The sequence below is a fragment of the Nocardia sp. CY41 genome (assembly GCF_009829325.1).
Taxonomy (GTDB): Bacteria; Actinomycetota; Actinomycetes; order Mycobacteriales; family Mycobacteriaceae; genus Nocardia.
The window spans coordinates 171,371-224,974 of sequence record NZ_VUOS01000014.1 but is presented as its reverse complement, the minus strand read 5'-3'; the positions used below and the strand labels follow the sequence as shown (position 1 = coordinate 224,974).

The 53,604-nt window shown below is 70.0% G+C and carries 61 protein-coding genes and 1 pseudogene (2 of these 62 only partly in view); 33 read left to right on the top strand and 29 right to left on the bottom strand.

The annotated features are described in order from the left end of the window. Positions 1 to 617, bottom strand: partial view of a helix-turn-helix domain-containing protein gene (locus GVY64_RS17545; RefSeq protein ID WP_159842657.1) — the 5' portion only. 175 nt of this gene lie to the left of the window's left edge; 617 of the gene's 792 nt are visible here — the first part of the coding sequence; its start codon is at positions 615 to 617; the stop codon falls past the left edge of the window. An 86-nt stretch (positions 618 to 703) separates the two neighbouring features. Here GVY64_RS17545 and GVY64_RS17540 point away from each other — a divergent pair, with 86 nt between their 5' ends. Further along, the gene (locus GVY64_RS17540; protein ID WP_159842655.1) at positions 704 to 1,147 is read left to right on the top strand and encodes a hypothetical protein; all 444 of its coding nucleotides are present in this window, start codon (positions 704 to 706) and stop codon (positions 1,145 to 1,147) included. Continuing rightward, positions 1,117 to 2,163 carry a zinc-dependent alcohol dehydrogenase family protein gene (locus GVY64_RS17535; RefSeq protein WP_236566913.1) on the top strand — a complete coding sequence of 349 codons (1,047 nt, stop codon included), beginning with the start codon at positions 1,117 to 1,119 and terminating at the stop codon, positions 2,161 to 2,163. The genes GVY64_RS17540 and GVY64_RS17535 overlap by 31 nt, the downstream gene beginning before the upstream one ends. A gap of 3 nt (positions 2,164 to 2,166) precedes the next feature. Here the strand turns inward: GVY64_RS17535 and GVY64_RS17530 are convergent, their stop codons facing one another. Beyond that, a complete protein-coding gene (locus tag GVY64_RS17530) occupies positions 2,167 to 2,889 on the bottom strand; it encodes an HNH endonuclease family protein (protein ID WP_159842653.1) in 723 nt (240 codons plus the stop codon). Positions 2,890 to 3,540: 651 nt separating this feature from the next. Here GVY64_RS17530 and GVY64_RS17525 point away from each other — a divergent pair. Both GVY64_RS17525 and GVY64_RS17520 read left to right on the top strand, forming a co-directional pair. Further along, entirely contained in the window at positions 3,541 to 4,446 is a 906-nt protein-coding gene (locus GVY64_RS17525; RefSeq protein ID WP_159842651.1) for a haloalkane dehalogenase, read from the top strand. Between the two features lie 64 nt (positions 4,447 to 4,510). Next, positions 4,511 to 5,371: an RNA polymerase sigma factor gene (locus tag GVY64_RS17520; RefSeq protein ID WP_159842649.1), complete on the top strand. Its 861-nt coding sequence runs from the start codon at positions 4,511 to 4,513 to the stop codon at positions 5,369 to 5,371. Positions 5,372 to 5,445: 74 nt separating this feature from the next. Here GVY64_RS17520 and mmuM read toward each other — a convergent pair whose 3' ends face one another. Together mmuM and GVY64_RS17510 are read right to left on the bottom strand one after the other, a co-directional pair. Then, on the bottom strand, positions 5,446 to 6,360 hold the full coding sequence (gene mmuM / locus GVY64_RS17515) for a homocysteine S-methyltransferase (protein ID WP_159842766.1): 915 nt from the start codon (positions 6,358 to 6,360) through the stop codon (positions 5,446 to 5,448). 48 nt (positions 6,361 to 6,408) lie between these two features. After that, positions 6,409 to 7,071 carry a phosphate signaling complex PhoU family protein gene (locus GVY64_RS17510; RefSeq protein WP_236566909.1) on the bottom strand — a complete coding sequence of 221 codons (663 nt, stop codon included), beginning with the start codon at positions 7,069 to 7,071 and terminating at the stop codon, positions 6,409 to 6,411. Between the two features lie 524 nt (positions 7,072 to 7,595). Between GVY64_RS17510 and GVY64_RS17505 the strand changes: the two genes are divergently transcribed. Continuing rightward, positions 7,596 to 7,991: a nitroreductase/quinone reductase family protein gene (locus tag GVY64_RS17505; protein ID WP_159842647.1), complete on the top strand. Its 396-nt coding sequence runs from the start codon at positions 7,596 to 7,598 to the stop codon at positions 7,989 to 7,991. A 70-nt stretch (positions 7,992 to 8,061) separates the two neighbouring features. Further along, positions 8,062 to 9,150 (top strand): ionic transporter y4hA, encoded by a 1,089-nt coding sequence (locus tag GVY64_RS17500; RefSeq protein WP_201298049.1) that lies wholly within the window; start codon positions 8,062 to 8,064, stop codon positions 9,148 to 9,150. A gap of 134 nt (positions 9,151 to 9,284) precedes the next feature. Here the strand turns inward: GVY64_RS17500 and GVY64_RS17495 are convergent, their stop codons facing one another. Then, positions 9,285 to 9,665 (bottom strand): DUF5313 family protein, encoded by a 381-nt coding sequence (locus tag GVY64_RS17495; protein ID WP_159842643.1) that lies wholly within the window; start codon positions 9,663 to 9,665, stop codon positions 9,285 to 9,287. Then, positions 9,662 to 10,153: a MarR family winged helix-turn-helix transcriptional regulator gene (locus GVY64_RS17490; RefSeq protein ID WP_159842640.1), complete on the bottom strand. Its 492-nt coding sequence runs from the start codon at positions 10,151 to 10,153 to the stop codon at positions 9,662 to 9,664. Before GVY64_RS17490 ends, GVY64_RS17495 begins: the two co-directional genes overlap by 4 nt. Before the next feature lie 117 nt (positions 10,154 to 10,270). Between GVY64_RS17490 and GVY64_RS17485 the strand changes: the two genes are divergently transcribed. Continuing rightward, positions 10,271 to 11,272 carry a DUF418 domain-containing protein gene (locus GVY64_RS17485; protein WP_159842638.1) on the top strand — a complete coding sequence of 334 codons (1,002 nt, stop codon included), beginning with the start codon at positions 10,271 to 10,273 and terminating at the stop codon, positions 11,270 to 11,272. A 1-nt stretch (position 11,273) separates the two neighbouring features. Here the strand turns inward: GVY64_RS17485 and GVY64_RS17480 are convergent, their stop codons facing one another. The 4 genes from GVY64_RS17480 to GVY64_RS17465 all read right to left on the bottom strand — a co-directional run bounded on the left by GVY64_RS17480 (position 11,274) and on the right by GVY64_RS17465 (position 13,532). After that, a complete protein-coding gene (locus GVY64_RS17480) occupies positions 11,274 to 11,456 on the bottom strand; it encodes a hypothetical protein (protein ID WP_159842636.1) in 183 nt (60 codons plus the stop codon). Continuing rightward, complete coding sequence (locus GVY64_RS17475) at positions 11,453 to 11,887, bottom strand: hypothetical protein (RefSeq protein ID WP_159842634.1); 435 nt, start codon at positions 11,885 to 11,887, stop codon at positions 11,453 to 11,455. The genes GVY64_RS17480 and GVY64_RS17475 overlap by 4 nt, the downstream gene beginning before the upstream one ends. Positions 11,888 to 12,050: 163 nt before the next feature. Continuing rightward, on the bottom strand, positions 12,051 to 12,902 hold the full coding sequence (locus GVY64_RS17470) for a cytochrome P450 (protein ID WP_159842632.1): 852 nt from the start codon (positions 12,900 to 12,902) through the stop codon (positions 12,051 to 12,053). A 435-nt stretch (positions 12,903 to 13,337) separates the two neighbouring features. Beyond that, the gene (locus GVY64_RS17465) at positions 13,338 to 13,532 is read right to left on the bottom strand and encodes a hypothetical protein (protein WP_159842630.1); all 195 of its coding nucleotides are present in this window, start codon (positions 13,530 to 13,532) and stop codon (positions 13,338 to 13,340) included. 113 nt (positions 13,533 to 13,645) lie between these two features. On the opposite strand from GVY64_RS17465, the gene GVY64_RS17460 reads away from it, so the two are divergent. The 3 genes from GVY64_RS17460 to GVY64_RS17455 are packed head-to-tail and all read left to right on the top strand — an operon-like array spanning position 13,646 to position 14,445. Further along, entirely contained in the window at positions 13,646 to 14,083 is a 438-nt protein-coding gene (locus GVY64_RS17460; protein WP_159842628.1) for a hypothetical protein, read from the top strand. A gap of 23 nt (positions 14,084 to 14,106) precedes the next feature. Beyond that, positions 14,107 to 14,262 (top strand): DUF6131 family protein, encoded by a 156-nt coding sequence (locus tag GVY64_RS37275; protein ID WP_169813002.1) that lies wholly within the window; start codon positions 14,107 to 14,109, stop codon positions 14,260 to 14,262. Between the two features lie 9 nt (positions 14,263 to 14,271). Continuing rightward, positions 14,272 to 14,445 (top strand): CsbD family protein, encoded by a 174-nt coding sequence (locus GVY64_RS17455; protein WP_159842626.1) that lies wholly within the window; start codon positions 14,272 to 14,274, stop codon positions 14,443 to 14,445. A 75-nt stretch (positions 14,446 to 14,520) separates the two neighbouring features. Here the strand turns inward: GVY64_RS17455 and GVY64_RS17450 are convergent, their stop codons facing one another. The 3 genes from GVY64_RS17450 to GVY64_RS17440 form a co-directional block, all read right to left on the bottom strand. Next, entirely contained in the window at positions 14,521 to 15,249 is a 729-nt protein-coding gene (locus GVY64_RS17450) for a VIT1/CCC1 transporter family protein (RefSeq protein ID WP_159842624.1), read from the bottom strand. A 57-nt stretch (positions 15,250 to 15,306) separates the two neighbouring features. Beyond that, on the bottom strand, positions 15,307 to 15,681 hold the full coding sequence (locus GVY64_RS17445) for a hypothetical protein (protein ID WP_159842622.1): 375 nt from the start codon (positions 15,679 to 15,681) through the stop codon (positions 15,307 to 15,309). A gap of 62 nt (positions 15,682 to 15,743) precedes the next feature. Further along, positions 15,744 to 16,133 carry a PPOX class F420-dependent oxidoreductase gene (locus GVY64_RS17440; RefSeq protein WP_159842620.1) on the bottom strand — a complete coding sequence of 130 codons (390 nt, stop codon included), beginning with the start codon at positions 16,131 to 16,133 and terminating at the stop codon, positions 15,744 to 15,746. A 156-nt stretch (positions 16,134 to 16,289) separates the two neighbouring features. Between GVY64_RS17440 and GVY64_RS17435 the strand changes: the two genes are divergently transcribed. Next, positions 16,290 to 17,264: a sigma-70 family RNA polymerase sigma factor gene (locus GVY64_RS17435; protein WP_159842618.1), complete on the top strand. Its 975-nt coding sequence runs from the start codon at positions 16,290 to 16,292 to the stop codon at positions 17,262 to 17,264. A gap of 9 nt (positions 17,265 to 17,273) precedes the next feature. Here the strand turns inward: GVY64_RS17435 and GVY64_RS37270 are convergent. Further along, positions 17,274 to 18,014 (bottom strand): annotated as a pseudogene (locus tag GVY64_RS37270) (UvrD-helicase domain-containing protein); the annotation flags it as partial. A gap of 238 nt (positions 18,015 to 18,252) precedes the next feature. Between GVY64_RS37270 and GVY64_RS17425 the strand changes: the two are divergent. Beyond that, the gene (locus tag GVY64_RS17425; protein WP_159842616.1) at positions 18,253 to 19,407 is read left to right on the top strand and encodes a hypothetical protein; all 1,155 of its coding nucleotides are present in this window, start codon (positions 18,253 to 18,255) and stop codon (positions 19,405 to 19,407) included. Here GVY64_RS17425 and GVY64_RS17420 read toward each other — a convergent pair. Next, entirely contained in the window at positions 19,346 to 20,413 is a 1,068-nt protein-coding gene (locus GVY64_RS17420; protein WP_236566906.1) for an AraC family transcriptional regulator, read from the bottom strand. The two genes, GVY64_RS17425 and GVY64_RS17420, sit on opposite strands and share 62 nt — an antisense overlap. A gap of 40 nt (positions 20,414 to 20,453) precedes the next feature. On the opposite strand from GVY64_RS17420, the gene GVY64_RS17415 reads away from it, so the two are divergent. Beyond that, entirely contained in the window at positions 20,454 to 21,959 is a 1,506-nt protein-coding gene (locus GVY64_RS17415) for a flavin-containing monooxygenase (RefSeq protein ID WP_159842614.1), read from the top strand. A gap of 31 nt (positions 21,960 to 21,990) precedes the next feature. Here GVY64_RS17415 and GVY64_RS17410 read toward each other — a convergent pair whose 3' ends face one another. Next, a complete protein-coding gene (locus tag GVY64_RS17410) occupies positions 21,991 to 22,803 on the bottom strand; it encodes a DUF1460 domain-containing protein (RefSeq protein ID WP_236566899.1) in 813 nt (270 codons plus the stop codon). 166 nt (positions 22,804 to 22,969) lie between these two features. Between GVY64_RS17410 and GVY64_RS17405 the strand changes: the two genes are divergently transcribed. Then, positions 22,970 to 23,347 carry a hemophore-related protein gene (locus tag GVY64_RS17405; RefSeq protein ID WP_159842610.1) on the top strand — a complete coding sequence of 126 codons (378 nt, stop codon included), beginning with the start codon at positions 22,970 to 22,972 and terminating at the stop codon, positions 23,345 to 23,347. A 51-nt stretch (positions 23,348 to 23,398) separates the two neighbouring features. On the opposite strand, the gene GVY64_RS17400 is transcribed toward GVY64_RS17405, so the two are convergent. Together GVY64_RS17400 and GVY64_RS17395 are read right to left on the bottom strand one after the other, a co-directional pair. Then, the gene (locus tag GVY64_RS17400) at positions 23,399 to 24,562 is read right to left on the bottom strand and encodes a sensor histidine kinase (RefSeq protein WP_159842608.1); all 1,164 of its coding nucleotides are present in this window, start codon (positions 24,560 to 24,562) and stop codon (positions 23,399 to 23,401) included. Beyond that, positions 24,559 to 25,215: a response regulator transcription factor gene (locus tag GVY64_RS17395; RefSeq protein WP_201298048.1), complete on the bottom strand. Its 657-nt coding sequence runs from the start codon at positions 25,213 to 25,215 to the stop codon at positions 24,559 to 24,561. The genes GVY64_RS17400 and GVY64_RS17395 overlap by 4 nt, the downstream gene beginning before the upstream one ends. A gap of 114 nt (positions 25,216 to 25,329) precedes the next feature. Here GVY64_RS17395 and GVY64_RS17390 point away from each other — a divergent pair, with 114 nt between their 5' ends. Beyond that, positions 25,330 to 25,740: a nitroreductase family deazaflavin-dependent oxidoreductase gene (locus GVY64_RS17390; protein ID WP_159842606.1), complete on the top strand. Its 411-nt coding sequence runs from the start codon at positions 25,330 to 25,332 to the stop codon at positions 25,738 to 25,740. Positions 25,741 to 25,747: 7 nt separating this feature from the next. On the opposite strand, the gene GVY64_RS17385 is transcribed toward GVY64_RS17390, so the two are convergent. From GVY64_RS17385 to GVY64_RS17370, 4 genes are all read right to left on the bottom strand, one after another. Continuing rightward, a complete protein-coding gene (locus GVY64_RS17385; RefSeq protein WP_201298047.1) occupies positions 25,748 to 25,915 on the bottom strand; it encodes a hypothetical protein in 168 nt (55 codons plus the stop codon). Between the two features lie 167 nt (positions 25,916 to 26,082). Then, complete coding sequence (locus GVY64_RS17380) at positions 26,083 to 27,072, bottom strand: hypothetical protein (RefSeq protein WP_159842604.1); 990 nt, start codon at positions 27,070 to 27,072, stop codon at positions 26,083 to 26,085. Beyond that, entirely contained in the window at positions 27,059 to 28,381 is a 1,323-nt protein-coding gene (locus GVY64_RS17375) for a hypothetical protein (RefSeq protein WP_159842602.1), read from the bottom strand. The genes GVY64_RS17380 and GVY64_RS17375 overlap by 14 nt, the downstream gene beginning before the upstream one ends. Then, the gene (locus tag GVY64_RS17370) at positions 28,378 to 28,701 is read right to left on the bottom strand and encodes a hypothetical protein (protein ID WP_159842600.1); all 324 of its coding nucleotides are present in this window, start codon (positions 28,699 to 28,701) and stop codon (positions 28,378 to 28,380) included. Before GVY64_RS17370 ends, GVY64_RS17375 begins: the two co-directional genes overlap by 4 nt. 405 nt (positions 28,702 to 29,106) lie before the next feature. On the opposite strand from GVY64_RS17370, the gene GVY64_RS17365 reads away from it, so the two are divergent. The 4 genes from GVY64_RS17365 (at position 29,107) to GVY64_RS17350 (ending at position 33,502) form a co-directional block, all read left to right on the top strand. Continuing rightward, positions 29,107 to 30,186, top strand: coding sequence for a sugar ABC transporter substrate-binding protein (locus tag GVY64_RS17365; RefSeq protein WP_159842598.1), 1,080 nt, complete (start codon positions 29,107 to 29,109; stop codon positions 30,184 to 30,186). A gap of 72 nt (positions 30,187 to 30,258) precedes the next feature. Then, on the top strand, positions 30,259 to 31,032 hold the full coding sequence (locus GVY64_RS17360; protein ID WP_159842596.1) for an ATP-binding cassette domain-containing protein: 774 nt from the start codon (positions 30,259 to 30,261) through the stop codon (positions 31,030 to 31,032). Beyond that, the gene (locus tag GVY64_RS17355) at positions 31,029 to 32,264 is read left to right on the top strand and encodes a sugar ABC transporter permease (protein WP_159842594.1); all 1,236 of its coding nucleotides are present in this window, start codon (positions 31,029 to 31,031) and stop codon (positions 32,262 to 32,264) included. The genes GVY64_RS17360 and GVY64_RS17355 overlap by 4 nt, the downstream gene beginning before the upstream one ends. 29 nt (positions 32,265 to 32,293) lie before the next feature. Next, on the top strand, positions 32,294 to 33,502 hold the full coding sequence (locus tag GVY64_RS17350) for an ROK family transcriptional regulator (RefSeq protein WP_159842592.1): 1,209 nt from the start codon (positions 32,294 to 32,296) through the stop codon (positions 33,500 to 33,502). An 84-nt stretch (positions 33,503 to 33,586) separates the two neighbouring features. On the opposite strand, the gene GVY64_RS17345 is transcribed toward GVY64_RS17350, so the two are convergent. After that, positions 33,587 to 34,834 (bottom strand): phthiocerol/phthiodiolone dimycocerosyl transferase family protein, encoded by a 1,248-nt coding sequence (locus tag GVY64_RS17345; protein ID WP_159842590.1) that lies wholly within the window; start codon positions 34,832 to 34,834, stop codon positions 33,587 to 33,589. 227 nt (positions 34,835 to 35,061) lie between these two features. Between GVY64_RS17345 and GVY64_RS17340 the strand changes: the two genes are divergently transcribed. The 7 genes from GVY64_RS17340 to GVY64_RS17310 all read left to right on the top strand — a co-directional run bounded on the left by GVY64_RS17340 (position 35,062) and on the right by GVY64_RS17310 (position 40,332). Beyond that, positions 35,062 to 35,748 (top strand): crotonase/enoyl-CoA hydratase family protein, encoded by a 687-nt coding sequence (locus GVY64_RS17340; protein ID WP_159842588.1) that lies wholly within the window; start codon positions 35,062 to 35,064, stop codon positions 35,746 to 35,748. Between the two features lie 6 nt (positions 35,749 to 35,754). Next, positions 35,755 to 36,336 (top strand): TetR/AcrR family transcriptional regulator, encoded by a 582-nt coding sequence (locus tag GVY64_RS17335; RefSeq protein ID WP_159842586.1) that lies wholly within the window; start codon positions 35,755 to 35,757, stop codon positions 36,334 to 36,336. An 86-nt stretch (positions 36,337 to 36,422) separates the two neighbouring features. Next, positions 36,423 to 37,775 (top strand): flavin monoamine oxidase family protein, encoded by a 1,353-nt coding sequence (locus GVY64_RS17330; protein ID WP_159842584.1) that lies wholly within the window; start codon positions 36,423 to 36,425, stop codon positions 37,773 to 37,775. A gap of 58 nt (positions 37,776 to 37,833) precedes the next feature. After that, entirely contained in the window at positions 37,834 to 38,283 is a 450-nt protein-coding gene (locus tag GVY64_RS17325) for a universal stress protein (protein ID WP_159842582.1), read from the top strand. 59 nt (positions 38,284 to 38,342) lie between these two features. Next, positions 38,343 to 38,825 carry a fluoride efflux transporter FluC gene (locus GVY64_RS17320; RefSeq protein ID WP_236566898.1) on the top strand — a complete coding sequence of 161 codons (483 nt, stop codon included), beginning with the start codon at positions 38,343 to 38,345 and terminating at the stop codon, positions 38,823 to 38,825. Beyond that, positions 38,822 to 39,190 (top strand): fluoride efflux transporter CrcB, encoded by a 369-nt coding sequence (crcB, locus tag GVY64_RS17315; RefSeq protein ID WP_159842580.1) that lies wholly within the window; start codon positions 38,822 to 38,824, stop codon positions 39,188 to 39,190. The genes GVY64_RS17320 and crcB overlap by 4 nt, the downstream gene beginning before the upstream one ends. Before the next feature lie 134 nt (positions 39,191 to 39,324). Further along, the gene (locus GVY64_RS17310) at positions 39,325 to 40,332 is read left to right on the top strand and encodes a cation diffusion facilitator family transporter (RefSeq protein ID WP_201298046.1); all 1,008 of its coding nucleotides are present in this window, start codon (positions 39,325 to 39,327) and stop codon (positions 40,330 to 40,332) included. Between the two features lies 1 nt (position 40,333). On the opposite strand, the gene GVY64_RS17305 is transcribed toward GVY64_RS17310, so the two are convergent. Continuing rightward, the gene (locus GVY64_RS17305) at positions 40,334 to 41,143 is read right to left on the bottom strand and encodes a class I SAM-dependent methyltransferase (protein WP_159842576.1); all 810 of its coding nucleotides are present in this window, start codon (positions 41,141 to 41,143) and stop codon (positions 40,334 to 40,336) included. 86 nt (positions 41,144 to 41,229) lie between these two features. Beyond that, positions 41,230 to 42,648 carry an amidase gene (locus GVY64_RS17300; protein ID WP_159842574.1) on the bottom strand — a complete coding sequence of 473 codons (1,419 nt, stop codon included), beginning with the start codon at positions 42,646 to 42,648 and terminating at the stop codon, positions 41,230 to 41,232. Between the two features lie 55 nt (positions 42,649 to 42,703). Between GVY64_RS17300 and GVY64_RS17295 the strand changes: the two genes are divergently transcribed. Continuing rightward, a complete protein-coding gene (locus GVY64_RS17295) occupies positions 42,704 to 44,839 on the top strand; it encodes an FUSC family protein (RefSeq protein WP_236566896.1) in 2,136 nt (711 codons plus the stop codon). 37 nt (positions 44,840 to 44,876) lie between these two features. Then, a complete protein-coding gene (locus GVY64_RS17285; protein ID WP_159842572.1) occupies positions 44,877 to 45,530 on the top strand; it encodes an SDR family NAD(P)-dependent oxidoreductase in 654 nt (217 codons plus the stop codon). A 418-nt stretch (positions 45,531 to 45,948) separates the two neighbouring features. Here the strand turns inward: GVY64_RS17285 and GVY64_RS17280 are convergent, their stop codons facing one another. After that, on the bottom strand, positions 45,949 to 47,202 hold the full coding sequence (locus GVY64_RS17280) for a cytochrome P450 (RefSeq protein WP_159842570.1): 1,254 nt from the start codon (positions 47,200 to 47,202) through the stop codon (positions 45,949 to 45,951). A gap of 100 nt (positions 47,203 to 47,302) precedes the next feature. Between GVY64_RS17280 and GVY64_RS17275 the strand changes: the two genes are divergently transcribed. After that, entirely contained in the window at positions 47,303 to 47,773 is a 471-nt protein-coding gene (locus GVY64_RS17275; protein ID WP_159842568.1) for a winged helix-turn-helix transcriptional regulator, read from the top strand. Positions 47,774 to 48,364: 591 nt separating this feature from the next. Here the strand turns inward: GVY64_RS17275 and GVY64_RS17270 are convergent. Next, the gene (locus tag GVY64_RS17270) at positions 48,365 to 49,537 is read right to left on the bottom strand and encodes a L,D-transpeptidase (protein WP_159842754.1); all 1,173 of its coding nucleotides are present in this window, start codon (positions 49,535 to 49,537) and stop codon (positions 48,365 to 48,367) included. Positions 49,538 to 49,839: 302 nt separating this feature from the next. Here GVY64_RS17270 and GVY64_RS17265 point away from each other — a divergent pair, with 302 nt between their 5' ends. The 3 genes from GVY64_RS17265 to GVY64_RS17255 are packed head-to-tail and all read left to right on the top strand — an operon-like array spanning position 49,840 to position 52,402. Continuing rightward, positions 49,840 to 50,136 carry a DUF6285 domain-containing protein gene (locus GVY64_RS17265; protein WP_159842566.1) on the top strand — a complete coding sequence of 99 codons (297 nt, stop codon included), beginning with the start codon at positions 49,840 to 49,842 and terminating at the stop codon, positions 50,134 to 50,136. After that, positions 50,133 to 51,131 (top strand): phosphotransferase family protein, encoded by a 999-nt coding sequence (locus GVY64_RS17260; RefSeq protein WP_236566894.1) that lies wholly within the window; start codon positions 50,133 to 50,135, stop codon positions 51,129 to 51,131. The genes GVY64_RS17265 and GVY64_RS17260 overlap by 4 nt, the downstream gene beginning before the upstream one ends. 8 nt (positions 51,132 to 51,139) lie before the next feature. Beyond that, positions 51,140 to 52,402, top strand: coding sequence for an acyl-CoA dehydrogenase family protein (locus GVY64_RS17255; protein WP_159842564.1), 1,263 nt, complete (start codon positions 51,140 to 51,142; stop codon positions 52,400 to 52,402). Between the two features lie 10 nt (positions 52,403 to 52,412). Here the strand turns inward: GVY64_RS17255 and GVY64_RS17250 are convergent, their stop codons facing one another. Continuing rightward, positions 52,413 to 53,087 (bottom strand): class I SAM-dependent methyltransferase, encoded by a 675-nt coding sequence (locus GVY64_RS17250; protein ID WP_159842561.1) that lies wholly within the window; start codon positions 53,085 to 53,087, stop codon positions 52,413 to 52,415. Positions 53,088 to 53,205: 118 nt separating this feature from the next. On the opposite strand from GVY64_RS17250, the gene GVY64_RS37265 reads away from it, so the two are divergent. Beyond that, positions 53,206 to 53,370: a hypothetical protein gene (locus tag GVY64_RS37265; protein WP_201298045.1), complete on the top strand. Its 165-nt coding sequence runs from the start codon at positions 53,206 to 53,208 to the stop codon at positions 53,368 to 53,370. Between the two features lie 49 nt (positions 53,371 to 53,419). On the opposite strand, the gene glpD is transcribed toward GVY64_RS37265, so the two are convergent. Then, a protein-coding gene (glpD, locus tag GVY64_RS17245; RefSeq protein ID WP_159842559.1) for a glycerol-3-phosphate dehydrogenase crosses the window boundary here: on the bottom strand, positions 53,420 to 53,604 show its 3' portion. The gene runs 1,495 nt beyond the window's last position; the window shows 185 of its 1,680 coding nt (coding positions 1,496–1,680); its start codon lies beyond the right edge, outside the window; the stop codon is at positions 53,420 to 53,422.

Genomic DNA, 53,604 nt, shown 5'->3' with positions numbered 1-53,604 from the left:
CCGAGATGGCCCGGCCCCGGTTCGGCAGGCGGCAGATAGGTCTCCAATTCCTCGATCAGCGCGTCCAAGACGGGATCGGGACTGCGGGCCAACCGGTTGCGCAGCGCCTCGGTGACGTGCCTTCCCCATTCCGGCAGGTTGCGCACGCGGGCGGCCAAGCCGTCCGGGTGCAACGCGAGCCGCAGCACGTTGACCGGCGGTTCCAGCAGCCACGGGGCTGCGCCCTCGGTGAGCACGTCGAAGGCGGCGTTGGCGGCGAGCAGGATGCCATAGGGCCGGACCACCAGCGCCGGGTAGGGCAGATGGCCGTCCAGAATGGCGCGCAACGCTTCCAGCACCGGCGCCAATTCGACTGTGTCGAGCTCCGATTCGGGAAAGACGGGCGCGTAACCCGCGGCGAGCAGCAATCCGTTGCGCTCGCGCAGTGACAGCTCGAGCGATTCGGCCAGCCGCACCACCATGGTGCGTCCGGGGCGCGAGCGCCCCTGCTCCAGAAAGCTGAGATGACGTTGCGTGGTGTCGGCGCGGATCGCGAGGTCGAGCTGGCTGACCCGGCGCAGCGTGCGCCAGTGCTTGAGCTGCCGGGCGAACCCGGTGGACTGGGCCGCCGTCGTCATAGCAGCAGTATCCGGCGCAGAGCGACGGGCCCGCCATACCTTGCGGGGAATCGCACAGGCGCCGATCGAGGGCAAGACTTCGCCGCATGAGCAAGAAACTAGATGAGCAGGAACTTTCGCGGTTCGCCGAACGGTACATCGCGCTGTGGAACGAATCCGATGCCGAGGCGAGGCGCAAGCGGATCCGGCAGCTGTGGGCCGAGGACGGGGCGCAGGTGCTGGTGGATCCGCCGCAGGCGATGCGGGAGGCGCTTGGGCGATTGTCCTTCCCGATCCCGACCGTGGAGATCCGCGGCTACGAAGCGTTGGACCGGCGGGTCGACCGCGCGTACGACGAGTTCGTCGCCCCTGGCGAGCACGTATTCGTCACCGGGGAGCCTGCGGTGCTCCTCTCGGTGAACCTGATCGGCCTGAGCTGGCACATGGTGACGAAGGCCGACGGGGCCGTGGTGGGTGGTGGATACGACGTCGTCGCGCTCGACGACGAGGGCCGGATCCGGTGGGATCACCAGTACATCGGCGTCGCCTGATGCAGGCCGTCGCCTACCATCTGGACCCCACGCGCGGGGCCGACGGCCTGACCACCGCGCCGCAGCAGTTGCCCGAACCCGGCCCACGGCAAGTGGTGATCCGTGTGCGGGCGGCGTCGCTGAATCGTCGTGATCTGATGCTGATGGACGGGACGTATCCGTTGCCCGCCATTCCCGGCGTCGTACCTCTCAGCGACGGCGTCGGCGAGGTGATCGCCGTGGGTGGCGCTGTGACGCGCGCCGCGGTGGGCGACCGGGTGACCGCCACCTACTTCCTCCGGTGGGTCGACGGCCCACAGCGTCAGGCGCACGTCGTCGAGCAGTACGGCGCGACCTATCCCGGCATGCTCGCCACTTACGCGGTGCTGGAGGAGGATTCGGTGGTGCACGTGCCGGGCCACCTCTCGGACGCGGAAGCCGCGACGTTGACCTGCGCCGGGGTGGTGGCGTGGGCCGCACTGAGCACGCCGCTGCCGGTGCGCCCGGGCGAGACCGTCTTGACCGTAGGCAGCGGATCGGTGGCGCTGTTCGGGGTTCAGCACGCGAGAATGTACGGAGCCAGGGTCCTCTCGATCACCTCGAACGCGCGCAAAGCCGAGCGGCTGCGTGCGCTCGGAGCCGACGAGGTGATCGATCGGAGCCGGACCCCGGACTGGGAACTCGCCGTGCTGGACCGCACCGGCGGCGACGGCGTGGACCACGTCCTCGACGCGGTGGGCATGCCGACGCTCGCGAAATCCGTGCGGTCGGGCGCGTACAACGCGCGGATCACGATGATCGGCGCGATGCCCGCCGATGATCTGCCCGTGGGCAACCCGTTCGGATCGTCGTATCTGTCCATTCGCCGTATCGCGGTGGGCAGCCGAACGGATTTCGAGGCGATGAATCGAGCGATCGCCGCCCATCGGATGCGTCCGGTCGTCGACCGTGTGTTCCCCTTCGAGGAAGCCGAATCGGCCTACCGGTATTTCCGCACCGCGGATCCGTTCGGGAAGGTGGTGATCGAGTTTCCCTGAGACTCAGGGGCAGGCGTTCAGCACCCGTGCCATGGCGTCCTTCTCGGCCGGGCTGACCCAGAGCTGGTAGGCCGTCTTCACCTGGATCTGCCTGGTCAGGTAGGCGCAGTGGTAGCCCTTGCTCGGCGGTAGCCATTCGGCCGCGTCGGAGTCGCTCTTGGACTGGTTGGTCGGGCCGTCGACGGCCTGCAGGTTGAGCGGGTCGTTGGCCAGCTCGCGGCGGCGCTCGGCGGAAAGTTGCTGCGCGCCTTTCTGCCAGGCGTCCGAGAGCGCGACGACGTGATCGATCTGGACGTCGTCGGAGGACTTCGTGCCCCGTTTGAAGTTGATGGTCTTGCCGGTGTAGGGGTCGGCGAGCGTTCCGGTCGCGACGATGCACTTGCCCGACTTGAAAGTCACGTCGGTCATGTCGCGCTGGAGGATGTCGTTGCGCGTGTCGCAGCCGTTGTTGCCGCCGGGCACCGCGACGTTGTCCGACCAGGGCGGCCCGAATTCGTCTCGGCTGTAACCCGTTTTGGGCGCGCGTTCCGCCACGCGCAGGGCGTTCAACAGGGCGAGGGCGTCGCGAGCGGGAATCGGGGCGGGCGCGTCGGCGCAGACCCGGCCGCCGGTCCCGCAGCCCGCCGCGGTCGACTCGCTGGGCCGTACCGAGGAACAGGAGATCAGTCCGACGGAAGTCGCGACCATGATGCCGAGCAGGGCCAGCCGCTGCGCTGTGGACTTCATCGAACTTCCTAACGCCGAATCCACTTGAAACTGTAACCGGCGTCAAAGTATCCAGTGGCGGGGTTCGCACAACCGAATGGCGCGTATGAGATTCGGCACAGCCGGGCGATAACCGGCCGTGCGCCGACATGACCGGACCGAAGAATGGGCCCGCCCCCGAATCGCCGTGCCGGCGCCGATTCGGGGGCGGTTATCACGAGGAGTCCTGGGGAGCCGCGCGGTTGTGCGGATAGGTTGTCCACTCCGAAAACCGCACTGGGACGACACCACGGGGCTGATGAGGGGGAGGTCCCGAGGTGTCGAGCCGCGCTTGCTCCGGACTCACTCGTGATGATCGGGGGTGATGGGCTCCGGCGGGTGCCGGTGCGCGGGGAAGTCACTATCCGGGGGGTGCCGGCATGCTTCCGCCTCGTCTCCGATCACGCTTGGTTCTACGTATCAAGACAGTAGATAAATGTCGATTGGATTGGCAAGTTCGTTCTGGGGGTTCGAAAAATTTCTCAGACTATCTTCAGTTTCGACCATATATCTACTGCATGAGTACGGATTTCCCATTGCTGACGAACCCTGCCTCAGGGGATCGACGGACTGTGACCAGGCTCACTCCGGGGTCGGTCACAGGCGGGCGGATTCGTGTGTCCAAACGGGTGCATGCGAAAGAGCCGGACCCGAAAGGACCACATCATGCCCACCGTCGACGTTCTCGATTCCTCCATCCACTACCGCGACACCGGCGCCGGGGACACCCCCGTGGTGTTCCTGCACGGCAATCCGACCTCTTCGCATCTGTGGCGCAACGTGATCCCGCACGTCGCCGAACGGACCAGAGCGCTGGCCCCGGATCTGATCGGGATGGGAGAGTCGGGCAAGCCCGACATCGGCTACCGTCTCACCGATCACGCCGCCTATCTGGACGCCTGGTTCGACGCGCTCGGGCTGGACCAGGTGGTGCTGGTCGGGCACGACTGGGGTGGCGCCCTGGCCATGGACTGGGCGGCGCGGCATCCCGGCCGCGTGCGCGGCATCGCATTGATCGAAACGTTCCTTCGGCCGATGCGCTATGACGAGTTGCCGCCGCTGGGGGCCGAGCTGTTCCGGAAGTTCCGCTCCGCGGAAGGGGAGCGAATGATCCTGGAGGAGAACATGTTCATCGAGTTCAACCTCCCGAAGGGCGTCGCCGACCTGGCGACCGAAGATCACGACGTGTACCGCGCGCCGTACCCCACACCGGCGTCGCGCAAGCCGCTGCTGGTGTGGCCGCGCGAGTTCCCGCTGGACGGCGAGCCCGCGGACGTGGTCGCCCTGGTGCGCCGCTACGGCGCGTGGGCGGCCGCGACACCCGAGGTGCCCAAGCTGCTGATGGCGCTGGAGAACGGTGTCGGGCTCGGTTCGGCGGAGGTGATCGAGTGGGCCGCGAACACCTTCGCGAACGCCGAGGTCACCCCGATCGGGCCTGCGGGCCACCACGCGCCGGAGGACCGGCCGGACGAGATCGGCCGGGCGGTGGCCGAGTGGCTCGACCGGCACGCGCTGGTCGGGGCTCCCGCTCGCCCGTGACCCCGGCCGCGGTGTGACCCGGCAGTGCTTGCGCCGAACGCGGCGCAGGTCGAATGATGGCCGGATGAGCACGGAGCACGACGGAGTCTCGGCGCAGGAGCGGGCCATGGTCGCCCGCGCGGTGGCGGGCGACCAGGACGCCGTCGTCCAGGTCGTGCGCTTGCTGCAGGACCCGCTGTATCGGCTGGCCCTGCGCATGGTCGGGCGGCCCGCGGAGGCCGAGGACGCGACGCAGGAGATCATGGTGCGCGTCCTCGACCATCTGCACACCTGGCGCGCCGAGGCCCGGCTGCTCACCTGGGCCTATCGCATCGGCGTCAATCACCTGCTGAACCTGCGGCGCCAGAGCCCGCAGGAGGCGGCTCACCTGAGCTTGGACGCCTTCCGGGAGGGACTGGCCGACGGATTGTCGGAGGCGGACCATCGCGGCCCGGAAGCCGTGCTGCTGACCGCCGAGGTGCGGCTCACCTGCAGTCAAGGCATGTTGCAGTGCCTGGCCCGCGACGAACGGATCGCCTTCGTGCTCGGTGACGTGTTCGAGCTGACTTCCACCGAGGCCGCCTGGATTCTCGACGTCACCCCCGCCGCCTACCGGAAGCGCTTGGAGCGCGCCAAGAAACGGCTCGGCAATTTCCTGAACGCGACCTGCGGGCTGGTCGACCCGGCGGCATTCTGCCGCTGCGCACGCCGGGTGGACAAAGCGCTCGCGCTGGGACGGATCGACCGCGGCCGTCCGGTGTACGCCCGCCATCCGGTCAGCGCGGGCGGGCGCACCGCCGCCGAGGCCGAGCGGCAGATGATCCGGTTGCACGACGCGGCGTCGGTGCTGCGCGCCCATCCGGACTACGCCGCGCCGCAGGCGAAGATGGACGCGATCGCCGGGCTGCTCGGTTCGGGTCGTTTCCCCATGCTCGAGGAGACGTGATCCGCCCGGCCGACGGCGACGCCGCCCGGCGATGGGGGGACGTCCCGAAGACGGGCGCGGTCGCCGCCGGGCGTTCAGCCAGGCGTTCCGGGGTCGGCTGAACCGGCGAGAGGGTCGTCGCAGGTCGCAGTTCCTCGGACTTCTCGTGCGAGCCGGGCGATCTGCGCGGGGCCGACACGGCAGCATCCGCCGATGATCCGCGCGCCGCGCGCGAGCCAGTCCCGCGCCTGCCGCGGGGCGAACCGCGCGGGGCCGGTCCAGCGGTGGCGCGCCGCATCCCAGTCTTCGCCGCTGTTCGGGTAGGCGATCACGGGTTTGCCGGTGCGGGCGGCCAGTTCGACCGCGGCGGCGACATCGGCTGGCGCGCAGCAGTTCACGCCGATCGCGACGATCGAGTCCGAGCCTGCGGCCACCGCGAACGCGTCGGCCAGCGGTTGTCCGGCACGGGTGCGGATGCCGTCGATGGTGTAGCTGAGCCACGCGGGCACACCGATGTCGTTCACCAAGTCCACCAGCGCCTCGGCCTCGTCGATATCGGGCACGGTCTCCAGGGCCAGCAGGTCGGCGCCCGCCTCCGCGAGCACCTCGATGCGCGGCCGATGCCAGGTCCGCAGTTCGGCCACGGTGCGCCCGTAGCGGCCACGGTATTCCGATCCGTCGGCGCACGCGGCGCCGTAGGGGCCGATCGAGGCGGCGACCCATCGGCGCTGTTCGTCGTCGCAGACGTCGCGCGCCGCACGAGCCAGCGCCACGCCGCGCCGCCACAGCCGCGCGGACTCCGCCCTGGTCAGTCCGCGCGCGGCGAAACCCTCGTACGAAGCCTGATAGGTGGCGGTGGTGGCGATGTCGGCGCCCGCGCGGAAGTAGGCCTCGTGTACGGCCTGGATGGCGGCGGGCCGGTCCAGGAGCAGACGTGCCGACCACAGCGCTCCGGACAGGTCGTGACCGCGCGCCTCCAGTTCGGTGGCCAATCCACCGTCCGAGATCAGTGCCCCGGCCGCCGGGTCGAACAGCACGGTTCCACTGTAGGACGCGACCTACTCGTCGTCGGTGGGCTGGGCGGTCGGGGGAACCCCGGTGTCGAGGAACCGGATGAGCCGCTCGATGCGTGCGGTGTGGTCGACACAGCGCTCCCAATGGTGGCCCAGCAGGGCGATATCGATCGCCACCTCGGTGGACGGCCGGGAGGCGGAGTCGCGCAGCGCGGAATGCAACTGTTGGTGCAGTGTTTCCATCGGGCGTCCGGCGGTTGTCTCCTCCTCGGGCAGCGGTTGGTGGCCCGCGACCGCGCGCCCGGCCAACGCCGTGCGCTGGGCCGCCAGCTCACCCATCGCGGCGAGGATGTCCAGGAGGGGCGGCTGGGCCGCATGCCCGGGATGACTCTGGTACACCTTGTCGGCGATCCGGCTGACCAGCCAGCCGATGCGCGACAGTTCCCCGGCGATCTGGATCGCGGTCACCACGTGCCGCAGGTCGCGGGCCACCGGCGCCTGCAATGCCAGCAGCACCACGGTGCGCGCCTCGCACGCGCCGTACATCTTCTGCAGCTGTTCGTCGAGCGCGAAGACTTCGTAGGTCGCGGTGAGGTCGGCGGCGACGAGCGCGTCGGTGACACGTTCGACGGCGTCGTGGGCGAGCGTGCACATCAGCGTCAGATCATTCGTCAACGCGATGAGCTCGGCAGTGAACTGGGTGCGCACCGCCAAATTCTCACCTATCGACAGGGGCGTGGTCGATTCCTCGCCGGATGTTCATCGGTAACGACATCGCCTCGGCCGGCCTGCCGACGCTTGCCGCGCAGGAGAACCGCGCTCGCCGCGTGTGGTGATCGAGTGGAAGACGCAGGCTCCAGCCCTTTTTCGGGCTCCGCAAGCGCGGTCGCGCACCGACGGCGACGGTGGTTGCCGCGCGGGTGAACCTTGCCGGTCGCCGGGCGGCCTCCACGGGGTGACGGAGAGACAGTGCTGCACCACCGCTTTGTGTCCCGCATCACAGAATCGGATTGGCATGCAGGACAACTCGCTCGATTGCTCACCGCGTGCCTTCTGTGGTCCCGTGCGGCGGGGCGAAGGGTCGGTCCTGCGCGTTGCGTTGGGCGACTGTTTGCGCCGCGGTGCCTGCCGCCGCTCCGCCGCTCCGTACAGTCGCGCGCGCCCTGTTCAGCGCCCGAATCGTGGCCGCGGCGAAGCCTGCCGACGGCTTCGACCGGTGTTACCGTCGCGGCATGCCGAACTTGCGCGACATCCAGCATCGGGTGGTGACGGCGTTCCAGCGCCGGGTAGGCAATCCGATCCTCAGCACGCTTCCCGGGCAGACCCTCCTGGAGACCACCGGCCGGGTCAGCGGGCAGCCCCGGATCACCCCGATCGGCGGACGGCGGGTCGGGCAGGAATTCTGGCTGGTCTCCGAGTTCGGCCAGCGTTCCCAGTATGTCCGTAACATCAAGGCCGACAATCGGGTCCGGCTGCGGCTGCACGGACGCTGGCATACGGGCACCGCGCACCTGCTGCCCGAGGACGACGCGCGTGCCCGCCTGTCGGCGCTGCCGCGCGCGAACAGTGCGGCCGTCCGGCTCGTCGGTACCGACCTGCTCACCTTGCGCATCGATCTGGACGACTGAGCCGGGCTCGGTGCGGGGGACGTTGGTCACCTGACCGGGATGCGAGCAATTTGCTGGGACCATGGTGGGCATGCTCCGTGTGTTGCTCGCTCGCTGGACCGTGCTCGTACCACTGCTCGCCGTTGTCGCCCTTGCGGCCACCTGGGGCCGAAGTCTGCCCGGTGCCGCGGTGACGGTCGTGGTGGTGGCATTGGTCGGGGCGGTGCTGTCGGCCGTCCACCACGCGGAGGTGGTCGCGCTGCGCGTCGGCGAGCCGTTCGGCTCGCTGGTGCTCGCCGTCGCGGTGACCGTGATCGAGGTGGCGCTCATCCTCACGCTGATGACCCAGGGCGGCGACAAGGCCGCGAGCCTGGCCCGCGACACGGTCTTCGCCGCCGCGATGATCACCTGCAACGGCATCTTCGGGCTCTGCCTGCTGGTGGGGGCCCTACGGAGGCGCGTGGCGGTGTTCAACGCCGAAGGCACCGGTGCGGCGCTGGCCACCGTCGCGACGCTGGCCACGCTCAGTCTCGTGCTGCCGACCTTCACCACGAGCAAGCCCGGCCCGGAGTTCTCGCCCGCGCAGCTGGCTTTCGCGGCCGTGGCCTCGCTCGCGCTGTACGGGTTGTTCGTGATGGTGCAGACGGTGCGTCACCCGGACGACTTCCTGCCGGTCGAGGCGGACGGCGTCGTCACCGGCGACGAGCACGCCGAAGCGCCCAGCGGGCGCGCCGCGCTGGCCGCCCTCGCCCTGCTGCTGGTCGCCCTGATCTGCGTGGTGGGGCTGGCGAAGGTGGTCTCGCCCGCCGTCGAGTCGGCGGTCGAGTCGGCGGGGCTGCCGCCATCGGCCGTCGGAGTGGTGATCGCTCTGCTGGTGCTGCTGCCCGAGACGATCGCCGCGGTGCGGGCGGCGCGCCGCGACCAAGTGCAGATCGGGCTCAATCTGGCGCTGGGTTCGGCCATGGCGAGCATCGGCCTGACCATCCCGGCGATCGCGGTGGCGAGCATCTGGCTGGACGGCCCTCTGGTGCTCGGCCTCGGCGCGACCCAGATGGTGCTGTTGGCGCTGACCGTCGTGGTCGGCGGGCTCACCATCGTTCCGGGACGGGCGACGCTGCTGCAAGGCGGCGTCCACCTGGCCGTGTTCGCGGCCTTCGTCGGTCTCGCCGCCAGCCCCTAGCGGCGCGAGCGCGGCGACGACGAACCGATCGACCCACGTGCGTTCGGCGGTTGGATCGTGGCCGCCACAACAGCAGCGTCGGCATCTCCTGCGGCACGGCCATCGCGAGCGAAGGGTCGGGCGCACGTCGCCGGTCAGTGCGGGTGCTGGGCGGCGTATCTGGCGCGTTCCCGTGCTCGGCGCTCGGCTCGTCGCGGATTCTCCAGATCCACCGGCAACCCGTGTTTCGCGAGCCGATGCGCCCGGTTCATCGGCATGTACGCGACCGTGTAGAACAGGGCCAGCAGCAGCGCCAGCAGGATCATCGCGCCGCGCAGCCACAGCTCGCCGGGGAACAGCAGGAACGCCGCGAACAGCGGGGTGAACGGCACCATCCCGCGCAGGACGTGCCGGGTGGCGGCGAACCTGCCGGTCAGATCGTCGCGCACCCACTCGCGCATGGAATCGGGCAGGCGGCGTCCGAAGGCGTATCCGATCCACTGGAGGGGACCGGGCCGCCGTCGCTCTCGGGTCATGACCGGGCTCCTCGGGACGGGGTCGGGGCGTCGGGCTCGGCGGGCGCCGACCGGCGGGCCGCCTCGTTGACGCGGGTGAGGACGTCGCGCAACTGCTCGAGGTCGGCGAGGGTCACGCCCAGGCGTTGCACGACGGCGGGCGGGATCCGCTCGGCCTGCGCGCGCAGTGCGGCCCCGGCCTCGGTCAGATTCACCACGAGATTGCGCTCGTCCCGGCTGTCGCGTTCGCGGCTGATCAGCCCGGCGGCTTCCAGGCGCTTGAGCAGTGGGGACAGTGTGGGGGAGTCGAGCTGGATCGCCTCGGCGATGGCCTTGACCGACATCGGCGCTTCTCCCCACAGCGCGAGCATCACCAGATACTGCGGGTGGGTGAGCCCGAGCGGCTCCAGTAGCGGACGGTAGACGGCCAGTACCGCTCGATTGGCTACGGCCAGCGCGAAGCACACCTGCCGGTCCAAACGCAGCGGATCGTCGATCTCGGTCTCCATCGGCCCTCCTTGTCCGCAATCGAAGTTAGCGCATGAATAGTTAGTGCGTTAATTAATGTGTGCGACATCTCGCCACGAGATACCGGCTCCGGGCCGGCCGCTGGTTACCGTGAATCCATGCACTACGACGCGCGTCCACGCCGTATCCAGGAACTGGACGCGGTCCGTGGTTTCGCGCTGTGCGGGATCCTGGTGGTGAACATCTGGCGGATCACCGACATGCCTGCCACGGACGGATCGGGTGCGGTGTTTCCGGTCCGCCACGTGCTGTCGGTGCTCTTCGAGGGACGGTTCTTCCCGATCTTCGCGTTTCTGTTCGGGATCGGCTTCGCGCTGCTGCTGGACGGCGCCGCGCAGCGGGGCGAGCGCCCGCGGCTGGTGCTGGTCCGCCGCTTGCTGGCGCTCGGGCTGATCGGCTTGGTGCACCAGCAGTTCCAGCCGGGTGAGGCGTTGCTGCCGTACGCGCTGGCCGGATTGGTGATCCTGTTGCCTTCTTCGGCGCTGCCCACCTGGGCGGTGTTCGTGGCGGGCCTGGCAGGCACCTTCGGCGTCGCGCTCGCCTTGGGCGGCGGACTGGCGTTGGCGCCAGGGCTTTTCCTGCTCGGCCTGGCCACCGCACGCGCCGGAATCGTGGACAGCCTCGATGAGCGGGGTTGGCAGATCGGTGCGGTCTTCGCCCTCGCCCTGCCCGCCGCGATCGCGGCAGGGCGCTGGGAGTACCGCACACCGTATCTGGAGCTGTGGTCCACCCCCGCCATGGCCGTGGCCGGCCTGCTGGGCGCGCTGGCCTACGTCACCGGGTTGTTGCTGTTGCTGCGCATCGAGCCCGGTCAGGTGCTGGCGGAGGTGTTGCGACCGCTGGGCCGCATGGCGCTGACCAATTACGTCGGCGCCACCGCCGTGATCCTGTCGGCCGCACCGCGTTTGGGCCTGCCCGGCTCCGACGACTACGCGACGGTTCTGGGGTTGGCGGTCGCGATCGTCGTGGCGCAGGCGGTATTCAGCGCCGTGTGGTTGCGGCTGTTCGAGTACGGACCGCTGGAATGGTGGTGGCGCTGCGTCACCTGGTGGACGGTGGTGCCGATCCGGCGGGTGCGGGTGCCCAGCCGCAGGTACTGAGTCAGCGCGGAGCCGCGGGGCCGCCGGTGGTATCCAGCGCGGCCGAAATCGCGGGGACCGGCGGCGCGGTGTCGCACTGGATCGCGACGTCGACCAGCCACGCCGGCTCGGCGGCCGGCGTGGGCTGGTCGGCGTCGGTGAAGAACAGATTGTCGCCCGTCGGTGGCAGACCGAACTCGATCACTCCTTCTCGATGCGGCGCAGGATATCCAGCATCGCCAGCACCGACTCGGCGCGGACCGTACCCTGTTGCAGCCCATCCCGCAGCACGAGCTCCAGCACCTCGTGCTCGGCGTTGCCCTTGAGCGCGTTGATCAATGCCAGCTCGCTCCCGCGCGCCGCCGCCAGCTGCGGGTCGGTGAACGGGTCCAGGCTGTCGAGCCCGAAGTAACCGCGGAACAGCTCCAGCGTCTCGTAGGACGGGTTCACCGCCTGGCCGGTGCGCAGTTTCCAGAGGTAGTTGGCGGACAGGCGCGTCCCGGTGGTGCGGTGGATGTCCTCGGCCAGCGCTCGATGCGTGATCTCCTGCGGCCGACCGTCTTTGCCCGCGGGCGGATGCATTCCGTTGATCAGGGTGTTGAGCGCCCGGGTGAACGGGTGTAAGTCCTCCCCCATATCAGCGTGTCTCCTGTGGTTGACAGGGCATGTGGCGTAGATCATACTCGTCCTGCTCCGCGAGCGTATGCCGGTGTGGTCGCCTCGAAGGGGTGGGTGACCACGAGAGGCCCGGTACCCGAGAGCGGCAGCAGATGGGGCGATCATCGTCGCTCGCCCCATCTCATCGGAGTTCCACCGGCACCGTGAGTGGCCCCCGATGCCGGAAGCCCGAGCGCCACACGATCTCTCGTTCGTCCACCGCGAGCGCCGAATCCGGCCATCGGGTGAGGACGTGATCGACGGCGGCCGCGCTGACGGTGCGCACCAGCGCGTTACCGAGGCAGGCGTGCACGCCGTGGCCGAGGGCGAGCTGCGCGCCGGGGTCGCGCGCGAGGTCCGGTTCGCCCGGCCGAGGGAAGACCTCGGGGTCGTGGTTGGCCGAGGCCAGGCAGAGCAGCACCGTCTGTCCCGCGGTAATCGTCGTGCCGCCGAAGGTGAGGTCGGTGGTCGCGAAGCGCGGCCCGGCCAGCACCTGCGGGGACAGGTAACGCAGCAGTTCGTCCACGGCGGATCGCTTGTCGGGCAGCGCGTGCCACGTCCGCCGCTGGTCCGGACGGCCGAGCAAGGTGAGCACCGCACCGGCGATCAGGTCGGCGAGCACTTCGTACCAGACGAACAGCAGGTAGAACAGCAGTCCGGCCAGCTCGTCGGCGGTCGGCGACCGGGCGTCCGCGTGCGCGGCGGTCCAGCGCGCGAGGGCGCTGCCGGATCGCTGGGCGTGCCTCGTGGCGTCGGTGATGATCGCGAGCATGGTGGCGAGGGTGTCGCGGGCGCGCGGTGGCGACCCCGACGGCAGCAGCGTCGAATCAGCCCAGCCGCGAAGGTGTTCCGCGGCCGAGCCGTCCAGACCGAGCAGTTCGGCCAGCACGGCGGCGGGAAGCGGCACCGCCAGCCGTTCGACCAGATCGACCGTTTCGCCCGGGACATGCTCGTGCAAGAGCGAATCCACCAGCGCCGGAGCGAGTCCGTCCACTCGGCCAGTCGGCGCGGGGACAACTCGGCGGTCACCATGCCGCGCAGGCGTGCGTGGTCGGCCGGAGCGGCCGTGAGCATCGCGTCCAGCGGTGGCGGAACGGCGAAGCCCCGGTAGTCGTCCCCTTTCGCGTGCCGGGCCCGGCTCGACAGCCGATGGTCGAGCAGACCGGCCCGCACGTCGTGGTAGCGCGTCACCAGCCCGGCGTGCGGGCCGTCGGGCGTGCGGACGCGGTGTACGCCGTCCCCCGTGGTACGCAGCCGCTCGAGCGTGGGCCACGGATCTCGTGCGAATCGGGCGTCGAACACATCCGTCACCCGGTCATCATCCCGCACTGTCGCTCGACCTCCCGCTGTGTGCCGGTCGTCGGCACGGGGCTGCGTGCGGGTTCCGGCCCCCGCGCGGCCGGGATGGCCACGCGGCGTGCCGAGCCGATCAGGAGGCGGCGGCTCCGGTCTGCCGGATCGCGTCGAGCACCTCACCGTAGGTCAGCGTCGTCGAGTTCACGATCGCGCGTTCGGACGGCACGTCGATGTCGACGGAATCGATGCCGTTCACCCCGCGCAGCGCCGATTCGACGGCCGACGCGGACTCCCGGGTCACGTTGTGCAATGTAACTGTGTACGTCATGCGAATCGCATTGACGGATTCCACTCACTCAAACTTTCGCTTTTGTCCCGTTTGATCGCGGGGACCCCGGGAATAGCGGAGTTGTCAAACGACTCGACGCAACAGGGATTGCCATGATCATCATCATCGGGCTCGTCGCCTTGATCGCGGCCGTGATTATCGGAGTTGCCGCCGTAGTGGGCAACACCGGCCCCGCTCAGCAACTGACGAGCGATTTCTCGGTATTCGACTATCACTTCCACGGTTCCACCGGTGCGCTGTTCGGTTACGGCGTCGTGCTCGGTGCGATCGGGACGTTCGGACTAGCCCTCGTGCTGTCCGGCGCATGGCGGGTCACCCGCCGCGGCATGGTCGCGCGTCGTGAACTCGCGCAGTCCCGTCGCGAGATGGCGGCGGTACGGCGTGATCTGGCGGCAGACACTTCCGCACCCGCGGCGCGGGCTCCCCAGGAGCCGGCCTGGCGGCGGTGGCTGCGCGCACCCGGTTCCGGTACTGCCCGGACCGATCGCGGCGCGACGGTGCCGACCTCGAAACCCGTGACCGCGAAATAGTTGAGAAGAAAAGGAATACGACAATGATCATTCTCGGCCTCATCCTCTTGGTCCTGGGCTGGCTGCTCTCGATTCCGCTGCTGACCACCGCGGGCATCATCGTGCTGATCATCGGGCTCGTGCTGCTGGTGGCCGGCTCGGTGGGCCGCCCGGTGGGTGGCCGTCGCTGGTATTACTAGGAATCGCTCATGAAGTTCGAAGATCGCCTCGCGCACCAGGTGCAAGCGACCAGAGGCAGCATGAAGAAATTCCTCGGCAAAGCGACCGGCAACTCCCGGCTGGAGGCCGAGGGGCGGCGTGACCAGACCCTCGGCAACGTCAAGCGCGCCGCGGGCAAACTGCGGGACGCGTTCAAGCGCTGACCGCGCACCAATCGACCGTGCCGGGCGAAGGCGGACAGCCTCCGCCCGGCATCGTCGTGTTCCGAGATCGACCCGTCAGAGTCCGGTCACGTCGGTGAGCTGCCCGATGCCATAGGTGACGGCCATGGCCAGCGCGCCGCCGAGCACCACCCGCACCACGGCCCGGCCCCGAGGGCTTCCGCCCAACCGAGCGCTGACCGATCCGGTGAGCGCGAGCGCGGCGAGCACGGCCGCGAACGTCACCGGAATGCGCGCGGTGACCGGCGGCAGCAGGATGGCCAGCAACGGCAGCAGCGCGCCGAGCGTGAAGGCGGCCGCCGAGGAGAACGCCGCCTGCCAGGGATTGGTCAGCTCCGCGGGGTTCAGGCCCAACTCGGCCTCCGCGTGCGCGGTGAACGCGTCGTGCGCGGTGAGTTCCTCGGCCACCTTGCGCGCCGTTTCCGGCGTCAATCCCTTGGCCTGGTAGATCGCCGTGAGCTCGGCCAGTTCGTAGTCCGGCTCGTCGCGCAGTTCCCTGCGTTCCTTCGCCAGCAAGGCCCGCTCCGAGTCGCGCTGGGTGCTGACCGACACGTATTCGCCCACCGCCATCGAGATCGCCCCCGCGGTCAGCCCAGCGATGCCCGCGGCGAACAACGCGGGCGTGTCGGTTGTCGCCGCCGCCACGCCGACCACCAGCCCCGCCGTCGACACGATGCCGTCGTTCGCGCCGAGCACCCCGGCGCGCAACCAGTTGAGCTTGGACGCGAATCCGTTGCCGTGGGGTTCGTGCGGATGTGCGCCGGGAGCGTCGGTCGTGCGAGCCATAGAACGCACCTTAATCACCCCGCGCGGCGCGGGCGGGAGCCGCGACACTCCGGTTCGCTACGGATGGGGCGGGCGTGGAACGGCCGTTGGATGCGGGAGCATCGTGCGGTGGATGATCTGCAGGACCAGCAGGAACAGCACCGAAAGCCCGGCGGTGGTGAGATCCCCGACCAGCACCGCCAGCACGGCGAACGCGGCGAACACCGGAACCTCCAGCACCGCGCACCAGCGTAGGATCCGCAGCCGCCTGGCGTTGGCGGACAGGCGTTGCACACCGTCGTCGATGATGGTCAGCGCCGTCTCGTAGCGCACCATCCCGTCGCCGACCTGGACGAACATGTGCACCGCCTGGTCGCGGCTGAGTTCGCCGAGCCAGGCCCGGTCGATCAGCCGTTTGCCCTCCTCGGCGACCTCCTTGATAACCGCGTCCATGCGGCCCCCTTCCCAGTCGATCGGAGAGTCTAGCGGCCGAATCGCGCCTTCCCAGTGGCGATTCAGGCGGGCGGGAAGACGTACACGCGCTCCGGCACGATCCGCACGATCAGCCGCCGCGCCTGCGGCTCCGGTGGGGGAGTCGCCCCGCCCATGTACTTCGCGTACATCGAGATGAGCAGCGTCTTGTCCGGGTCGTCGGTGATCTCGGCCCGGCCACGCACTTCCGCGTACCGGCCGTCGGTTCGGCTGAGCACCAGCAGGCTCACCCGCGGATCGCGCCGCATGTTGCGGGTCTTCAGCCGCCCTTCGATCGTGCTGAACACCAGGGTGCCGCCGTCGTGGTCGACGAAGATCACCGACGACTGCGGGCGGCCGTCCGCGTTGGCGGTGGCCAGGACGGCGGCGTGAGGGCCGTCGATCAGGGTGCGCACGGTGTCGTCGAGTTGCATCGGAAGTCTCCTCGGTCGTTGCGGGAATCACGGTGATCCCCGTAATGCGGACTTCCGCGCCGGTTCGGAGGAATCGCGAGAAGCGATTCTTTTTCGCGTCCCGTCCGGTCTTATCTGCGACGGCTCACGCCCCGTGGACCGGGAAAGGATCTGCGGATGATCTCGACCAGCGCGCCGCCCGACGCCGAATTCACCCGCCGCACCCAGCCGTATCGCCGGGAATTGCTCGCGCATTGTTACCGCATGCTCGGCTCGCCGCACGACGCCGAAGATTCGGTGCAGGAGACCTATCTGCGCGCTTGGCGTTCCTTCGGCGCCTTCGAGGGCCGCTCCTCGGTGCGGACCTGGCTGTATCGGATCGCCACGAACGTGTGCCTGACCGCGCTCGAGCACCATGGGCGGCGCGTGCTGCCGTCGGGTCTCGGCGCCCCGGGCACGGACCCTTCGGCGCCGCCCGCGGCTGCCCCCGCGGATGTCCGGTGGCTGCAGCCGATGCCGGACGCCCAGGTCGCACCGGACCCGGCCGGTGTGGTGGTGGCCCGCGACAGCCTGCGTCTGGCGCTCATCGCGTGCCTGCAGCACCTGAACGGCAGGCAGCGCGCGGTGCTGCTGCTGCGTGACGTGCTCGGCATGCCCGCGGCGGACGTCGCCGGAGTGCTCGACACCAGCACCGCGGCGGTGAAGAGCGCGTTGCAGCGCGCCCGGGCCCGGCTCGCGGAGGTCGCCGTGGCCGCCGAGCAGGCGGTGCCGCCGAGCGAGCCGGGGCAGCGCGCGCTGCTCGAGGAGTACATGACCGCGTTCCGCCGCGCCGATCCGGCCGCCATCGAACGTCTGCTGCACCGCGACGCCGTACTGGAGATGCCGCCGTCGGCCACCTGGTTCGCGGGCAAGCGGACGTGTGCCGCCTATCTGGCCGGACAGGTCCTCGGCACGCCCGGCGAGTGGCTGATGTTCCCGGCGCCGGCGAACGGGCAGCTCGCCGCGGTCGCCTATCACCGGCAATCCGATGGCGTATACCGGGCTTTCGGCGTCGCGGTGCTCACCACGACGAAGGACTCGATCGTCCGGATCACCGCGTTCGGCGATCCGGAGCTGGTCACCGCGTTCGGATTCGCGCCGGTTCTGGGATGAGGGAGCGAGTCACCGCTGGAACTCCTGGCGGGCGTCCCGGACGCCGATCCACGCGTAGTCCCGCGCCCTGGTGATCGCGACGAGCTTCTGCCGGTCGGCGAGTTCGGCGCGTTCCCGGTCCGCGCCGGTGCGCGATCGGGGTCCACCGGACCAGGTCGGATGGAATACAGCCGCGAAATCGAGCCCCTTGGCGCGGTGCACGGTGCCGACCTTGACCGCCGCCTGCGGCGTCCCGTCGTAGTCCTCCAACGGCAGCGTCGCGACGCCCACGGCGTCGAGCGCCCCGGCGAGCCTGCCTGCCTCCTGGCGCGTCCGGGTGAGCACGGCGATGTCGGACAACGGTTTCCCGCAGCCGCGGATGCCGTCGACCAGCGCCGCTTCCAGGTACTGGTCGGGCCCGCGCCAGATCCGCACCACGCCGTCGGGGAGGACGACGTCGGCGTCGCGCAACAGCACGCCGGGCGCGTCGTCGAAATCGCCGAGCTCGTTCACCGCGTCGATCCCGGCGGCGTTCTCCCAGACGCGGCGGCGGTTGCGGTAGTCGACCCGCAGGATCGCGCCGCGACCGCGCAGATCGATGCCCGCGTCGGCCATGCGCCAGCCCCCGGCGTACACCTGCTGCTGACCGTCGCCGAGCAGCAGCAGCGGACTCGATCCGTTGCCGCCCGCGATGGCATGGGCGAGTCGCAGCCCGGCCAGGGTGATGTCCTGCACTTCGTCGACGACGACCGCCTCGTAGGGCTCGGGGGAGCGGCTCGTTGCGGATCTCGGCCAGCGCGATGGCGATGACGTCGCTGTAGTCGGAGATGCCCCGCTCGCGCATCTCGCTCACGTAGGGGACGTACAGCTTGCGCCACACCTCGGCACGCCGGTCGTCATCAAGGCGAACACCGTCGCGCCCGTAGCGTTCCGCGCGCTGATAGACGTCGAGATCGTCGATCTCCCGGCCCTTGATCACCCGGTCGATCTCCTCGCGCCAGTAGCTCTCGTGCGGCTCGAGGTGCTCGAAGTCGGCTCGCGCCCGCTGCCAAACCCGGTGGAACACGCGGTCGGCTCCGTGCGGGTCGAGTTTCGGCGCCGCGATCCGCTGCGCGAGGAAATCCAGAGCCCAGGAATGCAGGCCGGCGAACTGGACGCGCCCCTCGGTCCCCGGCGCGAGCTGCCGGAAGTAGGTCTCCTGGCAGTTCGCGAGCGTCTTGACGAACGTCGTGTACAGCTGACGGCCGGTGGATCGCTTCGCCTGCCTGGCCATTCGGTGCAGCGCCACTACGGTCTTACCCGTGCCCGCCGGGCCGGCCAGCCGGGCGGGACCGGTGTACGTGCGCGAGACCAGGAGTTCCTGTTCGGGATCCAGGAAGGTCATCCAGTGGTGGAACGGCCTTCCCAGCGCCGCCGCACGCTGCGGCGCGAGGACTTCCGACCGATCGAGCAAGGCGAGATCCGCTGCCTCCGGCGCCGGTTCCTCGATCTCCAGCAGCTCGTACTCCCGGGCCGACTGGTGCGCGACGGTGTTCGCGACGGCCTGGACGCGGGTGGGCTTCAGCTGCCGATGCCGTGCGCGGATCACCCGATCGAGCTCGCCCGGCCGGGCGACAGCGAACCTGCCGTCGCCCCGAAGTCCGACCTCGCCGGGGACGAGGAGCACGATCTGCGCATCGTGGGCGACGACCTTCTCCCGCCCGAATTGCAGTCTGCCGAATCGCGCCTCGACATGGCGGCGGATGCCGTCGAGCTCGGCGGGCACGTCCTCGGCGAACCGGAACGCGAAAAGCCCGGTGCCGCAGACCAGCAGCGCATGGGCATGGTCGGCGGGCACCGGATTCCGGTGGACGAGCAGGTAGCGTCCCGGTTCGGTCAGCGCCTCGGTGAGAAACGCGCGCTGATCCGAGGTACAACCGGGGATGCGAGTGAGCGTGTCCGTGACACGCGAAAGCCAGGTGTTCATGGAGTCCCCCTTCCGGTGCACACCTACCCCGCCTTCGACGGTAAAGACGCGGTGCCGCGGAGGGAACGGACCGAGAGCATTCGGGGACAACCGTTATCGAATGGGACTTTCCGGCCGCCGGACTGTTGTCGATCTGTCACCCGAAAGTGTTGTGCGCCTGCGTCCTTCCCTGCGTCTCGATGCGACGCAGGCCGGTAGGCGTTGTGCCCCACCATCTTCGGGCGCATCGGGTGAACGTCGCCTGCTCGGACAACCCGATCAGCGAGGCGACCTGACTCATCGGCATGTCCGTCGTGGTCAGATACCGCCGCGCCGCGTCCCGGCGGACCTCGTCCAGGATCGCCGCGAACGAGGTGCGTTCGGCGGCGAGCCGTCGTTGCAGGGTGCGCGGATGCACGGTCAACAGCCGTGCCACCGCGCCGATCTCGGGCGCGGAGGTGCCGAGCAGTTGCCGGACGGCGGCTCGCACCTGCGGGGCGATCGCCGCCGTCGCGTCGCCGGACTGCTCGGCGAGAAACGCCATGGCCAGCCGGTGCAGGTTCTCGTCGCCCCCGGTGAGCGGCCTGCTCGCCAGACTGCTCGGCAACCGCAGGGCCGCGAACGGACGCTCGACGCGCACCGGCGCGCCGAAGAACTCCTCGTACCCGGCGACCGCCGCTGCAGGCCGGTAGGGCAGCTCGACCGACCGCAACCCGTAGCGGTGGTCCACCAAGCGCTGAATGGTGCGGTGCACGAATGCCAATCCGAGGTCGGTGCCCTGGACCGGGGCCGGAAGGCCGGGGTGCACGCCATAGCGCAGGGCGATCACGCCGCGATCGCCGTAGGGGTCCGGCTCCAGCGTCAAGCTGAGCGACCGCGCGTGCAGGAACAGATATCGCGCCGAGCACTCGAGCACGTCGGCCAGCGACGGCGAGTTGCGGATGGCCAGCGCGAGCGGGCCGAGCATGTCCAGGTCCTGCCGTTGCGCGATCCGCAGGCCCAGATCGGGGCAGCGCAGCTGGTGTGCGGCCAATTCCAGGACGGCCGCGACGCGCTCGTCGGGTACCAGCAGGTCGTCGGCGTCCAAGGCGGCCACCGGCAGGCCGCATGCCGTGGCGAGCGCCTCCGCGTCTCCACCCAGTTCGGCCACGGTCGCGCGAAAACCGCGCAACCCGGCCGAGCGAATCACCGACATGTCGTAGAGAATCAAATAGTTGTCGCGCAAAGTCAAGAATGCGAGGCCGCTCGGCTCGCACACTGGAACGATGACCGAGACCGCCGCAGCACCGGAACACCTCGATGTCGTGATCGTCGGCGCCGGACTGTCCGGTATCGGCGCGGCCTACCGGCTGCAGACCGAGTGCCGGGGCAAGACGTACGCCATCCTGGAGGCCCGCGACACGCTCGGCGGCACCTGGGACCTCTTCAAATACCCCGGTATCCGCTCCGACTCGGACATGTTCACCCTCGGCTACCCGTTCCAGCCGTGGCGCGATGCCAAGTCGATCGCGGACGGTCCGTCGATCCTGCGCTACATCACCGAGACCGCGACGGAGCACGGCATCGACCGGCGCATCCGCTATCGCACCAAGGTGGTGGCCGCCGACTGGGACAGCGCGGCCGCGCGCTGGACGCTGACGCTCGCGCGACGCGACGTGTCGGGCGCCACCGTGACTCGCACGCTGACCTGTGGCTTCCTGTACGTCTGCGCCGGGTACTACGACTACGACCAGCCGTACGCGCCGGAGTTCCCCGGCATCACGTCGTTCGCGGGACAGGTGGTGCACCCGCAGTTCTGGCCCGAGGACTTCGACTATCGCGGCAAGCGCGTCGTCGTGATCGGCAGCGGCGCGACCGCGGTCACGCTGGTGCCTGCCATGGCGGAGCAGGCACAGCTGGTGACGATGCTGCAACGCTCGCCGACCTGGATCAGCGCGGTGCCCGGCCGGGACAAAGTGGCCGACAAGATCCGCGACCTGCTGCCGCCGCGGCCGGCGCATCGCGTGATCCGCACCAAGAACATCCTGTTCGGAATCGGCTTCTACCAGTACTGCCGACGGCGTCCCGAAGCGGCGCGCAAACTGCTGACCGGCCTCACCACCCGCATCCTGAAGGACGAGCAGGCCGTCGCCGAGCACTTCACGCCCAGCTACAACCCGTGGGACCAGCGGCTGTGCGCGGTCCCGGACGCGGACTTCTTCAAGGCGATGCGCAAGGGCAAAGCCGAGGTCGTCACCGATCACATCGACACGTTCGTGCCGGAGGGCATCCGGTTGAAGTCCGGCCGGGTGCTGGAGGCGGACGTCGTGATCACCGCGACGGGGCTGCAGCTGCTCGCCTTCGGCGGGATCGCGCCCAGCGTCGACGGCGCGCCGGTCGGATTGTCCGAACAGTTCGTGTGGCAAGGTGCCATGCTCACCGGCGTCCCCAACTTCGCCGTGTGCATCGGGTACACCAACGCGTCCTGGACGTTGCGCGCCGACCTCACTTCCCGGTTGGTCTGCAAGGTGCTCGATCACATGGATCGCCGCGGTTACGCCGCGGTGGTGCCCGAGCCGCAGGGCGAACTCGCCGAACACCCGCTGCTGGATCTGGCCTCTGGTTACATCCAGCGCTCCATCGGCGACTTTCCGCGTCAGGGTGACCGTCATCCGTGGAAGGTGCGGCAGAACTACCTGCTCGACTCCGCCACGACCCTGCGCACGGACTTGGACAAGACGCTCACCGGGACGCCGAAATCGGCGCCTCGGCGGCCGGTGCCCGTCGCCTAGCCCGGACGAAGGATCGCGCGGTCGAGGGCGGTCAGCGGACCCGGAGCACCACGATGCCCGGCACCGACCGGACGTAATCGGCGAACGGCGAGTCGACCACCTTCTGATTGCCCGCGAGCGAGGACGCGTTGCGGAAGACCGGACCCGCGTCGGTCATGACGAAGATGCCGACGTGGGTCACGTCCAGGCCCGGTTGGTCCGCGTACGCGCCGATGTAGTCGCCGGTGCGCAGCCCGCTGACGACGTCCGAGCCGACGGCGGCGCTCGGAATGTAGGTGACGGCGCGATCGACCACGGGCAGTCCGGGGAGATAGGCGCCGCCGTCCGGTCGGGCATTGAGGTGCTTGCCGACGGTCACGGCCGCGGCGCTCAACGTAGCCGTGACGTCGGTGGCCGCGGTGTCGGCGACGTGCGACCAATCGGTGAAGAAGTGTTTGCGCTGCTGGAAATCGACTCGCCCCCCGGCGTAGCGCGTCCGGATCAGGTTCGCCGTGAACTGGTCGCGGTCGGGCGATGCGGTGAGTGCGTGGACGTAGTCGAGATAGGTGAAGCAGTCCACCCGGCGGAAGTCGATGACCAGTTGTTCGGGCTCGGTCGCCGACCCGATGAGCATGTTCGCGCCGTAGGGCGTGCCGAGAAAGGGGCGCGACAGCAGCTCGATCAGCTCCGCCTTGCTCGCCGAGACGGGGGCTCGACCGCGCAACGCCAGCAATTCGTCGAGCTTTGCGGCGGTGACGTCGTCGAGGTGCGCGGCTTGCGGCGCGCCGAGTGCCGAGGGAGGTATCGACACAGCGCAACAGACGAGGGCCGCGAGAACGAGCAGTACCCGAGCGATGATGCGCAAGACGCCTCCAGCTGGAAGGATCGGCCGATCGGTACACGACAGCGCTACCACGGTAACCCGACGACGGCGTCGGCAAGACCTAGCGCCGTCCAAACACCCTTGCTGGTGGACTGAACGCCGGGTCACCACGCGGTGGCCCACGTTCCGACCGAAAGGGTTATCCGACATGACGAGAATCGTTCGAGCCACCCTGGCACTCGGCGGCCTGCTCGCCGCGGGGGCGCTGCTGGTTCCGGCGGCCGCCTCCGCGCAGCCGCAGCCGGGCGGCCTGCTGGAGACGACGTGCAGCTTCGCGCAGATCGACGCCGCCGTCCACGCCCAGTTCCCCGACGCCGCCGCCCGGCTCGACGCGCATCCCGACCGGAAGGCGAAAGTTCAGGAATTGCTGAGTCTGCCGGTCGAGCAGCGTAAGCAGCGCGCCCAGGAGTTCTTGAACACGCATCCCGAGGCCAAGCGCAAGTTCGAGGAGCACCGCGACTCCCCGCAGGCTCAGCAGCACCGCGAGAAGCTGCGCGTGCTCGCCGACACCTGCCACAACTACTGAGCACGTTGCGGGCGAGGTGTCGGACTCGCCCGCAATCAGCGTGCGGCCTCGCTATCCCCGGGTGCCCGGAAGGTCGACGGTGACCGTCAGACCACCGCCCGGTCGCGCCGCCGCTCCCACCGTGCCGCCGTGAGCCTGTGCGACGGAACGCACGATCGACAAGCCGAGGCCGGCGCCGCGGGTCTCGGAATCGGCCAAGCGTTCAGCGGTGGACAGCCTGCGGAACGGTTCGAAGAGACTGTCGACTTCGAAAACGGGTACCGGCGGACCGCTGTTCTCGACGGTGAGCACGGCGCGGTCGCCGCTCGTCCGCGACCGGACGACCACCCAGCCGTTCTCGGGGACGTTGTAGCGCAGGGCATTGTCGAGCAGATTGTGGACCAGGCGCTCCAGCAGCAGCGGATCACCCGAAGCGGGAGCGGGTCCCAGATCGGTGGTGATCTCGGCTCCGGGTCGTTCGGCCCACGTTCCGACCGCGTCGGCGGCGATGTCGGCGAGGTCGACTCGACAGTGCTCGGTCAGCCGCTGGTCGCTGGTAGCCAGCACCAAGAGGCCGTCGATGAGTCGTTCGTGGCGGCGGTTCACCTCCAGCAGCGTGGCCCCGAGTCGGCGGGTGGACTCGGCGACGCCGGGGTCCTCCAACGCCACCTCGATCAGCGTCCGGTTGATGGTCAGCGGTGTGCGCAGCTCATGCGAGGCGTTCGCTACGAATCGGCGCTGCCCGTCGAACGCCCGATCCAAGCGCTCCAGCATCGCGTCGAATGTGTCGGCCAGGTCTTTGATCTCGTCTTGCGGGCCGTCCAGAGCGATGCGCTCGTGCAGGCTGGTGTCGGCCACTCGCCGTGCGGTCGCGGTGATCCGCTGCAATGGCTGCAAGGCGCGGCCGGCGAGCAGCCAGCCGAACCCGCCCGCGGCGATTCCCACCGCGCCGAGGGAGACCAGCGACCACACCAGCATGGCGCGCAAGGTGTCCCGCCGGTTGCGTTGGGCCTGCTCGGTCAGTGCTTTGAACAGCTCCGTGGAGACCGGGGCCCGGTTTCGCTCCGCCCGCTCGATGAGATACGCCCGGACCACTTGCTGCGCGCCGCCGCCGGGCCGTCGCTCCAGCGACTGGTTCAGGTAGAAGTACATCAACGCGACCAAGACCGCGCCGGCCAAGAAGAACGCCGTCGCGTACAGCAGCGTCAGTCGCAGCCGAATGGTGCGCCCGCTCATCGGATCCGGTACCCCACGCCGGGCTCGGTCTCGATCAGCCGCGGGTCGCCCAGTTTCCGCCGCACGTTCATGATCGTGTACCGCACGACGCCGGTGAACGGGTCGATGTGCTCGTCCCAAGCCTTCTCCAGCAATTGCTCGGCCGAGACCACGCCGCCGTCCGCGCGCAGCAGTTCGGCCAGCACCGCGAATTCCTTGCGCGACAGAGTGACCGGTTCGCCGTTCCTGGTCACGGCGAACCGGTGCGGATCGAGCCGGATGCCGGACCGTTCCAGCACCGGGGGAGCGGCGGTGCGCGCCCGTCGTCCGAGCGCCTGAATCCGGGCGACCAGTTCGGCGAACGCGAACGGCTTCGTCAGATAATCGTCCGCGCCAAGGCCGAGACCCGCCACCCGCTCGGCCACGGCGCTCGCGGCCGTCAGCATCAGAATCCGGGCCGAGCCGCCCGACTCGATGAGCGTGCCGCAGACCACGTCGCCGGAAACGCCGGGTAGGTCCCGATCGAGTACCACCACGTCGTAGTCGTTCACGCCGGTGCGCTCCAGCGCCGCCGCGCCGTCGTACACCACGTCGACCGCCATGGCATGCCGGCGCAGTCCGTCGGCGATCGCGTCGGCCAGCAATGTCTCGTCCTCGACAACAAGCACCCGCACACCGTCATCGTGCCCTGTCCCGTTGTTGGGCGGACGTTAGTTCGGCTTCGGCAGGCAAGTCTGGGTAGGCTCGCGCACGTCCCGGCGCACCCGACCCACCAGGAGAGACAAGCCATGGCAGGCGACTGGAACACCCAGATCATCGAAGAATTCCGCGCCAACCAAGGCAAGGTCGGCGGGCCCTTCGCCGGTCGCGAATTGCTGCTGCTCACCAGCATCGGGGCGAAATCGGGGCGTCCGCGCACCAATCCGCTCGCATTCATCCGCGACGGCGGCGACCTCGTGGTCGTCGCCTCCAAAGCGGGTGCGCCCACCAATCCCGACTGGTTCCACAATGTGCGGGCCAACCCCACGGTCACGCTCGAAATCGGCACCGAGACCCTGGAGGCGACCGCGACCGCGATCACCGAAGGCCCGGAACGCGATCGCCTCTACGCCGCGATGGTCGAGGTGATGCCGGGCTTCGCCGAATACCAGGAGAAGACGGACCGGGTGATTCCGGTCGTCAAGCTGACGCCGCGCTGAGACTCTCTCAGGCGGGCGGACCGCCGTGACCGTGGTTGTACAGGGGGTCGAAGCCGCCGTGCGGCACCCACACCGTCGGCCGGGTCAGGGCGGCGTCCTTGGACCAGCCCGGCGGGAGCAGCAACCGCACCACTTTCACCGACCAGTCCGGTCCCTCCAGGTCGGGCGAGGACACTCCGATGCCGAGAATCCGCTCACCGATGCGGCTTCCCAGCGCACTGGCGCCGCATACGCCGGTTGAGTGGAGAGGAAAAGCACGGTGAGCCCCGCCAGGACGGTGGCGGTGGCGGTGGCGAAGGTTATCCGGATCAGACGACTCGACGGTCGGACCTTTCGCGGAACTCAGCCTGCCGTGATTCCGGTGATCAGCGTTTGATCCGTACCGGTCCGTGTGGTGATGAACTGGGTGAAAGTGTTCGACTCTTCGCCGGGGAACTGCTGCGTCAAACGAACTTCCCACCGCGCCTGACCGTCGGGGCCGTCTCCGGCCCGGGAGATCTGCACACAGTAACGGGTGCCCACCGGCACCTGGTTGATGCCGCGCTGGATCTGATCGGCGGGCGATACCGCCGCGTCGGGAGCCACCACCGCGCGGGCCCGGTATCCGGACCGTTCGGCGTAGTAGGCGTATTCGAAGGCGAAGATGGCGTCGGGGCCGTTGCCGGTGCCGCCCGGGTCCGTGCCGGAAACGACGTCGGCGGTGCGCTTCTGCTCGCATCCCGGCGTGGCGATTGCCCATGGGGGCTTGACCCGTGAGGTGGATGGCGCGGTGCTCGGCGGGGGTGCGGCCGCGCGGGGCGAGGTCGCCGCCGATTTGCGCGAATTCGCGTCGGAACCGTAGATCATGGCCAGCCCGATCGAGACGGTGGCGACCACGATGCCCAGCACGACCAAGACGGTCAGGGTGCGATTGCTTCGCTGTTGCTCGGTGCGGCGCGGACGGCGCACCGGGGTGCCGGGCTGGATACCGGATCGGTTGACGATGGCGGGCGCGGTGCCGCGGTTGTCCTCGGCCTGGACCGGCTCCGGCTCTGCGGGCGCGCTGCGCTGCGGCGCGGCCACCGGTTGCGGCGGTCGCGCCGCCGGTGGTGCGGGTTCGAGCCATTGCTCCCACTCGCCGAGTCGCGGCCGGACCGTTTGCCGCTCCTGCGGGCGCGGTGGCTGCGCGGCCTCGTACTCCGGCTCGCGACGGCGAATCTGCTTGCGCCGGCCGGGCGACCGGCGACGCTTCGTCGGTTTGCTCGCGGGAATGCGCAGCATCGGCAGACCCGTGTCGAACGGATTGCTCTGGCCTGCGCCCTGACTGGGATGCTCCCGGTCAGGGGGCGTCATCGTCGAATTCGCCCAGCACCGGTACGACCGCGGTCACCGCGGACGGGATGGTCACGCCGAGCTGTCCGTCGCGCGGCTTGTGCTCCTGGTCCGCACCGCCCGGCGGCGGGGCGGGCGGCACCACCATGCCACCGGTGGGGCCGGGATGCGCGGGGTGGTCGGGACTGCTCGCGGGGGCCGGCGGCGTGCTGTCGACACCGGGTGGCGTCACCGCGGGTGCGGGCCTGCTCTCCGGCCTCGGTACGTCCGCCCGCGCGGCCGGTGCCGAGTTGCCGGGCGGGATCACCGAACCGGGCCCCGTGGTCGACGGCTTGTGGTCCTGGGACCCGCCGAAGTCGAACAACTTCGAGGAATTCTTCGAGTCGTCGCCGTTCGTGCCGGAGTTGGTGGTGGAGCCCGGGTTGAGCAGTTCCGGGATCGCCTTGTCCGCGGCCGCCGCGACGGTGTCGATGCCGTGGATGCCGACTTCGGCGATCTTGTCGATGATGTGCGTGCCGATGTCGACGCCCGCGTTGATGGCCGTGGTGCCGAGGTCCACGCCCGCGGAGATGAGCGCCTGCTGCAACTGGAGCTGCGCGGCCAAAGCCGGGTCCATGGGTTGCGTGGTCGCGGGCGCCGTGGCGCCGGGCACGGTGGTGGTGCCGGGCCCGACCTGCCCGGTGCCACCCTGCGCGGTGGCCTGGCCTTGGCTGACGCCGGACGGCGCGGTGACCGTGAGCGGCCCCATCTCGTCGAGTCGCCTGGTGTGATCGTCCATTTCGGTGCGCGCGGCCGTCACGGTGGTGAGCGCGTCGCGCAGCGCCAGGGTGGCGCGCGCGATGACGGCGTCGGTCTCCGGCGCCGAGGTCGCGTTGTCCAGGATCTCCCGCGCGTCGCGCCGGAAGTCGGCGATGATCTGGTCGACGCGCCGAGCCGCCCGCCCGGACGTGGCGTGCGCGTCGGCGAGCACGGACAGATACGCAGGCCCTCGATCGGAGATGTCGCCGATCTGGGTCTGCGTCGTGCGCAGCGCGGGAACGGCGCTGTCGGCGGCCCGGGAACTCCAGCTCGACTCCAACGCGTGCAGGCCTTCGCGGTGCGGGCCTTCGGTGTCCGCCGCCTGGGTGGAGGCGGCCGAGAGCGCCCCGGTCGCCGCCGCGCTCGGCACGCCGACTCCGGTGCCGAGCGAGGAGCGCAGCGTCAGTAGCGGTTTGACCAGCGCGGCGATGATCGGCGGGTCGACGCCGGGCGCCGTGCTCGGCGGCCGGGTGGCCTCGGCGGCGGGCTGGGTGGCGTGCGCCCGTTTGCGCAGTCCCATCAGGCTTCTCATGCCAGTGCCTCCCCGGACCGGGTGATCGCGGCCGCCGTCGCGGCGTCGACGTCCTGCGCGTTCTCGCGGTAATCGCGCAGGACCCGGCCGTACGCGCCGACCAGCTGCCCGGCGGTCGACAACGCTTCCGCGTGTTCGGCGACGGCCGCGGAGAAGCGGGCCGCGAATTCCGCGCCGACGAGCCCGAGATCGGCGGCAAGCCGTTCCGGATCCACCGCGCCGGAGGCGACCGTGGCCGCCGACGCCAATTGTTTGGACACCGCGTCCGCGATCGCGGTGTAGGCGGCCACCGCCGCCGGGTCGAGCCTGAGCGTGTCCACTGTTCCCCTCCCGGATCCCAGTCTGTCGCTACCGCGCCATGATTCACCGCCAAGGGTACTGTGCCGGAGGGCCGCCATGCGCCCGATCGTGGGTGGTCTGTTCCGCGCGGATACCGCCATTCAGGGTTTCCGATCTCCGCCGCAGTGCGAAGTGCGTACCCGCCGCCTCCACCCGAGTTGTGCCGGGCGCGGGCCGACGGCCCTGTTCACCAGCCCTCCCGAGCCGCTTACCGGTCCGGCCGCGATGGTGGCCCTGCGAGCCACGCTGGCGTGTCGAGATTGTTATTCGGAACAACAAATTAGCTGTTGTGCCCTGCGTCACAGTCCCATATGTTGCTGTGAACAACATTCGTTCCACTCCGACCGGCCGGGACAACGTCCCGGCCGGTGATGAAAGGCCCACTCATGCGTAAGGGCATGTTCAGCGCCGCCGCGCTGTCGTTCGCGCTGCTGACCGCCACGCTCACCGCGTGCGGCGACGATTCCGCGGACGCCGGCGGCAGAACCCGGATCGGCGTGATCCTCCCGGACAGCAAGACATCCGCGCGCTGGGAGACGGCGGATCGCAAGTACCTGCAGCAGGCGTTCGAGACAGCGGGCGTCAAGGTCGATATCCAGAACGCCCAAGGCGACAAGAACGCCTTCCAGACCATCGCCGACCAGATGATCACCAACGGCGCCACGGTGCTGGTGATGACCAACCTGGACAGCGGCACCGGCAAAGCGGTGATCCAGAAGGCGAAGTCGCAGGGCGTCACCGTGATCGACTACGACCGGCTCACCCTCGGCGGCGGCGCGCAGTATTACGTCTCCTTCGACAACGTGAAGGTCGGCAGTCTGCTCGGCGCGGGTGTCGCGCAGTGCCTGACCGATCGCAACGCGGTACGGCCGGTGGTCGCGTACCTGAACGGCGGACCGACCGACAACAACGCGACTCTGCTGAAGACCGGCTACGACGGGGTGCTGAAGCCGCGGTTCGACGCGGGTCAGTACGTCAAGGGGCCCGATCAGGCCGTTCCGGAGTGGGACAACACCAAGGCGGGCACCATCTTCGAGCAGATGCTCACCGGCAGGCCGGACATCGGAGGCGTCGTCGCGGCCAACGACGGCTTGGCCAACGCCGCCATCGCGGTGCTGAAGAAGCAGAAGCTCAACGGTCAGGTGCCGGTCAGCGGACAGGACGCCACGGTCCAGGGCCTGCAGAACGTGCTGGCGGGTGACCAGTGCATGACCGTCTACAAGGCGATCCGGAAAGAGGCCGAGGCGACCGCGAAACTCGCGGTGGCGCTGGTGAAGGGGGAGCAGGGCGCGACCAACGGCGCGGTACGCGACCCGGAGTCGAACGCCGACGTGCCGTCGGTGCTGCTGGAGCCCAAGCCGATCTATCCGCGCGACGTCAAGGACGTGGTGGCCGACGGCTACGTCACCAAAGCCGAGTTGTGCACCGGTGAGTTCGCGAAACTCTGCGCGGACAACGGGATCTGATGTCGCCCGCCCCTTCCGCGGTTCGATGAGGGGATTGCGGAAGGGGCTCCATCCCTGCGGAGGAGCAAACCCATGTCCGAACTGCCGGTCATCGAATTACGCGGAGTGGAGAAGAGTTTCGGCCCCGTCCACGTCCTGCACGAAGTCGCTTTCAGCGCCTATCCCGGCGAGGTGACCGCCCTCGTCGGCGACAACGGCGCGGGCAAGTCCACGCTGATCAAATGCATCGGCGGCACCCACCCCATCGACGCGGGCGAGTTCCTCTTCGATGGCGTTCCGGTGCAGGTGCACAGCCCGCGCGACGCGGCCGCGCTCGGCATCGAGATCGTCTACCAGGATCTCGCGCTCTGCGACAACCTCGACATCGTCCAGAACATGTTCCTCGGCCGGGAACGCAGGCGCGGTCTCGTGCTCGACGAATACGCGATGGAGGAACTCGCCGGAAAAACGCTGGCGAGCCTGTCGGTGCGCACCGTCAAGTCGGTGCGGCAGCAGGTCGCCAGCCTGTCCGGCGGACAGCGCCAGACGGTGGCCATCGCGAAAGCCGTGCTGTGGAACAGCAAGGTGGTGATTCTGGACGAGCCGACGGCCGCTCTGGGCGTCGCGCAGACCCAACAGGTGCTCGAGCTGGTCCGCAGGCTCGCCGACCAAGGCCTCGCGGTGGTGCTGATCTCGCACAACATGAACGACGTCTTCGCGGTGTCCGACCGGATCGCCGCGCTATACCTCGGCCGGATGGCCGCCCAGGTACGGACCTCCGACGTGACGCACGCGCAGGTCGTCGAATTGATCACGGCAGGCCGCAGCGGTGCGCTCGGCCTCGAGGCGAGCGGAGCGACCCGATGACCGCGGTGACCACCGAGCGGCGACCGGCGGCGCCGGTGACCGACCTGATGAGCGGCTACGTCGGCCGGGTGCGCGGCGGCGACATGGGGGCGTTGCCCTCGGTGATCGCGCTCGTCGTCCTCTCGGCCGTCTTCTGGGCGGCGCGCCCGGTCTTCATGTCCGAGGCGAACTTCGCCAATCTGTTTACGCAGGGCGCGGCCATCGCGGTGATCGCGATGGGGCTGATCTTCGTGCTGCTGCTCGGCGAGATCGACCTGTCGGCCGGATTCACCAGCGGGGTCTGCGCCGCCGTGCTCGCCGTGCTGCTCACCGACGAAGGGTGGCCCTGGTACGCGGCGGTGCTGGTCTCGCTGCTCACCGGCGTGGTGATCGGACTCGCGATCGGCACGGTCGTGGTGAAGATCGGAATACCGTCGTTCGTGGTGACGCTGGCGGCTTTTCTCGCGCTGCAAGGCGTGGCGTTGAAGATCATGGACAACGGCCGCAACATCGCCATCCGCGATGAGACGATCGTCGCGATCGCGAACAAGAACGTGCCGCCGCCGATCGGCTGGGCGCTGTACGCGCTTCTGGTCGCCGGTTTCGCATTGATCCAGTACCGGAAGTGGCGGGCGCGCACGAAACTCGGGCTCACCGGCACGACGGCGCGGGCGGTGGCACTACGAGTCGTGCTACTGGCCGTCGTGGCGGGCGCGGCGGTGCTGGTGCTCAACGGCGAGCGCAGCCGCAATCCCGCGGTGCACTCGCTGGCGGGGATGCCCATCGTCGTGCCGCTGATCGTTGCGCTGTTGCTGCTGTGGACCTTCGTGCTGGACCGCACCGTGTTCGGCAGGCACATCTACGCCGTGGGCGGCAACGCCGAGGCCGCCCGGCGCGCGGGCATCGCGGTGGATCGCGTGAAGATCACCGCATTCGTGCTGTGTTCCACGATGGCGGCGGTCGGCGGGCTCATCGCGGCCTCGCGCGCGAACTCCGTCGATCCGAACACCGGCGGGAGTGACGTGCTGTTGACGGCGGTCGGCGCGGCGGTGATCGGCGGCACCAGTCTGTTCGGCGGTCGCGGACGGATGCTGGACGCGGTGCTCGGCGCCGCGGTGGTCGCGGTGATCAACAACGGGATGGGGCTGATGGGCTACAGCGCGGGCACGAAATTCGTTGTGACAGGATTCGTGCTGCTCTTGGCGGCCGGAGTGGATGCCATGTCCCGTAAGCGAGCGCTCCTGCAACGATGAATCCCAGCCCCGTGACGAAAGCCCGGTGAATGCGAGCAGCACCTTCGCCCGAGGAGATCCGCACGCGCAACCTCGCCGCGCTGCTGCGGCACGTGCACCGTGACGGGGCGGTGTCACGTGCCGCGCTCGCCGAGCGAATGGGATTGAACCGCAGCACGATTCTGGCGCTCACCACCGACCTTGCCGCGGCGGGCCTGGTGAGCGAGGAATTGCCCGGCCAGACCGGACGGGCGGGCAGACCGTCGCTGGTGGTGCGTCCGCGCGCCGACCGGGTCTACGTCGTCGCGCTGGACGTCGGGGCGGATCGTCTGGCCGCCGCGCGGGTCGGGTTGGGCGGCGCGGTGCTCGATCGCACCGAGACCGCCCGGCCCGGCGGCGCGTTCGACCCGGACGACGTGACCGCCGCGCTGGCGGGAATGGCCAGGGCGATGATCGCCGCCGCCGCGCCGGACGCTCGATGCGTTGGCGTGGGTGTCGCGTTCTGCGGCATGGTCCGCGAGGAGGACGGCGTGGTGCGCTACGGGCCCAACCTCGGCTGGGTGGACGTCGCGTTCGGCGCCGAGCTGACCAGGGAACTCGATCTCGGGACGCGCGTCGCGGTCGGCAACAACGCCAATCTCGGCGCGCTGGCCGAACGCGAACGCGGCGCGGGCGTCGGCCTGGCGAACCTGATCTACCTGCACGGTGACGTCGGCATCGGCGGCGGCATCATCATGAACGGCGAGTTGCTCGGCGGGGAGGGCGGTTACGGCGGGGAAGTCGGGCACATGATCGTCCACCCGGGTGGGCGGCCCTGCGCCTGCGGATCCCGGGGCTGCCTGGAGGCCGAGGCGGGCGAGCTCGGATTGATCGCGGCGGCGGGGCGCTCCGATCCCGCCGGGCAGGCGGCGGTCGACGCGATAGTCGAGTCCGCCGCGCGCGGCGACGCCGTGGCCCGCGACGCGCTGCATCAAGTCGGCGAATGGCTCGGCTACGGCGTCGCCAATCTGGTGAACATCTTCAATCCGTCGATGGTGGTGTTCGGCGGCGTGCTGCGGGAGATCTATCTGGCGTCCGCCGCGCAGGTGCGCAGCCGCGTGGCCGTCAACGGTCTGCAAGCCGTTCGCGAACAGGTCCGGTTGCGCACCAGCGCGCTCGGCGGCGACGCGACCTTGATCGGCGCCGCGGAACTGGCTTTCACCGATGTGCTCACCGATCCGCTGCAGACGCTGACGCGCACGTCGGCGGCGCGCACATGACGGAAGCTCCGGCGAGTTCGCCGCGTCGTCATCGATGCGCGGATAGCCTGCTTGCCGCGGGGATTCGGTCCGGGGTCGCCGGGTTCAGGCCGCGCCCGCCGCGCCGAACTCCGACAGGTGAGCGGTGAGCAGCCGCACCCGCGCGCGCTGCTCCTCGGTGGTTTCCTCGGGATGGTGGATCTCGATGCTCAGCCGGTCGTCGAAGGTACTGACGATGATGGTGCCGCTGGGCTGCTGCAGCCGGTAGCCCGTCTTGTCCGGCTTGCCCAGCATGATCGAGCGGAAATCCGTGATGCGCAGCTCTTCCGGCACGCGGGGCCGGCGTACCCGTCCCCAGTTGGTGGCCAGCACGATGCCGGGCGCGCGCGGCGGAGGCCCCGCGGTGATCTCCGGGATCTGCAACGGGGTCTGCTGCACGAGGCCCGCGTCGAGTTCGGCGCGCAGCGTGTCGCTGACGCCGCGGGCCAGATCGATGAGCGTCGCGCCGGTCCGCGCCGTCGGAGCGAAATTCGCGAAGCCGAGTACGTTGGTGCCCTCGGTCATCCCGATCGGCGGCGTCACCCGGGTGCGCAGGTCGACCGAGTAGGTATAGAGCAGGTCGGTGAGCGGCAGACCGCGCAGCTCCGCCTCGGTGAGCAGGATCGCGGCGGAGGCGAGTCCGTTGATCGTGGTGTTCTCCCGGTGCCCGAGCTCGACGAGCGCGGCGGTCTGCGTCCGGGTGAGCCTGCAGCGCGCAGTGCGGGGCACGAGGTAATCGGGATCCTCCGGACCGCAGGAGGCCCGCGCGACGGGACGCGACGGCACGGCGGCTGTATCGAAATCGAACTTGCGAACGCCACGCTCGTGCAGCAGGTCTTCCACCGAGCGTGGGAAGCCCTGTGGTGGCAGGTCGGCCGGCTTGGACCGGACGAGGTCGGTGTAGCAGGACCACAGTTCTTCGAACACGGCCAGCGAATGATAGGCATCCGCGACACTGTGGTGGGTCACCAAGGTGACACCCGCCCTTCCGCCGTCCCGGACCACGCACAGCGCGGCGAGCGCGGTGCGCTGGTCCAGCCGGGCGCCGGTGAGCAGCTGTTCCGGATCACCGTCCGCGACCGTCATCTCGGGTGTGACGCCGGGGGTTTCGAGCAGGAGATGGCCGCCTTGCCCGTCCGGCTCCAGATGGGCGCCGAGGATCGGACGGGAGCAGGCCACGGCTTCGAACGCCGCCGATAGCGCGGCGAGATCCAACCGGCCCGCGACCCGAAGCGAATAGCCGACGAGCACTTCGCTGTTGGCGAACATCCCCTCGCTCGGCGCCAGCGGGCGGATGACGGTTGCTGCGGTCATGTCGCTTCCTTCACCTGAGCCTGTCCCCGAGGCTAGTCCGAAGCCCGGACGCGCCAGGCTTTTTCGGCAGCATCGTCTGCTTCTCGTATCGGGCGATCCGGTGCCGCTGTTTCGCATCGTTGCCACATCGACACCTGGCCCGCGACCGGTGCCGCGAGCGGCGGCCCAGCGTTAGCTGTCGCGCCGTTGGAGTGTTACTCTAGAGCCTTGCTCTAGAGGAGGCTGCGATGACCGAACTCGTCACCTATCGGCTCGACGGCGGGATCGCCACGATCACGCTGGACGACGGCAAGGCCAATGTCATGTCCGAGAACATGATCGGCGCCATCGCCGGTGCCCTGGACCGGGCCGAAGCCGACCGGGCGGTCGTCCTGTTGACCGGACGTTCGCGCATGTTCTCCGCCGGCTACGACCTGGCGACGTTCTCCCGTTCCCTCGACGACATCCGCCGCACGCTGCGGGCGGGCGGCGACCTGGTCCACCGGCTGCTCGGGTTCCCCTATCCCGTCGTGGCGGCCTGCCCCGGCCACGCCATCGCACAGGGCGCGTTCACGCTGCTGGCCGCGGACGTTCGCTTCGGCGTCACGGGTGATTTCAAGCTGGGCCTCAACGAGGTCGCGATCGGGCTCACCATTCCGCACTACGGTGTGGAGGTGGCGCGGCACCGGCTCACCGCGCCGGGCTTCGACCGGGCGGCGAACACCGGGATCCTGGTCGGGCCCGAGGAGGCAAGGGTATGGGGCTTTCTCGACGTGCTCGCCGCCGACGAGGACGATTTGCGCACGCGCGCGACGGCCGAAGCGCACCGGTTGACCGGGATCGACTTCGCCGCGCACGTCGGGACGAAACTGCGGGTGCGCGCTCAGGTGCTCGCCGCGGTCCGCTCGGGCATCGACGCCGAATTCGGCGCGTAGCCGGTCGTGCGCACCCGCGAGCGGATCCTGGCCGAAGCGACGCACCAGCTGCTGGCCAAGGGCTATCCGTCGTTCACGGTGGCCGGCGTGCGTGATCGGCTCGGCTTGTCCAGCGGCAGCATGTTCCACGCGTTCGGCTCGAAAGCCGAATTGGCCGCCGCGGTCTACGTTTCCGGGATGATCGACTACCAGCGGACGGTGCTGGCCCGCCTCGGCGCGCCAGGCGCCGGTCCCGAGCAGGCGATTCGCGCGATGCTGGCAGCCCATCTCGGCTGGGTGGAAGACCATCGCGACCTCGCCCGGTTCCTGTTCGCCACGCTGCCGGACGAGGTGGCGCGGGTCGCGGAGCCGGAACTGGCACAACCCAATCAAGCCTTCTTCGGGGCGCTGGAGTCCCGGTACCGGGAGCTGCTCGGCGCCGCGGACGTGGGCGGCGAAGGCTATCCGCTGGCCCACGCGATCTGTGTCGGACCGGCACAGGAGTACTGCAGGCAATGGGTGCGCGGACGGGTCACGGCGCCGCCGCGTTCGCTGACCGCCACCTTGCAGGAGGCCGCCGTCGCCGCCCTCGCCACCCTGCCGCGCTAGCACTGTCGTCTCCCACGCCGGTTGCGGATCGGCCCGGGGTGATCAACAGTGGTTGTCGAGTTACGGTGCGGCGACGGGAGGCCACCATGGACCGTACGGACGTCGTTGTCGTCGGTGCGGGATATGCCGGGCTGAGCGCCGCGCGGACGCTGCGAACGGCGGGCCGTGAGGTCGTCGTCCTGGAAGCGAGCGACCGGGTCGGCGGCCGCACCCTGACCGCCCGGGTCGGCGACGGCTGGGCCGTCGACCTCGGCGGACAGTGGATCTCGGGTGCGCACACGCGTTTCGCCGCGCTGGCCGAAGAGTACGGCGCGGCAACCTTCGCACCGCCCGAGGGGGTCGACCTGCTGGTCGAGGGAGTGGTCCGGCGGCCCTTTCACGGCGCCCGCCCGCCACTGCCGACGTTCGTCCTGCTCGTACTCGTCCAGGCGATGTGGCGACTGGAACGGATGGCCGCCCGCGTCGACCTCGCTCGCCCGTGGACCACGCCGGGCGCGGACCGTTTGGATGCCATGACCGCGGCGACCTGGTTGCGTCGCAACGTACCCGAGCGGCGCGCACGGAACCTGGCCGAAGTGATGATCGGCGAGGAACTGTGCGTCGACGTCGGCAGCATCTCGATGCTCGGCCTGCTGACCACGATCCGATCCGCGGGCGGCGTCGAGGCCGGGATCACCGCCGAGACGGTGACCCGCCTGTTCGTCGACGGCGCCGACGGGCCCGCGCTGGCCGTCGCCGCCGAACTGGGGGACGCGGTGCGCCTCGGTGGTCCGGTCACGGAGATCCGGCAGGGCGCGGACGGTGTGCGGGTGAGCGGGGCCGCCGGCGCCGTGCACGCGGGGCACGTGATCGTGGCGGTGCCGCCCACTCTCGCGGGACGCATCGCCTACGACCCGCCGTTGCCCGCCGCGCGCGACCAGTTGACCCAGCGCATGCCGATGGGCTCGGTTCTGAAGGCGTTCGCCGTCTACGAGCGGCCGTTCTGGCGCGACGACCTGCTTACCGGCCAGTCGCTCAACCTGCACGACCCGGTGCCCGTCACCTTCGACGCCACCCGCCCCGGCGGTCCCGGAGTGCTCGGCGCGCTGGTGCCCGGCCGGGCCGCGCAGCGCCTGGCCGCGCTTCCCCCGGCCGAGCGCCGCGCCATGATCGTCGGGTCGCTCGTCCGCGCCTTCGGGCACGTAGCCCGGGAGCCGGTCGAGTGGCACGAGAAGGTGTGGGCCGACGATCCCTACGCCCGCGGTGGCTACAACTCCTTCTTCCCACCGGGCGTCCTGACCACCCTCGGGTCGGCTCTGCGTCACCCGGTCGGCGCGATCCACTGGGCCGGAAGCGAAACCGCCACCGAGTGGTCGGGCTACATCGAGGGAGCGATCCGCTCGGGGGAGCGCGCCGCGGCGGAAGTTCTCGCGGCGGATCGCGCCGCGGCGCCCGTCTGATTGCCGAAGGTTTGCCATAACGTTGGCTCCGGCCCATCCGAGGGATCACAATGGAAAGGTGTTCCAGCGGATCGTGGTGGGCTACGACGACTCGCCCGGCGCCAAGGCCGCGTTGACGATGGCGCTCGACTTGGCGACGGTGCACCATGCCACGCTCACGGTCGTCGCGGTCGAAGAGTATCTGCCGCACTACGGTCCGGTGGTCGGCGAGATCGAGCAGGAACGCTCCATCGGGGAACAGGCCTGCCATCGATGGCTCACCACCGCCGCCGAGACCGCCGAACAGCGCGGCATCGCGGTGCGGGCCGAGATCCGCGCCGGTCAGGCCGCGCGCGAACTGGCCACCGCGGCCGCCGATCACCATGCCGACCTGCTCGTGCTCGGGCGCAGCGGGCATTCGGGCATCTGGGGCCGGTTCATCGGCAGCACCGCGGAGAAGGCCGCGCGGCACGTCGGCTGCTCGGTTCTGGTCGCGCACGACGGCGGCGGCGAGGCCGGGGACCGGTGAGCGCGGCGGCCTGGTGACCCGCCGGGAGGCCGTCGCGGACGGTTCGGTAAGAGTTCTGCGTGGCCGATGAACTGACCGAGGAGCCGACCGGCATCGCCGAACGCGCGCGACGTCGGGACTTCTGGCGTGCCGACGGCTCGGCCGTGGCGGTCGTGGCCCTCGGCGGGGCGCTCGGCGCGCTCGCGCGCTACGGTCTGGCCCAGGGACTGCCCGGCCGCCCCTGGCACTTCCCGCTCGCCACCTTCCTCACCAATGTCGCGGGGTGCTTCGCGATCGGCGTGCTCATGGTCGCGGTGACCGAGATCTGGGCTGTTCACCGGTTGCTGCGTCCCTTTCTCGGAGTCGGCGTCCTGGGCGGGTTCACCACCTTCTCGACCTACGCCAACGAAGTCCGTCAACTGCTGGCGCCGGGGACGATCGTCGTCGCGGCCGTCTATCTTGCGGGCACCTTGATCTGCGCTCTCTCGGCCACCTTCGCCGCCATGTGGCTCACCAGGGCGGGGTACGAACGCCTGCGACGCGCGCGAAAGGGGACGCGATGACCGTGCTGCTGGTCCTCGTCGGCGGGGCGATCGGCGCGCCGCTGCGGTATCTGCTCGACCGCGCGGTGCAGGACCGCCGCGACAGTCTGTTTCCGTGGGGCACCTTCTCGGTCAACGTGATCGGCTGCCTGGTGCTCGGCGCGCTGAGCGGCGCCGGGTCGGCGCTGTCGTCGCCGCTGTTCGCCATGCTCGGCACCGGATTCTGTGGGGCGCTGACCACCTACAGCACCTTCGGTTACGAAACCGTGCGGCTGGCCGAGCGCGGCGCCTACTTGTTCGCGGCGATGAACGTGGTCGGCAGTGTCGTCGCAGGGCTGATCGCCACCGTGTCGACCTATGCGGCGGTGCACGCCCTGGTCGGCTGACCCGGACGGCCGGATCGGTATGCGACGTGATCCAGCTCACTGCGCTGGTCTGTCGCGCGCTGCGAAGGGTGGGTTAAGCTGACGGAACAGATGCAGATATGCGCATACATTTGAGAATGGAAGGGGCAGGGCCGATGGCACACGAACACGGTCACGCGCACGGGCACGGGGTGTCCGGTGAGGCCGACCGCGGGTGGCTGACCATCGCGCTGGCCCTCATCGTCGGGTTCATGTCGATCGAGGTCGTGATCGGCGTGCTGGCCAACTCGCTGGCGCTGTTGTCAGACGCGGCGCACATGCTCACCGACGCCGCGTCCATTGTCCTGGCGCTCATCGCGATCCGGCTCGCGGCCCGCCCCGCGAACGGCAAGTACACCTACGGCTACAAGCGCGCCGAGATCCTCTCCGCGCAGGCCAACGGCGTCACGCTGCTCGTGCTCGCGGGCTGGCTCACCTACGAAGCCGTGCGCCGCCTGCTCGAGCCGCCGGAGGTCACCGGCGGCCTCGTGCTGGCCACCGCGCTGGCCGGTGTGGTGGTCAACATCGCGGCCACCTGGGCGATCAGCAAGGCCAACCGCTCCAGCCTCAACGTCGAAGGCGCGTTCCAGCACGTGCTCAACGACCTGTACGGATTCATCGCCACGGCGGTGGCCGGGCTCGTCGTGCTGACCACCGGCTTCGCCAGGGCCGACGCGATCGCCACGCTGATCGTCGTCGCGCTGATGGTCAAGGCGGGGCTCGGACTGGTGCGCGAATCGGGCCGGATCTTCCTGGAGGCGGCGCCCGCGGGTGTCGATCCGGACGCGCTCGGGCGCAGGCTGGTGGACATCGAGGGCGTCGACGAGGTGCACGACCTGCACATCTGGCAGATCACCTCCGGTGACATCGCCCTGTCGGCGCATGTGCTGGTCCGCGCGGGCGCGGACTGCCACGGACTGCGTCAGCGGATCGAGCACCTGCTCGATCACGACTACGGCATCACCCACACCACTTTGCAGGTCGATCACACCCATGCCGTCGCCTCCTCGGCTGCGGCGGATGCGCGGCGCCTGCTGCCGATGCTGGAGGACCACTGCGACGACGCCCACGGCCCGGTGCACCGCGACCGCCCGTCGCCCGCCGCGAATACCGCGGCGCGCTGACCTACCGGGCGCCACGCGCGTGGACGATGCCGGGCGGGATGTCGCGCAGCACCGGAAGGCGCTCGAACAGGGGAAGGCTCACCGCGAGCGGACCCCGGGACGGGCTGAAGGACGACACCGTCACCTCCGCCACCCGCGGGCTCCATGAACGCAGCAATCGTGCCGCGTGGCTGCGTTCGACCCCCCACGGCATCGGCGGCGCGGTGTAGTGCGGTGTCTTGGCGAAGCCCCGCATCGTCTTTCGGGAGAACCACGGCGGGATGATGTCGAACATGAGCTCCACTCCGGGCAGCCGCTCGAAGATCGTGGCGCACAGGCGCCGCACCTCGTGGGGCTCGAAGTACATGAAAAGGCCTTGCGCCGTGACGAAGACACCACGTTCGGCGTCGACCTCGTCCAGCCATGCCGTGTCGAGCGCGCTGATCGGTAGATGCCGGCAGCGCTCGCTCGGCGGCAGGAACCGTTCGCGCACGGCGATGCCCTCGGGCACGTCCACGCACAGCCACCGCACGCGCCCGTCGTCGCACCGTTGGAACTGGGTCTCCAACCCGGCGGCGAGTTCGACGACGGTGCCGCCCGGATGCGCCGCCAGCCAGGGCCGCACCGCCTGGTCGAAACGCAGGGACCGCACCGCGTGGGTACCGTCGGGAGCGCCGAACGCGCGCTCGTAGTCGTAGTCGAGCGCGTCGAAGATGCGGACGCAGTCCGGGTCGCGCAGGATGCCGTCCGCGCGTTTCGCTTCCGCGGCCCGGTTGTAGAGCGTCCACAGCATGGTCTCCGGGACTCCGGTCAATTCGACGCGCGTGCCCATGGTTTGGTCCTCTCCGGCCCGCGGCCGTGTCCACCCCGATCCTTGCGCTGAGCGAACTTAGCCTACCCTGATTCGGGGAGTGTGGGTCAGCGGTCGACGCGGGGGAAGGGCCGCTCGGACTCGACCAGATAGGCCAGCTCCAGCAGGGTGCGCTCGCTGCCGCGGGTGGCGGCGAACTGCACCCCGATGGGCAGCCCGGCGTCGGTCAGACCCGCCGGCACGGTGATGGCCGGCGTCCCGGTGATGTTGTTGATCGGTGTGAAGCAGACATAGGCGCGCAACCGGTCGAGGAGCTCGTCGAACGGCACGGTCGGGCTGAGATGGCCGAGCGGCGGCGTGGTGTGACCGAGCGTGGGGAGCAGCGCCGCGTCGTAGGGCCCGAGCGCCTGTTCATAGGTGGCCGCCGCCGCACGCAGCCGGTAGAGCGTGAGCGGTGCGTGCAAAGCCCGGCGCAGGAAGAACGCACGAAGGCCCGCGGTGAGGTCGTCCACGCGGCGCGCGTCGAACCGACGGTCGAGAAACCGTCCGGTAGTGGTGATCGCGGCCGCGAGCAGTCCCCAATAGTGCAGGAAGGCGCTCTCGATCGTGGCGTCGAACGGCAACGGCACCGGCTCGACCGAATGACCGCAGGCCTCGAGCGTGCGGGCGACGCGTTCGACGGCATCCCGGGTCGGACCGGCGGGCACCGGCCCCGCGAGATTGTCGAGCACGAGGGCGATCCGCATGCGCCGGCTGGGTGGACCGTCGACGCGGCCGACCGGCGGCAGCGCCGGATTGCGCCGATAGCGTTCGGCCGCCGCGGTATACGCCGCCGTGTCCCGCACCGTCCTGGTCAGCACGCCTTCGCTGACGATGTCGACCGGCAGCGACCGCGCCAGTCCGGACACCACGTGCCGTCCCCGCGTCGGCTTCAAGCCGACCAGTCCGGCGCACGCCGCCGGGATCCGGATCGATCCGCCGCCGTCGTTGCCGTGCGCGATCGGGACGACACCCGCCGCCACCAGCGCCGCGGCTCCGCCCGACGAACCGCCCACGGAATACCCGGTATGCCACGGATTGCGGGTGGGCGCGAGGTGCGGCGTCTCGCTGGTGGCGTTGAAGCCGAATTCCGGCATGGCGCTCTTGCCGAGGACGGTGAGACCGGTGCTGAGGAACTGCCGGGTGTAGCCGCTGTGCGCGCGAGCGGGCCGCGCGCGGAACGCGGCCGTGCCCTGATTCGTCGGCATGCCCGCCACGTCCGTGTTGTCCTTCACGAAACTGGGCACGCCGTAGAAGGCGCCGGCCCGTTCGGTGGGCAGCAGCGGTTCGGCATAGCTGCGGTAGGCGACGGCCGCCAGCTCCTCGACCCGCTCGGCCCGCGCCACCGCGGCGGCGGCGAGTTCCTCTGGCGTGACCGCACCGTCGCGCACCAGCGTGGCCAGGGCGACGGCGTCGTGATCACCGAGCACGTCGTCGCCGAAGGCGTGGACGCGCGTGGGTAGCGGAATATGAGCGTCGGCGGTCATGCCCCGAATCTAATGTGTGCACCAGGCGGTTCGTCCAGACCAGAAAGGACAGCAGGTGGCGGCGACATACCCGGATCCGGTGCCACCGAAGGGCCGGGTCGGCTCGCTGTTGTTCGCCCTGTCGCCCGCGGGACGGCGGTGGAGCGTGGCGTTGCGCGCCGCGCTGGCATTCGCCGTTCCGGCCGCGATCATCACCGGCCTCGGTCATCCGGACGTGGCCGTGTTCGTCATGTTCGGCGCCTTCGCCGTGCTCTACGGCGAGGGGCGGCCGTACCGGGTGCGTGGCCGGGTCGTCCTCACGGCCGGGTCGGCGTTGCTGGCCGCCTGCGGCGTCGGCGCGCTGATCGGCGGCCTGCTGGACGCGGGCTTCGGTTCGTCGCTGCTGATGGTCGTCGTGGTGACGGCGATCGCGGTCGTGGCCGTGTTCGTCATCGACGCGCTGCGGCTGGGTCCGCCGGGCGCGCTGTTCTTCGCGCTGGTCTGCGCGGGCGCGATGAAAGCGGCGGAGACCGGCACCGCGGTGCCGACGCTGTTGTTCTGCACCGCCTGCGGTGTCGTGGCGGCGCTCGTCGTGTCGATGGCCGGGGTGCTGCGTGATCGTCGCAAACCGGAACGGACAGCCGTCGAGGCGGCGGTCCGCGCGGTCGACGCCTACGTCGCGGCCCGGGAGGCGGGGACGTCGGCCATCGACCCGCGCCATCGGGCGGGTGCCGCGATGGCCGAGGCGTGGGCCGCGGTCTACGACGCGGGCCTGCCCTCCGATCCGAGGGAAGCCGAGTTGCTGGCCACCTTGCAGGGCGCACGCCGCAGGCTCGCCGGGCACGCGCCCGACGACGACACCGACGATCTGCTGGTCGATCCTCTGGTCTCGTTCGCCCGCCCTGGCATCGGCTTCCGGCTGGGGCGTTCGTTGTCGTTCTCCTCGCACGCGGCGATCAGCGCGCTGCGGGTCGCCGCGGGCTGCCTGGGCGCGGGGGCGCTGAGTGCGCTGCTCGGCCTGGATCGCCCGCATTGGGCGGTGCTCAGCGCCCTCATCGTGCTGCAAGCCGGGCCCGATCGCGTGCGTGGGCAGGTGCGGGCCATCCACCGGTTCGTCGGCACCGTCGCGGGACTCGGCCTGTTCGCCCTCATCTACCAATTCGGGCCGACCGGCTACACGCTGATCGGCCTGATCGCCGCGCTGCAGTTCTGCATCGAGCTGTTCGTGCCGCGCAACTACGCGCTGGCCGTCGTCTTCATCACACCGGTGGCGCTCATCGCGGGTGGGGTCGCCACCACGGGCGGGCCGATCGGGCCGGTGCTACGCGACCGGCTGGCGGAGACCGTGCTCGGTGTCGCCGTCGCGGTGCTCGCGCTGTACGGCGTCGCGCCCCGCGGCCATCGGCGCACCTTCCGCTGGATGGAGCACCGGGTGCGCGCCGCCGCGGGCGTCCTGCTCGAGCGCCTGCGGCACAAGCCGATGGACGCCGTGGCGTGGGTGCTGGTCCAGCGTCTGCAATTCGAGCTGGTCGGCGTGGTCCGCAGCGGCATCGACTCGGCGACCGACGACCCGGAGTGGACCCGCGAGTACTGGCCGGAGCACGCGGCGCTCGCGCACTTCGGTCACGACCTGCTCGCCGCGTGCTGGGTGCTGCCACCCGGCGGGTGGCTGCCGGATGTGGACCGCTGGGCGGCCCGCGCGGCGGCGACCCGGTTCGAGCCGGAAGCGTCGGCGGGGCCGCCTGCTAGCGTTCGGCGCATGCATGACAGCGTGACGGTCCGGATGGCCGCGCCCGCCGACCAGATCTGGGCACTGGTCAGTGACATAGAGAACACCGGGCGGTTCAGTCCGGAAACGTTCGCCGCGGAGTGGCTCGGCGGCGCCACCGGCCCGGCGGTCGGCGTGAAGTTCCGCGGTCACGTCAACCGCAACGGCTGGGGGCTGAAGTACGCGACGGTGTGCCGCATCGTCGCCTGCGAGCCGGGCCGGGAGTTCGCGTTCACCGTGCTCGGGCCGCGGGGTATGCCGATCAACACGTGGCGCTATGTCTTCGAACCGGTGGACGGCGGCACCGACGTCACCGAGTCGTTCCAGTTGCACAGCAACCCGGTGCTGCGGCTGTACTGGTTACTGGCCGGGTGGACGCGCGGCAAGACCAATGTCGAGGGGATGCGCGAGACCTTGAACCGGATCAAGGCCGTCGTCGAATGACCGCGACACACAGCCGCCGGGCCGGGGCGGGGCGATCATGACCGGCCCCGTGCTTCTCGTGCTCGGCGCCGGGCCCGGTGTCGGGTTGTCGGTGGCTCGCCTGTTCGCCGTCGATGGCTACACCGCGGTGCTGGCCTGCCGGTTGCCCGCGGAGGCCGAGCCGTTGGCGAAAGAATTGCGCGAGCAAGGTTTCCAGGCGGAGGGCGTGGGGGTGGATCTGCGCGATCCCGCCGATGTGACCCGGTTGGTCGCCAGGGTGGGCGAGCGCCACGGCCGGATCGACGTATTGCACTTCAACCCCAGCGTGTTCCGGGAAGCCGATCCGTTGCGGCTCTCCGTGCCGGAGTTGATCGAAGACTTCACCGTCGGCGCGGCGGCGCTGCTGCCCGCCGTCCAAGCGGCGCGGCCTTTCCTGTCCGAGGGCGCCCGCGTGCTGGTCACCGGCAGCGCGGCCGCGGACAAGCCGTGGCATCGGGCCGCTTCGCTCGGCGTCCAGAAGGCGGCGGTGCGCAACTTGGTGACCAGTTTGGACGCCACCCTCGCGCCCGAGGGCATCCGGGCCGTCGCGGTGCAGATCAACGGAGTGCTCGGCGAGGGCGCGTTCACGCGCGACCGGGTGGCGGCGGCGCTGCACGCCGCGGCCACACGCCCCGCCGAAGAATGGACGCCGCACGTCGCGTACGACGGCTGACCGGCACCGCTGACGGAGCCCGATCGCTGAGACGCGGGGTGCTCGGCGGGGGCGCGTGCACAGGTGACTCTGTGGGGTCGGGGCTGCCCGCGGCGGCCCTCGCTGCGCCGAAGGATGGACGCCGCACGTCGCGTAGACGGCTGACTCGCGTCGACAGCGGAGTCGGATCGCTGTGACGTGGCGTGTTCGGCGCGGGCGCGTTCCCCCGATCGTGTGGCGTCGGGCTGCCCACGGTGGCCACCCGCTGCGCCGAACGGGGGACGCCGGACGACGGGTACGACTGCTGACTCGCGTCGACAGCGGAGTCGGATCACTGCGACATGGCGTGCTCGGAGAAGAGGGCGCGTTCACAGGTGACTGTATGACGGCGGCGCCGCACGCGGCGGCCATACGCTCCTACGATGGCTGGCCCCCGTCGTCAGCGGGGCCGGATCGCCGCGAACTCGATGGGCAGGTGCGCGGGTCCGCGCAAGTTGACGTGCTCCCGGTACGGCGGCGGGTCCATCAATAGTGAAGGCGATTCCACCCGTTGTGCGAACCGGGTCAGCGCCACGCGCGCCTCCAAGCGGGCCAGGGGAGCGCCGACGCAGAAGTGCGCCCCGAGGCCGAAAGCCAGATGGCGGTTGTCCCGCGCCGGGTCGAAGCGGTCGGGGTCGGTGAACGTCGCGGCGTCGCGGTGCGCGGCGGCGATCAGCAGTACCACCAGATCGCCGCGCTGGATGTCCGTGTCGCCGACGGTCATGTCGTCGGCGGCGATGCGCGGGATCAACTGGACCGGCGGGTCGAAGCGCAGCGTCTCCTCGACCACGCCCGTCGCCCGGTCCGGATCCGCGCGCAGAGCGGCGAGTTCGTCCGGCCTGCGCAACAGGGCGAGGGTCGCGTTGGCGATCAGGTTGACGGTGGTCTCGTGCCCGGCGACCAGCAGCAGTGCGCAGGTCGAGATCAGTTCCGCGTGGGTGAGCGCGTCCCCGGCGTCTTCGGCGGCGATGAGTTCGGACAGCAGATCCGGACCGGGGGCGCGGCGGCGGCGGTCGGTGAGTTCTTCGAAGTAGGCGTGCAGTTCGGTCCCGGCGCGCTGGATCTGCGCCGGATCGGCGCGGAACTGGGCGGCGGCGCGGGAGGTCGGATCGAGGGTGCGCGACAGCAGCGCGGACCAGGTGCTCAGCCGGGCTTCGTCGGCGAGCGGCACGCCGAGCAGTTCGCAGATGACGGTGACCGGCAGCGGGTAGGCGAAGTGGTCGACGGCGTCGAATCGCCCCTCGCGGGCGCGCTGGTCGAGCAGGTCGTCGACGATCTCGGTGATCCGGGGTTCCAGTCGCCGCACGACGCGCGGGGTGAACGCCTTGGACACCAGGCGGCGCAGGCGCGTGTGGTCGGGCGGGTCCAGGAACAGGAACGAGGGTTTCGCCCGGGCCGCACCGTCGTCGCGCGTCCCGTCGTAGATCGGCATCGACCCGAGTTGCAAGCGGGCCAGTGACCGGTCGACGCTCGCTCGGGGATCGCGCAGCACGGCGGCGCAGTCGGCATAGCGGGTCAGCACGACCGCCGGAGCGGTGCCGATCCGGAACGCGCCGGACTCGCGCAGCCGCGCGAAGAGGGGATACGGATCCGGTCGCACCACCGGGTCGAGCAGGCGCACGTAGTCGTCGGTCGGGTGGTTCGTCGTCGTCATCGACACTCCCAGCTGTCGGCCCGGAGGGCACGGTCTACCGGTATTATTGTGATACCGATGGTAGGAAAGCAATACCGTGCAGGGATGCGAAGATAGCGCCATGACATTGCGGCGCCCGGTCGACGATTCGGTCACCCGCGTCGTCGAACTGCTCGGCGACCGGTGGACCATCCTGCTCATCGCCGAGGCGTTCTTCGGGGTGCACCGTTTCAGCGATTTCGCCCGCAACATCGGCATCACCAACCGCAACCTGCTCACCAGCCGCCTGCGCATGCTGATCGACGCCGGCATTCTCACCCGCACCGATCACGGCGGCGGGCGCGTCGACTATCACCTCACCGCCGCGGGTCGCGAGCTTTATCCGATCGTCACGGCGATGATGGTCTGGGGCGACCACCACCTGGCCGGGCCGGAGGGCCCTCCGATCGTCCTGGAGCACCGCAGCTGCGGGCAGGAGACCTCGCCCATGCTGGTCTGCGACCACTGCCGCGAGCCGATCGACCCGCGCGACGTCGAACCCAAGGCCGGTCCCGGCTTCCATCAGCCGCCGGGGGCCGAGCAGGCGGGTTGAGTGGACGCGGGTGCGGCAACCGCCAGCTCGCTACGGGGCCGGTGCGGTCGTGATCCCGCGACCGGCTGTCAGCCGTTCCCTGGTGGGAGTCGACGCCTCGTGAGGCGTCTGGTCGCGGACGTGGTCGTCGAACAGTTCCGCGCCCCGCAGACTGCCGAGGACGCGAAAACGTCTGCCACCGGACGACGGATTCAGGGGGGATGTGCCTCGACCTTCGGGAGCGCCGCGCCCGGAAGTAGCCGGGCGCTTCTGCCACGCCGAGCGCTTCCGCGGCGGAAGAGTTCACAGCGGCCGGGAAGGGGCGGCGAGGCGAGCGCCACGTCGGAAGCGGAAGCGGTTGCACCACGTTGAGCTGGGCGATCGGCGCTCAGTCCAGTAAGCGAACGAACGACTCGGCCAGATACAGCGGTAGGAGTAGGTAGTACAACAGCATCGCCATCGAGCCGGCTCCGATCGTCAACGCGGGTCCCACACGGCGCCGCGAGAGGCGCCACGCGCGGGGATTGGAGACCGAGTGGTCTCGCGAGAGCAGGAATGTAGTGCAGCTTCCCGCCCTCGGCAAGACCGGTCAGCGTGTCGGCTGGACGGCCGCTACCGCAGCGCGCTGCCCTGCACCCACTGGTCCCACGGCAGGCCCCAGTCGCCGTTCTGCCACACCTCGAGCGGTGCGCCGCCGGTGTTGCGGATCTCCACCACGTCACCGGGGACGGCGAAAGCGAAGAACCACTGGGCGTTCTCCCCGCTGAGATTGAGACAGCCGTGCGACACGTCGGTGTTGCCCTGCGCCCAGACGGTGGAGTCCAGTTGGTGCAGGTAGATGCCGTCGGTGCTGATCCGGGTCGCCCAGCCGATGGCCTCCTTGTAGCCGAGGCGCGAGTTGATCGGCAGGCCGTAGGTGGACGAATCCATGATCACCGGATTGGCCTTGTCCATCACCGTGTAGATCCCGGGCTGGGTCCAGAAGGTGATCGTCTTGCCCGCGACGACCTCGCTGCCGCCCATGCCCATCGAAGTGGGCATGGTGCGGATCAGCCTGCCGTTCTCGAAGACCTCGATCTGCTTGGTGTTGTCGTCGGCGATCGAGACGTGCGACGCGCCGATGGTGAACGTGGTCTTCGTGTCCTCCTGGCCGTAGAGCCCTCGGCCGAGTTCTTGGCCGTAGATGTTCGCCGCCACGCTCACCTTGGTGCCAGGCGCGTAGTACTCCTTCGGACGCCAGTGCGCGTTGCGGTCGTCGAGCCAGTACCAGGAGCCTTCGACGGGCGGGTCGGTGGTGACCGCCAGATGCTTCTCGGCGGCGGCGCGGTCGGGGACGTCCTCGTCGAAGTGGGCCACCACCACGGTGCCAACGCCGAAGGTGCCGCCGTCGGACAGCGGCGTGCCGCCCGTGGTGGTCAGCGAGACCTTGGTCTGATTGTTCGGGCTCAGCGTGGAGAAGGTGGAGGTGGTGGGGCCGGTTCTGCCGGTGACGGTCAGGCCTTCCGCGGTCACCGTGTAGGTGCGGCCGTAGCCGAGCGGCTCGGTGGGTTTCCAGGCCGTCTTGTCCGGCGTCAGGATCCCGTCGACCACCTTGCCCTGCTCGTTGGTCATGGTGACCGCGGTCAGCTCGCCGTCGGCGGTGCTCACCCGGACCGGCGCGAGGGGGTCGACATCGCGGGCGCCGGATGCGGGCGTGATGGCGATGGGCGCGGGCGCCGGGCCCACGGGCTCCGGAGTTCCGCCCGGTCCGGACGAGGACGAGCACGCCGCCAGGAGCACCGCCATGACCAGGGCGAACCCAGCGACGACGGCGGAACGGACGCGACCGGTCGCCAATGCATTTCTCCTGTGTTCGCCCAGCGCAACGAATGGCGCATCCGCGCCTACTCCCGCTCGCAGTTTACCGACCGTTCGCATGCCCGACCTTGTACGAAGCAGACCCACGGCGGATTCCCAGCCGCCACACAGGAAGCCGGTGCGCGTCCATCTCGACGCCCGCGGCTTTCCGAATCCGACGGCCGAAAGTACCGATCGGGACGGCCCCGGTGCGTGCCATGCTGAGGGCCGGAACCGACCGAGGGGAACGAATGCAGAATCGCCCAGCGGCAGCGGAGTTGCTGGATTCGCTCGCCGAACTGCTCGAGGAGACGCTGCTGCCCGCCCTGCCCGCGGGATTGCAGCACAAGGCGCGGGTGGGGGCCAACCTCGCCAGGATCGTGCGCAGGGAGATCGAATCCGGCCCGGACGCGGTACAGCGGGAGCGCGAGTTGCTCGCGGCTGTGGCCGAGGGCGATGACGAGCAACTCTGGGAAGCGCTGGTCTCCGTCGTGCGGGCCGATCTGGCCATCGCCAAGCCGGGGTACGACGCCTGGACGGGCGAGTGAGCGCCGATCTGGCCGTCGGCTTGGCCGCGTTTCTCGAGTCGGGCGCCGGCCGCGCGGTGGCGGTGTCGAAGGTCGAATATCTTTCCGCGGGCGCCCGCCGCCGGAACGTCGCCTTCGAAGCCGACCTGGGCGGCGGGACGCGGCGCTTGGTCGCGACCATCGTGCCGAGCGCGATCGAGCTGGTTCCCGTCGACGTGGAGGCCGCCGTCCGGGAACTGGCGCGGACCCATGGCGTGCCGGTGCCCCCCGTGGTGGCGATCTGCACCGACAGCGCGTATGTGGGCGGGCCGTTCGTGGTCTCCGAACGGGTGGACGGAGAGACCGTGCCCCGCAGAGTCTTACGACTGACCGAGGCCGCGGGTCTCGGCGAACGGGTCGCCGAGCAGCTCGGTGAAGCCATGGGCCGCCTGCATGCCATCGACCCGTCGACCGCGCCCACCAGGCTGCCGGAGGCGGCCCCCGATCCCGGACGCCAGCTGGCCGAGGCGGCCGAGCACGTGCGTGCGCTGTTGCCGGACCGGCCGGTGTTCGCCCTCACCCTGCGTTGGCTGGAACGCCGCTGCCCGCCCGCACCGCCCCGTACCGCGCTGCTGCACACCGACCTGCGCAACGGCAACATCGTCGTCGGTCCGGAGGGCCTGCGGGCGGTGCTGGACTGGGAAGGCGCGCAGCGCCACGGCGATCCGATGCGCGACGTGGCCTGGCCCGCGCTGCGCATGTGGCGTTTCCGCGCGGACGACCGGGAATTCGGCGGACTCGCGGGCCGCGCCGCGTTCGTGCGCGGCTACCAGCGCGGCGGCGGCGATTTCGACGAAGACCGGTTCCGCTGGTGGAAGGTGATGTGCACGCTCGCCTGGGGCATCGGGCTGGCCGGGCAGGCCGCGGCCCATCTGGACGGCAGCGTGCGGGACATCGTGATGGCGGCCAGCGGCCGCCGCGTCTCGGAAATCGAATGGGACCTGCTGATGCAGATCCGACCCACCGGGAAAGGCTGACTGCGCCGATGGATTTCGAACTACCCGCAGAACTGATCGACTACCTGGCCGAACTCGACGCGTTCATCGATCGGGAGATCACGCCGCTCGAGCAGGCCGACGACAACATCCGCTTCTTCGACCACCGCCGCGAGGACGCCCGCACCGACTGGGATCGCGGCGGCCTGCCGAACGCGCGCTGGGAGGAGTTGCTGGCCGAGGTGCGCAGGCGCGCCGACGCCGCCGGGCACCTGCGGTACGCGTTTCCCGCGCGGTACGGCGGCCGGGACGGCACCAATCTGGGCATGGCCGTGATCCGCGAGCACTTGGCCCGGCGCGGTCTCGGACTGCACTGCGACCTGCAGAACGAGCACGCCATCGTCGCGAACAACGTCGGCCTGCTGCTCATGCTCGAGTACGGCACACCCGCCCAGCAGGCGGAGTGGGTGGACGGGTTGGCCTCGGGAACGAAGTTCTTCGCCTTCGGCATCACCGAGCCCGAGCACGGCTCCGACGCGACCCACATGGAGACCGCGGCGGTGCGCGACGGGGACGACTGGGTGATCACCGGGCGCAAGACGTGGAACACCGGCGTGCACATCGCCGACGCCGACCTGATCTTCGCGCGCACCTCGGGCGGGCCGGGCGACGCCGCGGGCATCACCGCGTTCCTGGTGCCCACCGACGCGCCCGGATTCGTCGTGGAGGAATACCTCTGGACCTTCAACATGCCCACCGACCACGCCCGCGTCGCGCTGGACGGCGTCCGGGTCCCGGACACCGCCGTCTTCGGCGGCGAAGGACGCGGCTTGGCGGTGGTGCAGCACTTCTTCAACGAGAACCGGATCCGCCAGGCCGCGTCCAGCCTGGGCGCGGCGCAGTACTGCATCGACGAGTCGGTGGCCTACGCCAAACAGCGCAAGCCCTTCGGCAAGCCGCTGGCCACCAATCAGGCGATCCAGTTCCCGCTGGTGGAGTTGCACACCCAGTGCGAGATGCTGCGCGCCCTGATCCACAAGACCGCGTGGTCGATGGACACCTACGGCACGTTCGCCGTCTCCGAGCAGGTCTCGATGTGCAACTACTGGGCCAACCGGTTGTGTTGCGAGGCCGCCGACCGCGCCATGCAGGTGCACGGCGGCCTCGGCTACTCCCGGCACAAGCCGTTCGAGCACATCTACCGCCACCATCGGCGCTATCGGATCACCGAGGGCGCCGAAGAGATCCAGATGCGGCGGGTCGCGGGTTATCTTTTCGGGTTCATGGGCAGCAGAGCGCCCAAGGGGGTGTGAGCCGGACGGTTCACAGGCGGCGGACCCGGGCCAGCCACGCGGCGGCGTCGACCTGGCCGGACTCGGAGAGCGCCAGGTCCGCGGCCTGTTGGGCGACCAGGTCGGTGACCCGCCCCCGGTACTTGGTGGGCCGCAAGTCCTCCACCTTCCAGCCGTCGCCGAAAGACTCGCGGATCAAGGCGTCGCTGATGCGCGGGCCGAACCCCGGCTCGACGTCGGAGAGCGCGAGAACGTAGACCGTGCCGCCCGGCTTGCAGACCGCGTGCAGGCTGCGGACATAGGCGGCGCGCGCCTCGTCCTCGGTCCCGAAGACGTGGAACAGCGCGCTGTCGACCACGGTGTCGAACGCGGGCGCGGAGCCGGGCGGGTCACCGGCGAAGTCGGGCCGCTCGCCGAGCGCGAGCGCGTCGGCCACCTCGAACGCGGCGGACGGCACGCCCCGCTCGGCCGCGTTGGCGCGCGCGTACGCCACCGCGCTCGGCGACATGTCTATGCCGCGCACGTCGTATCCGAGCCTGGTCAGCAGGATGGTGTGCTCACCCGCGCCGCAGCCGGGGTCGAGCACGCGTCCGGTGATGCCGCCGTCGCGCTCGAGCGCGACGATGGCCGGTTGCGGCTCGCCGATCACCCAGGGTGCGGTGTCGTTGTCGTAGACGGTGTTCCAGAAATCAGCTGGACGAGTCATGCAGACCATGGTCCATCCTCAACCGCGCTCGAGGTCAACCCGCCACGCCCGGCGAGGCGCCTCGCCGGGCCGGCCGCGCGGTATGCGTCAGGGCGGCCGGGTTGGGTACGCGCGGGTTATGAGCACACCGAATGTCGATCCGACGACGGCGGAGTCGATGCAGCAGGACGCGGATTTCGCCGACGAGCACACCAAGCCGACGCACGCCGACGAACACCCGGCCGGTGCGGACGTCGAGACCGACGAGTCGACACCGAGCGGGCACAGCGGCATGGATCAGTGAGCACGGGCGTGGCACGGATCCGCCGCGGGAACCGTGCCACTGACCGGGCTCAGGCGACCGTGACCAACCGGGCCGCGTTGGCGGACTCGTCGTCGGCCGCCTGATTGGCGGCCAGTTCCGCGCGCACCCGCTCGCGGTAGCGGGTGATCTCGCGCTCGGTGGTGTCGGCGTCCCAGTCGAGGTGCGCGCCGATCAGCCAGGCCACCTCGGCGGCGGCGGCCAGACCGCGGTCGG

Coding starts and splice junctions, on each gene's coding strand:
- GVY64_RS17445 (WP_159842622.1), bottom strand. CDS start 15,681: ATGGACGCGGTTATCAAGGAGGTCGCCGAGGAGGGCAAACGGCTGATC.
- GVY64_RS17435 (WP_159842618.1), top strand. CDS start 16,290: ATGATCTCGACCAGCGCGCCGCCCGACGCCGAATTCACCCGCCGCACC.
- GVY64_RS37275 (WP_169813002.1), top strand. CDS start 14,107: ATGATCATTCTCGGCCTCATCCTCTTGGTCCTGGGCTGGCTGCTCTCG.
- GVY64_RS17275 (WP_159842568.1), top strand. CDS start 47,303: ATGACATTGCGGCGCCCGGTCGACGATTCGGTCACCCGCGTCGTCGAA.
- GVY64_RS17330 (WP_159842584.1), top strand. CDS start 36,423: ATGGACCGTACGGACGTCGTTGTCGTCGGTGCGGGATATGCCGGGCTG.
- GVY64_RS17255 (WP_159842564.1), top strand. CDS start 51,140: ATGGATTTCGAACTACCCGCAGAACTGATCGACTACCTGGCCGAACTC.
- GVY64_RS17505 (WP_159842647.1), top strand. CDS start 7,596: ATGCCGAACTTGCGCGACATCCAGCATCGGGTGGTGACGGCGTTCCAG.
- GVY64_RS17310 (WP_201298046.1), top strand. CDS start 39,325: ATGGCACACGAACACGGTCACGCGCACGGGCACGGGGTGTCCGGTGAG.
- GVY64_RS17350 (WP_159842592.1), top strand. CDS start 32,294: ATGCGAGCAGCACCTTCGCCCGAGGAGATCCGCACGCGCAACCTCGCC.
- GVY64_RS17265 (WP_159842566.1), top strand. CDS start 49,840: ATGCAGAATCGCCCAGCGGCAGCGGAGTTGCTGGATTCGCTCGCCGAA.
- GVY64_RS17525 (WP_159842651.1), top strand. CDS start 3,541: ATGCGAAAGAGCCGGACCCGAAAGGACCACATCATGCCCACCGTCGAC.
- GVY64_RS17530 (WP_159842653.1), bottom strand. CDS start 2,889: ATGAAGTCCACAGCGCAGCGGCTGGCCCTGCTCGGCATCATGGTCGCG.
- GVY64_RS37265 (WP_201298045.1), top strand. CDS start 53,206: ATGAGCACACCGAATGTCGATCCGACGACGGCGGAGTCGATGCAGCAG.
- GVY64_RS17400 (WP_159842608.1), bottom strand. CDS start 24,562: ATGAGCGGGCGCACCATTCGGCTGCGACTGACGCTGCTGTACGCGACG.
- GVY64_RS17540 (WP_159842655.1), top strand. CDS start 704: ATGAGCAAGAAACTAGATGAGCAGGAACTTTCGCGGTTCGCCGAACGG.
- GVY64_RS17300 (WP_159842574.1), bottom strand. CDS start 42,648: ATGACCGCCGACGCTCATATTCCGCTACCCACGCGCGTCCACGCCTTC.
- GVY64_RS17465 (WP_159842630.1), bottom strand. CDS start 13,532: ATGACGTACACAGTTACATTGCACAACGTGACCCGGGAGTCCGCGTCG.
- GVY64_RS17490 (WP_159842640.1), bottom strand. CDS start 10,153: ATGGAGACCGAGATCGACGATCCGCTGCGTTTGGACCGGCAGGTGTGC.
- GVY64_RS17280 (WP_159842570.1), bottom strand. CDS start 47,202: ATGACGACGACGAACCACCCGACCGACGACTACGTGCGCCTGCTCGAC.
- GVY64_RS17305 (WP_159842576.1), bottom strand. CDS start 41,143: ATGGGCACGCGCGTCGAATTGACCGGAGTCCCGGAGACCATGCTGTGG.
- GVY64_RS17375 (WP_159842602.1), bottom strand. CDS start 28,381: ATGAGAAGCCTGATGGGACTGCGCAAACGGGCGCACGCCACCCAGCCC.
- GVY64_RS17380 (WP_159842604.1), bottom strand. CDS start 27,072: ATGACGCCCCCTGACCGGGAGCATCCCAGTCAGGGCGCAGGCCAGAGC.
- GVY64_RS17250 (WP_159842561.1), bottom strand. CDS start 53,087: ATGACTCGTCCAGCTGATTTCTGGAACACCGTCTACGACAACGACACC.
- GVY64_RS17390 (WP_159842606.1), top strand. CDS start 25,330: ATGGCAGGCGACTGGAACACCCAGATCATCGAAGAATTCCGCGCCAAC.
- GVY64_RS17360 (WP_159842596.1), top strand. CDS start 30,259: ATGTCCGAACTGCCGGTCATCGAATTACGCGGAGTGGAGAAGAGTTTC.
- GVY64_RS17460 (WP_159842628.1), top strand. CDS start 13,646: ATGATCATCATCATCGGGCTCGTCGCCTTGATCGCGGCCGTGATTATC.
- GVY64_RS17405 (WP_159842610.1), top strand. CDS start 22,970: ATGACGAGAATCGTTCGAGCCACCCTGGCACTCGGCGGCCTGCTCGCC.
- GVY64_RS17495 (WP_159842643.1), bottom strand. CDS start 9,665: ATGACCCGAGAGCGACGGCGGCCCGGTCCCCTCCAGTGGATCGGATAC.
- crcB (WP_159842580.1), top strand. CDS start 38,822: ATGACCGTGCTGCTGGTCCTCGTCGGCGGGGCGATCGGCGCGCCGCTG.
- GVY64_RS17365 (WP_159842598.1), top strand. CDS start 29,107: ATGCGTAAGGGCATGTTCAGCGCCGCCGCGCTGTCGTTCGCGCTGCTG.
- GVY64_RS17340 (WP_159842588.1), top strand. CDS start 35,062: ATGACCGAACTCGTCACCTATCGGCTCGACGGCGGGATCGCCACGATC.
- GVY64_RS17285 (WP_159842572.1), top strand. CDS start 44,877: ATGACCGGCCCCGTGCTTCTCGTGCTCGGCGCCGGGCCCGGTGTCGGG.
- GVY64_RS17520 (WP_159842649.1), top strand. CDS start 4,511: ATGAGCACGGAGCACGACGGAGTCTCGGCGCAGGAGCGGGCCATGGTC.
- GVY64_RS17500 (WP_201298049.1), top strand. CDS start 8,062: ATGCTCCGTGTGTTGCTCGCTCGCTGGACCGTGCTCGTACCACTGCTC.
- GVY64_RS17450 (WP_159842624.1), bottom strand. CDS start 15,249: ATGGCTCGCACGACCGACGCTCCCGGCGCACATCCGCACGAACCCCAC.
- GVY64_RS17345 (WP_159842590.1), bottom strand. CDS start 34,834: ATGACCGCAGCAACCGTCATCCGCCCGCTGGCGCCGAGCGAGGGGATG.
- GVY64_RS17455 (WP_159842626.1), top strand. CDS start 14,272: ATGAAGTTCGAAGATCGCCTCGCGCACCAGGTGCAAGCGACCAGAGGC.
- GVY64_RS17270 (WP_159842754.1), bottom strand. CDS start 49,537: ATGGCGGTGCTCCTGGCGGCGTGCTCGTCCTCGTCCGGACCGGGCGGA.
- GVY64_RS17475 (WP_159842634.1), bottom strand. CDS start 11,887: ATGGGGGAGGACTTACACCCGTTCACCCGGGCGCTCAACACCCTGATC.
- GVY64_RS17485 (WP_159842638.1), top strand. CDS start 10,271: ATGCACTACGACGCGCGTCCACGCCGTATCCAGGAACTGGACGCGGTC.
- GVY64_RS17415 (WP_159842614.1), top strand. CDS start 20,454: ATGACCGAGACCGCCGCAGCACCGGAACACCTCGATGTCGTGATCGTC.
- GVY64_RS17440 (WP_159842620.1), bottom strand. CDS start 16,133: ATGCAACTCGACGACACCGTGCGCACCCTGATCGACGGCCCTCACGCC.
- GVY64_RS17355 (WP_159842594.1), top strand. CDS start 31,029: ATGACCGCGGTGACCACCGAGCGGCGACCGGCGGCGCCGGTGACCGAC.